Origin of the sequence: Picosynechococcus sp. PCC 73109, from assembly GCF_001521855.1 — a bacterium.
Lineage (GTDB): Bacteria > Cyanobacteriota > Cyanobacteriia > Cyanobacteriales > MRBY01 > MRBY01.
Genome location: NZ_CP013998.1, coordinates 2,743,899 through 2,800,847, shown reverse-complemented (window position 1 = coordinate 2,800,847; position 56,949 = coordinate 2,743,899). Strand labels below are relative to the sequence as shown.

Here is a 56,949-nt window from a genome sequence, read left to right as displayed (position 1 = left end):
ATTAAATCTTAGCAATAAATAGTACAAGTCATACATATTTCTGACAGTTTTTTGTGTTTAATCTTAACTTCTAAAAAAGGCATAAATCGCCCAAAATCTCTTGGTAGACTAGCTTGGAAGAATTTTATGACGATTAGTAAGATACGCTAAAATGCCGAAAAATCACCTTGGGGACTAGCATTTGAATTGCCTCTTATCGATTTGTTTTTGGGATATTTCAAGTGATTTTCAGCAAAAACTATGACAGTTTTATTTTGAGTTGAGAGGACAATTTTTAAAACTCATAAAAATCATGCGTCCCGGAATCAATTGAATCTCCATGGCAATTAACGTTACCTTATGAGCCTCTACTTTATCGTTCGCTAGATCACAATGTCTTCTGTCAATATTCTCCTGTGGTATCGCCGTGATCTCCGGCTCCATGACCACCAGCCACTCCAGGAAGCCCTAGCACAACAGGCCCAGATTTTTCCCTTCTACTGTTTTGACCCCCGGGAGTTTGGCTCAATTGGGCTAGATTTCCCAAAAACAGGTGCCTTTCGGGGTCAGTTTCTCCGGGAAGCCATCCAGGATCTCCGGCAAAATCTCCGCGCCAAGGGCAGCGATTTGATCGTGCGCCAGAATATTCCGGAAAGGTTAATCCCTGATTTATGTCAGCAATGGCAGATTGGTGTTGTGTATTGGCACAGGGAGGTAACGGCAGAGGAAACCCGCGTTGAACGAAAACTGCGCCAAGCTCTCCAAGAACAGGGTGTTCGAGTAGAAACGTTTTGGGGAACGACCCTCCACGATCCAGGGGATTTGCCCTTTGGCATTAATGAAGTGCCGGAGGTTTTTACGCAATTTCGTAAGAATGTGGAAAAGTATGCGGCGATCGCCTCCCCAGTACCCACACCAACCCAATTGCACCCCCTCCCCGAAACTGTTGCTCCAGGTGAGATTCCCAGCCTCCAGGATTTGGGTTTGCCGGAACCAACCATTGATTCCCGTGGTGTACTCCCGTTCAAAGGCGGTGAAACGGCTGGTATGCAACGACTCCAGGCTTATTTTTGGGCAGGCGATCGCCTCAAGGTTTACAAAGAAACCCGCAATGGTTTGTTAGGAGCCGATTACTCCTCAAAATTCTCACCCTGGCTCGCCCTGGGCTGTCTCTCGGCCCGTTACATTGCCGCCCAAGTCGCCGAATACGAACAAAAACGGATCGCTAACAACTCCACCTACTGGCTGATTTTTGAGCTGCTCTGGCGGGATTATTTCCGCTGGATCTGTGCCAAACACGGCAACCAAATTTTCCAACCCGAAGGTTTACAGGGGGTAAAAATTCCTTGGAAACAAGACCACGAAGCCTTTGAACTGTGGCGGACGGGCCAAACGGGGATTCCCTTCGTCGATGCCAATATGCGCGAACTCCTGTATACGGGCTTTATGTCCAACCGGGGCCGGCAAAATGTTGGTAGCTTTCTGACGAAAAATCTGGGGATTGACTGGCGCTGGGGAGCCGCTTGGTTTGAGTCGCAACTCATTGACTACGATGTGTGCAGCAACTGGGGCAATTGGAACTACACCGCTGGCGTGGGGAATGATGCGCGGGGTTTTCGCTACTTCAACATTCCCAAACAGGCCAAGGATTACGATCCCCAGGGGGACTATGTGCGCCACTGGCTTCCGGAGTTGGCGGCCCTCCCCGGTGAACAGATCCATCAACCCTGGCGTTTACCTGTGCAAGCGTTAGGCGATCGCCAAATTATTTTGGGGGAAACCTACCCGAAACCGATGGTTGATCTGCAAACCTCTGTCCAAGAAAACGAACGCATTTACCAAAAAGCCCTGGGTCTGGCCCCTAAGTCCCAATCCCGAAAGCCCCGTAAAAATTTCAAACGTAATCAAGACACTCCCAAGGCCCGTTGGCGGCGTTAGTCAACCTAAACGGGGCCGTTCAAAAAAACTTTTGCCTCTCCCCTTGCGTTTTTAAAAATCCCCTGTTATAGTTGTTAAGGTTTAAGGGCGTTTAGCTCAGCGGTAGAGCGCCTGCCTTACAAGCAGGATGCCACTGGTTCAAATCCAGTAACGCCCATCCTTAAGAAGAATATGCCAAGGTCACCTTCTGGGGTGGCTTTTTATTTTTCCGTGACCCATTAGGCGCAAACGGGGCCTTAACAGGGATTTAAGAAAATTTGTGTTTCCCCATGAACGGCAAACAAACTCCATATTTGTTCGCTTCTGGGGGAGCACCATGGTTAAATGTTAGTGCCGTTGTATAATAAGCGGCGAAATTAATAAAAGCAATTATTTTCGTACCGAGTTTATCTGGGCGATCGCCTTCGGGGTGACAGTGTGGCAAAGCTAAGGTTATTTACACGCCTGAGCCTCGCGAATAAACCGATTCGTCACGAATTCCCGCCATAGATAACGGATGAGTTTAAAACATAAAATTTGCAGATCCAGAGGAAATTTATGACCAGTCAGACAGACCGTGTAGTTATTATTGGTGTTGCCGGGGACTCCGGCTGCGGAAAATCTACCTTTTTACGCCGACTTACCGATCTGTTCGGCGAAGAGTTCATGACGGTAATCTGCCTTGATGACTACCATAGCCTTGACCGCAAAGGCCGCAAAGAAGCTGGGGTAACTGCCCTCAATCCCAAGGCCAACAATTTTGATCTCATGGCAGAGCAAATCCGTGATCTAAAGAACGGAAAAGCCATTGATAAGCCCATCTACAACCACGAAACCGGGGAAATTGACCCGCCCGAACGCATTGAACCCAACAAAGTTGTTGTGATCGAAGGTCTACATCCCCTCTACGATGCCCGGGTGCGGGAATTAGTCGATTTCGGCGTGTACCTCGACATCAGCGATGAAGTCAAAATCCAGTGGAAGATTCAACGGGACATGGCAGAACGGGGCCACACCTACGAGGATGTTCTCGCTTCAATTAATGCCCGGAAACCGGATTTCAGCGCCTATATCGAACCCCAACGGGAATTCGCCGATGTGGTGATCCAGGTGCTCCCCACTGAACTTGTCGATGACAAAGAAGGTAAATATCTCCGGGTACGCCTCGTCCAAAAAGAAGGAGTTGCGGGCTTCGAACCAGCCTATCTCTTTGATGAAGGCTCTACCATCAACTGGCGTCCCTGTGGCCGGAAGCTCACCTGTAACTATCCCGGCATCAAGATGTACTATGGCCCCGATAACTACTTCGGCAATGAGGTTTCTGTCCTGGAAGTAGACGGGAAATTCGATAATCTCGAAGAAATGATTTACATCGAAAGCCACCTCAGCAAAACGGGCACTAAGTATTATGGTGAAATGACTGAGCTGCTTCTGAAGCACAAGGACTACCCCGGTTCCGATAACGGTACAGGTCTGTTCCAAGTGCTCGTGGGCCTCAAGATGCGCCAAACCTATGAATATCTCACCACTGGGAAAGGGGCGATCGCCGCAAGCGTATAAGAAAAATCAACACCAATAAGTAGTTGTAGGGGCCTGCCATGGCAAGCCCCTACATTTTTTTTATGGCAATGACGATATATGGCGCTTTACATCTGGGATTGCAGATAATTTTGCAGGCCAATTTTCTCGATCAGTCCCAACTGTTGCTCTAACCAGTGGGCGTGGTCTTCTTCGGTGTCAGCCAGCATTTGCCGGAGGATATCGCGGGTTTGGTAGTCTTGTTCTGTCTCACAAATGGCGATCGCCCCCTTAAGATCCCCAATGACTTTGTACTCATAATCGAGGTCGTTTTGGAGCATCTCAGGCACAGTCTTACCAATGTTCAACCCATCCTGTTGGGACAGATCAGGAGTGCTTTCGAGGAACAAAATCCGCTCAATCAATCGAGATGCGTGGCCCGTCTCGTCCTGCATCTCGTGGTTAATGCGTTCATAGAGCTTCGTCAGGCCCCAGTCTAGGTACATCCGGGAATGGGTAAAATACTGATCCCGGGCTGCTAGCTCATTGCGCAGCAGCTTGTGGAGTTGTTCTAAAACGTTTTGATTACCTTTCATCGGAATTGTCTCAATACTCTAAGTGAATAAAAACATGGCCATAGCGTGGCCCATACCCTTGCCCTATCTACATCATCGACTGTAAATAGTTTTCTAAGCCAGAATTTTCGATCAGCCACTGCTGGGACTCGAACCAGTCGATCTGTTCTTCGGTTTCTTCAAGAATTTCGCCCAAAAGATCACGACTGACATAATCTTGTTCTGTCTCACACAATTGGATCGCCGCTAGTAACTCATTGCGGATCGTTGTGGCGGTCGCTAGCTCATTGGCCAACATTTCTGGCACATCTTCACCAATCATCAATTTGCCAAGGCTCTGGAGGTTGGGCAAGGCCTCTAGGAACAAAATCCGTTCAATGAGACTGTCGGCCTGCTTCATGGCCTTGATGGAGTACTTATATTCTTGATCATTCAATGTCCCCAAGCCCCAATTCTTGGCCATTCTCGCGTGGAGAAAGAACTGGTTAATTGCAGTCAACTGGGATTTTAAGACTGCATTAAGTTGGGTGTTAATGCCGGATTTTCCTTGCATTTCGCCTTATTTCACTCCAAATCGGCCACCTTTAATCTAAAAGGTGTCATAAATACTTCGGTATGTCTAGCTTAGGGCAGTTCCCAACATTGGGGGGCTTTACTCACAAAATTTTATTTTCTGATCAACTTTAGGAGAAAGAATGAGAATCTATTGCAATAATTTTCAGAATAGGGCATAGTAGGGGGTGACAGTTAAATCAAGCATTTTCCCTTTGAGGTCACCATGTACGTTTGCCTTTGCCGTGGCATTACCGAAAAGCAAATCCGCCAAGCTGCGGAACAACAAAGCTGCTCTATGAAAGAGCTTTCGAGTGTGATGGGCGTCGGAATGGATTGTGGCACTTGCCTAGAATATGCCGCCCAGCTATTGCAGGATCACCATGAGCAAGGCTGTGTGAAGCAACCCTGTACTTCGAGCATTGCCTAAGATAGACAAAATTTTATTTGCAAGTCTTTCTGTTTAGATCCTTTTGTTTTAGAGAAGGTTTTGGATTTATTAAGGTATTGGATCATTAAAAAAGCCCAGTTCAGGATTAATGACGTTTCAAGTTAGGGTAGTCAACCGCTGATAACGGGCGGCGAATTGGTCAGTAGAAATTAGTTTATGGATAATTTAAGGCGTGGTGGGGTTTTCTCTCGCTGGAGTCGGCGGCAAATTTTACAGACAGGATTAGTCGGTTTGGGAACAGGGGCGATCGCCACCTATGCCTGGCGTAAAAAAAACTCTCTTGCCCAAGCTGAAGTCAAAATTCCTCCGGTGACCTTCGACCAAGACAGCATTACCCGCAATGGCTTTGACCCGATGCAAATTTTGCGAGATTTTGACTACGGGGAAGTGAGCGAAGAAAAGGGGCAACGGGTGCGAGAATTTCACCTAGAAGCCAACAGCAGCACTATTTACCTCAATGCCGCCCTTGAATATGTGAGTTGGAATATTAATCAACGGGTGCCGGGGCCAACCCTACGGGCAACGGCGGGCGATCGCGTCCGGATTATTTTTCATAATGCCGATGGACACTCCCACACCCTCCACTTTCATGGGACTCACCCCGACACGATGGATGGGGTCAAACCAGTGCGCCATGGTCAAACTACCATCTATGAATTTGACGCAACACCCTACGGTGTCCACCTTTACCACTGCCACATTGCCCCGGTGACGCGCCACATCGGTAAAGGCTTATTTGGACTCTTTATTATTGATCCCCCCGAACCAAGACCGCCCGCTGACGAAATGGTTTTGGTGCTAGGGGGCTACGACATTAATGATGATGAAAAAAACGAATTGTATGCTTTCAACGGCATTCCCAACGTGTTCCGCGATCGCCCCATCCCCATCATGCAAAATCAACTGGTGCGACTTTATGTCTTGAATATGATCGAGTTTGATCCGGCGATTACCTTTCATATCCACGCCAACTTTTTTCAGCTTTATCGCACTGGCATGGCCATGACGCCCCACGAAGCAAGCGATGTGGTCACCATGGGCACCGCCGAACGCCACATCCTAGAGTTTGCCTACCCTTTCCTTGGTAAATATATGTTCCATCCCCACCAAGATTACATCGCTGAACATGGTTGCATGGGCTTTTTTGAAGTGATCCCAGCCGGAGCCCAAATCTCTATTGACAAAGATTAGTAAAACCTTTAGCGTATTCCAATATTTAATTTGAAAATTATTCTTAATTAGTATGAAGCCTGTAAAGCCCGTTGAATTGTTCCTAACCTTGGGTTTAGCTGTTAGCCTTGGAGCCTGTGGCACCTCCGTCCCAGACAATGGTGGGGAAGGGGGAGAAAATGCTGCCACGACAGAAACTGTAGAACAGAATAGTGCTGACCACGGGGGCGAAGGCGGAGAAGGTGGTGAAGGGGGCGAAGGTGCGAGTTCCAGCAATCCCGATGAAGACTATGCCACGACCCTCTCGTTAATGTTGGGTCATTTGATGGTGGCAGAGGAACTGATTGCGGCTGGGGAATATGAACAGGCAGAACCGCATATTGGCCACCCTGTGGAAGAGTTGTATGGTGCCATTGAGGGTCAATTGGGCGATCGCGGCGTGGCCGATTTTAAAGATGTCCTCAATAGTGCCCATGATTTGATTAAGACAGCACCGGAATCCCCCGAATTACAAACCCAACTCGACGCTTCCATTGAGACCATTGATACAGCCCTTGCGGCTCTGAGCGAAGCAGAATTGCAGTCCCCTGAATTTGTCCTTGGGGTCATGAATAATCTCCTCCAGGTGGCCGGGGAAGAATACGCGGCGGCGATCGCCAATAATCAGATCGTCGAAGCGGTGGAATACCAAGATTCCCGTGGTTTTGTTTTCCATAGCGAGATGCTTTATGTACAAGTTGCGGATCAACTTAGCCCGGAGACCAGAGAGGCGATCGCCACAGCCTTAGCCGATCTCAAAACTGCTTGGCCTACGGTGGAACCGCCCCAAACCCCCGTGAAAACGCCCCAGGAAGTCTTGAGTCGCATTGTTGAGATTGAAGCCGCCAGCAACAGCTAATCCCCAGCTTCTGTGAATATCATTACAGTGGCCCCGGTTTTTCTGGGGCTTTTTTAAGATTTTTTGGTAAGGCAAATGTTCTTTAAAATTCCCCAGGTGTTGACACCAGAGGCCCTCGAAAAAATAACCACAACCTTGACCGAAGCCGAATTTGTCGATGGCAAACTTACGGCAGGTTGGTATGCCAAACTGGTCAAAGAAAATCAACAATTGGCCAAGGCAACCCCCACGGCCCAAGCTCTAGAAGAGCAAGTGCGCCAAGCCCTCCAGAACAATGCTCTCTTTCAAACGGCGATCCGTCCCAAAACTGTCCACACCCTGCTGTTTAGCCGTTACGGCCCCGGCATGGCCTATGGTCGCCACACTGACAATGCCCTGATGAATGGGATGCGCTCGGACGTTTCATTTACCCTGTTTCTCAATGAACCTAGTGACTATGAAGGGGGCGAACTTGTCATTGAAGGGGCAGATTCTGAACAAAGCTATAAACTGCCTGCTGGAACGGCGATCGCCTATCCTTCTACCTCGTTGCATCGGGTGAATGTAGTGACAAAAGGAACGCGCTTGGTGGCGGTGGGTTGGGTACAAAGTTGGATCCGCGATGCCCAAAAACGAGAAATTGTGTTTGATCTCGATGTCAGTCGCCGTAGCCTGTTTGCCCAGAGCGGTAAAACCACAGAATTTGATCTCCTGTCGAAAAGCGTGGCGAATCTCCTACGGCTCTGGAGTGAGTAAACAAACTCACCCAAGATTTTATTGAAAATAAGTATCAATACTATTGACGAACTTTCTAAGTATCGATACACTTTATCTAGTTTAAATAAGAATTATTTTCATTAAAATGTCCCATGAAAATTGTCCACTCCTGCGGTACAACCGACATTACCCAGCAGCTCCGCCAAGATAGCCATGCCCCAGAGCAATCCCAAGGTAGACAACCCCACACGGCTCCTGATCTTGCCCAATATTATTTAGCGACCCTCAGTTTAGACCATGCTTTAGCGGAGTCCTGAGGTTAGACCAGATATTTCGTTAAAACCACTTTATTTTCTCGGTATAAAAAAATGATTGATTTCTTTTATTTTATGTTTGCGGCTTGCCTCGGTTTTTCGCCAGTTGATGCGGAATCACCACGCTAGCATTCCTGCCAACGGGACTATACAAAAGGTGATCGCCCTTGCAGACTTTTATAAAAACGATTATCATTCCTGTCTCTAGAAATTTTGCGTGTGTGGAGAATTTAAAAATGTCCCTAGCCAAAGGTTTTGTTATCTTCAGCGCCAGTGCCTTGGTGGGCAGCAGTCTCGGTACAGCGGCGATCGCCTCTCCGATAACGAATCAAGACCGTGCCCTCGGCCAAGTGAATAGCGTTTTTCAACTGCGGGATGTGGCCCCCAGTGACTGGGCCTTTGATGCCCTACGTAATCTCGTTGAAAACTACAATTGCATCGTCGGTTATCCCGATGGCACCTATCGCGGCGATCGCCCCCTCAGCCGTTATGAATTCGCGGCTGGTTTAAATGCTTGTTTACAGCAGATCGAGCGGATGATTCAAGGTGGTACTTCTGAAGTGACCGCAGAAGACCTCGCTGCGCTTCGTCGTTTGGTTAATGAATTTGAAGCAGAATTGGCGACCCTCGGTGCCCGCGTTGAGGATCTCGAAGGGCGAGTGGAGTTCCTCGAAGATCATCAGTTCTCTACCACCACCAAGCTTGACGGGGAAGTTATCTTTGCCCTGGCTGGTGCTTTTGGTGACGAGAAAGCCGATGACTCTGGCGATCGCATTGATGACCAGCTCACCTTCAGTAACCGCGTTAATCTAACTCTTAGCACTAGTTTCACTGGTGATGACAACCTAGAAATCAACTTAGCCGCTGGAAATATTCCTGAATTGGCTGGTGCTACTGGTGTTGATACTGCTGCCTTGGGGTTTGAGGAAGCGAATGACAATAATGTTGTTATTGACACCGTCATCTATGAGTTCCCCGTCGGTAGTAGAGCAACAGCAATTGTCGGGCCATTAGGTCTCGGTATTGATGATGCTTTACCAGTATTTAATCCTTATTTTGAAGGCGAGGCCGACGGTGCTCTCTCCGGTTTTGCCCGTCTTAACCCCGCCACCAAGAGTGGCCCTGATGGGGCTGGTATTGCGATTAACTACGATCTAAGCGACTCTTTTAGTCTTGGTTTGGGGTATTTGGCTGATGATGGCATTGCTAGTAGCTCTACCGAAAAAGAAGGATTGTTTAATGGCAACTATGTCGCTGGTGCCCAACTGGCCTTCTCTCCTTCCGAGCGCTTTGACCTTGCGTTTTCTTATACCAATAAGTATCAAAGTAGTGGTGACGCTGACCTATCTGGTAGCACTGGTAGCGACTGGGCAAGGGAACCCTGGGGCAATGCGTATGCTGTCTCCTCTAACAACTTCGGCATTGAAGCAAGCTGGATGGTTAGTGAAAAATTCAACATTGCCGGTTGGGTGGGCTACACCGATGCCCAAATCGAAGATCCCAACAATGAAGGTAGTGCAGAAATCTGGAACTGGGCTGTCAATGCTGCTCTGCTTGATGTCGGTGGCGATGGCAACGTTCTCGGATTCGTCTTTGGTCAACCGCCGAAGCTTACCAGTGCAGACCTGAACGGTATAGATGAATGTGCCGGTAGTACCTGCGATGATACGACTTACCTCGCTGAATTGCAGTACCGCTACAATCTGAACGACAACATCATGATTACTCCCGGTGCCTATGTCATCTGGAACCCCAATCAAAATGACGCGAATGAAACTATTGTCGTCGGTGCTATTCGTACTACATTCACTTTTTAGCGAAGGTTAGTTCTGAAACTTTTCCTCACCCTTGATGTAGTGGCTAGAATCTATGGCTAGCCGCTTTTTTTGTCTGAAATTAATCTATGGTGAGCCCAATTTTGCCTGTGGTCGATCCAGCAGCGATCGCCTGGGCATCGGCAAAAATAGCCGCCGCAACCTGGGGTTGGGCCTGGCTTTCAAGGAGATGGCCGAGTTGATTGAGTACCGCAACTTGGGTTTGTACGTCCTGGCGATCGCGGGCCAGATGGAGTTGTTGGCGCAGGACGGTTTCTGCTGCCTGGAGATTAGCTTGGGTGAGATAGGTATCAGCTAAGGCTGTGAGGGTTAAATTCAGCTGATCCCAAGTGCGAAACTGTCGATAAATCGCCTCGGCCCGGTGCCAGTGAAGCAGTGCTGTTTCTAGGTTGCCTTCGCTGTGGGCCTGGCGAGCAAGTTCAAAATGACGATCCGCATCTTTACGCTGGAGTAATTTTTGTTCGGCGTTTTGTTTGCGCCCCTGACCGAAGGCTGGCACTGTCCCTAAAACCCCTACGGTACCTAAACTTAAGAGTAAGCAGAGGGTCAGCCAAAAGGGGAAAGTCACAGTCCGGGAAGGAGCGGGCGATCGCATAAAAAATTGAACCCAAAAAACAGCGCGCTAAAAAAACCAAAGTCCTTCCATCTTAGCGGTAAATCTCGATCATCTTGCCGAGACGAAAAAGAGGTAAAGAAATTGACTTTCCTTACCCCAGGCGTTGTGTAGATTGGCCGTTCAGCGGTTAATGCCGTTGGCAAATGGAATGATATTACGAAAAACCCTGACCACGATTTTTGGAGGGCATGCAGAAACAGTTTTCTATCTGTTGTCGCAACGTTGCCTCATCTAAATCTTGGCCGATCAGCACCAACTGATTTTTTTTCGTTTCCCCAGGTTTCCATTCCGAATCATCAATCGTAAACCGCTTTCCACTGAGGTGAAATACATGGCGTAGCGGGCTTTCATCAAACCACAGGATTCCCTTCGCCCGGAACACATTCACGGGTAACTGATTATCTAGGAAATATTGAAACTTGCGAATCGCAAAGGGTTTGTCACTTTGGAAGGAAATAGACGTAAACCCATCGTTTTCTAAATGGTTTGAGTGGTGATGATGGTGTTCGTGGTCGTGGTCATGGTCGCACTCTGGGGTGCAAACATGGTCATGATCGTGGTGGTCATGGTTATGTCCATGGTCATGGTCGTGGTGATCGTGGCTGTGGTGGTGATGCACATGGGTATCTGCCGCATCAAAATACTTATCTGATTCAAACAGGCCCACACTGAGTAGCAACGGCAATGGCACTTCAGACTTTTGGGTGCGCAGGAGTCTAGCCCCTTCTTTAATGTCGCGGATTCTGACTTCTAGGGCGTCAACGTCTGACTCCTCAACCAAATCCGTTTTATTCAACACGATGATGTCACCGTAGGCGATTTGGCTGTAGGCCGCTTCACTATTAAATAAATCCAAACTAAAGTTGGCACAATCCACCATGGTCACAATGGAATCTAGGCGGGTTAGGTCTCGTAACTCTGTCCCCAGGAAGGTCAAGGCTACAGGTAATGGATCTGCCAGCCCCGTTGTTTCAACGACGAGATAATCAATTTTGTCACCCCGATCAAGAATTTTATGCACCGCATTCACCAGATCTTCGTTGATGGTGCAGCAGACACAGCCGTTGCTGAGTTCCACCATGTTGTCTTCGGTGGTGACAATTAGCTCATTATCAATGCCGATTTCCCCAAATTCGTTCACGAGGACAGCGGTTTTTAGTCCCTCTTGGTTACTGAGGATGTGGTTTAGTAGTGTCGTTTTGCCGCTGCCGAGAAATCCGGTGATAATCGTTACGGGAAGACCACTTTTACTGGCATCTAAGGTATCGGCACCTGGGGCTTGGCTACTGACTGTGGGCATAATATTTTTCACTTTCGATTAGAAAACAACTTCTTCTTATCTTACACAGTATTTTTGGCGTCTAGAGTCGGGGCGATGCTTCGGGAAAAGTTAGGAATGCGTAGAGGTGAAGGCCACGGTCAACTTGGAAAAAATGCGTCAGAGGAGAAGGGCGATATTGACCATGGCGATCGCCAAAATTAAGCGACATTGACAAACCTGTCTGACGGAATTTGGGCCAGGGATTGAAATGTGGGTTTAGCAAAATAAAAGCCTTGGAAAAGGTTAATGCCTAGCCCTTGGAGGGTGGTTAGTTCTGCTTGGGTTTCAATGCCTTCGGCAATAACCAGACTAGAGAGTTCCCCGGCAACTTGTAGTACACCTTTGACGATGGCTTGCCGCACTTTATCTTGATCAATGCCGCGAATTAAGGCCATGTCGAGTTTGATCAAATCAGTCTGAATTTCTGATAGAAGATTTAACCCAGCATAGCCTGCCCCAAAATCATCAATGGCTGTTTTAAAACCACGGGCTCGATAATATTCAACGATTTTTCGGAGGTGGACTAAATCTGTGATTTGTTCACTTTCGGTAATCTCAAAAATAATTTGCTCAATGGGAAATCCATAGGTTTCCGCCGCTTCTAGGGTTGTGCGAATGCAGCGTTCTGGTTCATAAACGGCATTGGGTAAGAAATTAATACTCAAAAAACAGGGAATATGCAGTTCTGCGGCAAGACGAATCGCTGTGGTGCGACAGGACTGGTCAAATAAGTAGCGGTTACTGTCGTTAATGTGTTGAAAAATTGCTTGGGCTGACTCATTATTTAAACCCCGCACCAGGGCTTCATGGGCAAAAATTGTTTGGGTTTCTAGGTTGACAATGGGTTGAAAGGCCATTGTGAATTCGAAATCGAGTTTATTTCGATTCGTGCATTCTTTACATTCCATGGTGCACCTAATTTGTAGGGTCTCTTAACTATCTTGGCGATGATCAATATTGAACATCAACATATTCAGCGGTTAGGGTTTGTTTCCATGAAGATCAATATTTATCCATAAAAAATCGCCTCTCTTGGATCTTAGTTCAAAAAAGGCGATCGCCAAATTGACGTCGGTTAAACGAAAGGTTTAGATACCGAGGCGTTGGTAGACCTGATCGAGGTGACGCAGTTGGAATTGTGGGTCAAAGCAGGCTGCAATCTCCTCACCAGAGAGGTGTTGGGTGATTTCCGCATCTTGCTCGACGTTGGCGCGAAAGTTCCCGCCTTCAGTGTTCCAAGCGGTGTGGGCGCAACCTTGCACAAGGCGGTAGGCATCCTCACGGGTCAAGCCTTTCTCGACGAGGGCCAGCAGTACCCGCTGACTGAAAATCACGCCGCCATAGACGTTCATGTTACGTTTCATGTTCTCTGGATACACCAAAAGATTCTTCACGAGGCTAATGGTTTCCCGCAGCATAAAATGCACGAGGATGCAGCTATCGGGCACGGCGACCCGCTCGACGGAACTGTGGGAAATGTCCCGCTCATGCCAGAGGGCAACGTTTTCGAGGGCGGCCATGGCATTCCCCCGCACCAAGCGTGCCATCCCGGTTAAACGTTCAGAACGGATCGGGTTGCGTTTGTGGGGCATTGCCGAAGAGCCTTTTTGACCCTTGGAGAAATATTCTTCGACTTCTAATACATCGGTGCGTTGGAGGTTGCGGATCTCTACGGCAAAGCGTTCGATGCTGGCGGCTAACACGGCCAGTTGGTTCATGTAGTTGGCGTGGCGATCGCGGGAAATCACCTGGGTCGAAGCAGTATCGGGATCCAGGCCGAGTTTTTGACAAGCTAAAGCTTCAACGCGGGGTTCAATGTTCGCATAGGTTCCCACGGCGCCAGAGATTTGTCCCACGGCAATTTCTTTGCGCACAGCGACAAGGCGATCGCGGTTCCGGAGCATTTCCGCTAGCCAACCCGCCAGCTTAAACCCAAAGGTCATCGGTTCGGCGTGGATGCCGTGGGAACGACCTACCATGACGGTGTAGCGGTGTTGTTGGGCTTGGTAGCGAATCGCTTGAATCAGTTCTTCGACACAGGTCAGGATCAGATCGAGGCTATCCACCATCTGTAGAGCAAGGGCCGTATCCAGAACATCGGAACTGGTCATGCCGAGGTGAATATAGCGTCCCGCATCGCCGACATATTCATTGACGTTGGTGAGAAAGGCGATTACATCGTGGCGCACTTCTTTCTCAATTTCTAAAACCCGCGCTTCGTCGAACTGGGCTTTGGCTTTGATTTCTTCTACGGCTTCTGTGGGGATATACCCTAACTCTGCTTGCGCTTCACAGACGGCAACTTCGACTTTCAGCCAGGCCTTGAGTTTTGCTTCATTTGTCCAGAGATTCCCCATTTCGGGGAGGGTATAACGTTCAATCACGAGATGTGCCGCAGAATACAACCTAGCTATTTTACAAGGGGTTGTTCAAATTTTGGCAATGTTTTTACGGGGGTTTACGGGGGAGGCGATCGCCTTTGGGACAGAAGTCTCTCGTCAGCATTGCCCTAAAGTTCGGTTTAGACCATAAAGCGCCATCAAGCTCAAGATATTTACAGTTTCCAGCCTGCCATAAAGGGCGGATTTAATTGATAGTACCGTTAGCCAAAGATCTTTAATGTTTATGCCTTAGCGGTTATTGAAAAAGTCCCAGATGATGCGGGGGAGTTCAATAATCTGTGTAATCACCTGCCCCGACTGAATCCCGAAGACCAGTTGCAACACCAGCACAATGGCCGCAATGGTCACAGCGGTTTGCACGCTGGTTTTCACGATTTTGATAAACGCGGTAAAAACTAACCAAGAAATAATTAAAGCGGCGACGATCACAATAATTTCGATCGGCATCGGTGCTCACTCTCCACAAGGTGCGATTTGGCCTGGCATTATCCTAGGGCAAAAGGGGAAAAGATTATTGAGGAAGCTGTTTCACCTCAGCAAGCCAGCGGTCTTCGTCGGAACTATCTTTGGCGATCGCCAGATAACTATGTTCGGTGCGATCAACGATCAAAATTTTGTCGCCCCGTCGGGGAATCACCTCGGCCCAGTGGGGTAAACTCACCGGGACAGTCATCAGGTTCCGAGCCGAATCGTACACATCTGCTTGGCCAATTTTGCCAGCGACATAGTGGGGGAGAGTTTTAGAAGAGACCACCCCCAGGCACCCAATCAGGCGATCGCTACTGACATCTTCCCCAAAGGCGGCAAACACTTTCCCCAGCGGGTAAGCCAACAGTTTCCCGATCCAGAAGGCGATCGCCCCACTCCCAAAAAAGACCACAATCCCCAAAAATCCCGTCGGTGTCCTTAGGCCCACGTTGAACATCCATCCCAACAGACCCCACAGACTGAGATCTGTGGCCAAAAGCAACATCAACGGCGCTTGCCCAAAGCCAAACCAAGACAACACCGACCAGAGACCAAATCCTTCGCCCTCAACCTCGGTATCTCCATCGAGATCACCATCAACGTCGGCATCTAAGTCCATATCGGCGTCGATGTCCGCATCAAAATCGGCTTCCATATCGAGGTCATCGTCCCCACCTCCAGAGAAAATGACAAACAAATACAACAGGATGCCACTCCCCAGGAGCACCCAGTAGCCTAAGTTTGACGCATCAAAAATCATGGACGCACCGTATCCGGGACAGAGTAAAAAATTCGCACGGGTCGCCCCCCAAATCTAGGAATTTTTTTTGCGATCGCCACCACCATAATCTAGCTCTAGACTTATTTCCCAAATTTTTGTTGCGCGCGCATCACCAGTTCCGCCGTAATTTCTTCGACTTCTTCTTCACGGGCAAGTTCTTCGATGGTTTGTCGCGCCTGGGAACGGGCATAGAAAGGAATATTTTTGTATTTGGTTTTCGCTTCTTCCGTCCAGGGGATTTCGTCAGGAAAATTAGGATAAGTCATCGTTTCAGTACCTTAGGGGGAGTTTTCTGAATCATAGCAAGGATTTCCGGGGGTTAAAAGCGCAGTTTCGTTAAATTTCTTGATATTTTTTTAGTGCAAATGTTTTTGTCTCCACGATAAATCTCAAGTCACCCGTCATAAGTCTTCCAGCACAATACTGGAGCAGTGATTAGCACTGACAGATTAAAGATTCGAACAAACGGTCACCATCTAAAATTTATATTTTTAAGTAGTTAAATCTAGGCAATTAGTTGATTGATATATTGATCTAATTCCTGTAATTTTTCGGGAGAAAGTTTGTGAATCTTTTGGAAAATCTCTTGTTCTTTCTGCCATTGATCAATTGACATAATTTGTGAATGTGCCACTTCTAACGTAATTTCTGGAATGTTAAATCCTTCTAAGCTATAGCCGTCTTCTTGATCTGTCATTTGATAATATTCAACCACCGTTGCAGTGTCGCCCCGACGCAGGTTGTATTCAGGGAAGTCTTGGGATAGAGCAACTTGACTAAAAAGAGGATAATGTTTGTGCATAATTATTATTCTCCTTTATCTGGGATCAAAGTGACAAATTTAGCAATTTCATCGGTAACCATCCAAATTGTAACAACCTTAAGAGTTTTGTGACCCACCCCTTGCAGCTCTCCTTTGATTTTATATTTTTTGCCATACGGTGTCTGCTGTAAAAACTCAGATTTTCCTTTCATCGCTAGTGTTTTCAAGTGATCATGCAAGTCCTGCCAATTGTCAAGAGTATATCCAGCTTGGGACAGGAACTTTGATTTATCATTTTTGGGAAGAAGGATGAGTAGATATTGTGTCAACTTAGCTTGAGAAATTAAAAACTGTGTAGCAATTGGCGGTTGAGATTGTGTCATATTAAAAAGATTTTTTCTATACCAACAACTCTAAAAGCTGGTTTTCATTCAGTTCTTGAATCCCCAATTGCCGGGCTTTGTCTAGCTTAGATCCGGCATTTTCGCCTGCCACAAGATAGTCAGTATTTTTGCTCACAGAACCTGTAACTTTGCCGCCGGCAGCTTTGATTTTTTCGGCAGCTTCGGTGCGCTTGAGGGTCGGTAATGTCCCTGTGATCACAAAGGTTTTACCGGAAATCTGATGGTTGACTTGGGTTTGGGTCGTCTGGGTTTGGGTAAAGGTCAAGCCCGCTTGTTGCAGCTTTTCGATCAATTGTTGATTCGCATCTACCCGAAACCAATCGATGACGGACTGGGCAATTTCTTCGCCAATACCATAAACCCCCTGTAATTGGGCGAAGCTGGCTTTTTGGAGTTGTTCTAAAGTTGGGAAGTTTTGCGCCAAAATTTCCGCATTGACTTTCCCCACAAAGCGAATCCCCAGACCATACAAAACACGGGCATAGTCTTGATCTTTTGAGTGGGCGATCGCCTGGATCAAATTTGCCGCTGACTTTTGCCCCATACGGGGGAGAGACTGCAACTGTTCGCTGGTTAGGTCATAAATGTCGGCGATGGATTGCACCAGACCATGCTCGATCAAGAGAATCACATTTTTTTCGCCTAAACCCTGGATATCAAGGGCGTCGCGGCCAGCCCAATGGACGAGGGAACCCCGCAAAATCGCCGGACAAGAACTATTCACACAGCGGGCGATGGCTTCCCCAGGGGGACGTACTAAGGCTGAGTTGCATTCGGGACAATGGCTTGGAAATTCGTAAGGAATAGTTGCTTCTGGGCGTAAATCAACTAAAACTCGCAAAACTTCCGGGATAATTTCCCCTGCTTTGCGAATGACGACCGTATCACCGATTCTAAGATCTAATTCTTTAATGCGGTCTTCGTTGTGGAGGGTGGCCCGTTGTACCGTCGTTCCGGCTAATTGCACCGGTTCCATGACGGCCATGGGAGTGACAGCCCCCGTTCTGCCCACGTTGACGATAATATCTTTGACGGTGGTGGGGGCTTCCTCGGCGGCATATTTCAAGGCGATCGCCCAGCGGGGAAATTTTTGGGTGAAGCCCAACTCAGCCTGGAGGGAAAAGTCATTGAGTTTAACGACAACCCCATCGGTCAGGTAAGGGAGTTTTTTGCGGCCTTCATCCCATTTTTCAAAATAATTTTTTACGGCAGTTAAATTAGGACAAAGCTCACGGTTTGGATTCACCCGAAATCCCATTTTTTTCAGAAATTCGAGGGCTTCCCATTGGCTGTTTAACTGAGGGGATTTGTGCGATTCTGGGAGGTGGAGGGTGTAGGCAAAAAAGTCTAACTTCCGGGCCGCAACAATCCGGGAATCAAGTTGTCGTAGAGTACCAGCGGCGGCATTTCGCGGATTAGCAAATAGATTTTCGCCCGTTTTTTCCCGCTCTTGGTTAATCTTTTCAAAGGTCTCTAAGGGTAAAAAGGCTTCCCCCCGCACCTCCACTAAAGGGGGCGGATTGTCGAGGTTTAAACGCAAGGGAATGGTACGAATGGTACGCAGATTTTGGGTGATTTCTTCCCCTGTCACACCGTCGCCCCTGGTGGCTCCGCGCACTAAAATGCCGTTTTCGTAGGTTAAGGCGATCGCCGAGCCATCGATTTTAAGTTCGCACACATAACCGGAGTGGCTGGGGATTTCTCCGGCCAACGCCCGCTGCCACCGTTGTTCCCACTGGGTCAGTTCCCCAAAGTCAAAGGCATTTTCCAGACTGTAGAGGGGGATATTATGTTTGACGCTGGTGAATTGGGTGGCGGGCTGGTCGCCAATCCGTTGGCTAGGACTGTCGGGGGTAATGAGTTCGGGATATTCCGTTTCCAGGGCCACCAGTTCCCGATAGAGCTGGTCATAGACAGCATCCTCCATGAACGGTGCATCAAGGACATAGTAAGCATACGCCGCTTTTTGCAGTTGCGATCGCAGTTGGGCCAGGCGGGTTTGGGGGGCGTCGGACATGGGTTCGGGGGAAAGATTTTCAAGCCGCCATTATAGGCGATCGCCCCAGGGAAATTATTCCGTTGCCTCTGCTTCTGGATCGGTTTCGGTGGGGACGGCTTCGAGGGCCTTAAGATCTGCAGCACTGAGTACGGCCATTTCCTTAATTTGGTCTTTGTAAGTGGCAGGCGAGAGGTTAATCGCGGTCATGAAAAAGGGTTTCGCGGCGGCTTCATTCCCTTGATTTTTTAAGACCATGGCCTTGGCGAGGACTGGCCGAAAGTCTGTTTTATTCACTGTGGCGGCTTGGTCATAGATGGCGATCGCCTCCCCGAAGCGTTTTTGGGCGACGTAAATTTGCCCCAGCATCAGTTGGATAGACGTCACCTTTTCTGGATCAATTTCAATGGTTTCGTCTTCTGTTAATTGCCCCATGTCCTTGAGGGTGGTTTGGAGCAGTTCGATTGCCCCCTCTGGCCGATTTTGTACCAGAAGTAGATCCACCATGCCCTGGAGAGCGTTGATGTGGGTCGGATCTGTCAACAGCACTTTTTTGTAAGTGGCCGCGGCCCCTTCGTAATCCTTGGCCTCCTGTTCCACCTGGCCCAACAGGACGAGGTAATCGGGATTATCACTGTGGATTTGCGCCAGACCATCGAGGGCAGTGGCCGTTTTTTCTAAATCATTAAGCTTGAGGCTGGTATCCAAGAGACCCCGCAGCGCTTTCTCGTTATTGGGTTCTTTTTCTAACCAGATTTCATAACTTTGTTGGTCTTTTTCGAGGAGGGCGATCGCCGGATCAGGAGTTGTTTCGGGTTGCACCTTAGCCGCCGCTGCCGTCTGCCGGGCCAACATCCACTGGTCGAAGCGGGGCATCACCAAAAGTCCCCCAGCCAACAGAAACAGAAGCCCAGAAAGACCATAGACCCAGGGACGGGGACGATAGTATTTTTCGATGATGTGACTCGCCATGGCTATAGATAGTGGGGAAAACTAGAGGGATAAAAACCAGACCCAAAAGACCGGAAAAGTCAGAAGGTTGGCAAAATTTTATCTAAATTTTACTGATTTATCACCTCTGACACCCCATTGAGTACAATAGGCAGGCGCTAAACGTCTTCGTCCGTCCTATATGATCGAAGGCAGAATGCTAATTTTTATCGTGATGGCGATCGCCTACCGATGATGTTGATGTCTGATAGTTGACTATCTGGTATCGAAAACGATCTGTATTTTTTGTTAGCCCACCTAGAAAGCATTGGATAAGCCCGTGTCTGAATCTAACCATCATCTATCGTCTCCACCAGCGCCGAATCCCCATGAGGACCAGACGACCTCCCAAAAACTACGGCAACATCCCATTCCCCCCGCGAGCCATCCCCGTCAATATCGGGCCATTGGCATTGTGCGCGGCAAATATACCCCCGAAGATCCAGAGCAAATTAGTAAGGGGGCGATCGCCACAGCAGATGGCACCATCGAAGCCGTTTTATTAGGTCGTGTGATTAGCCTGATCAAAAATCACATTGACCTCGACCAAGAGCACGTTTGGGTCGTGTATCCCCGCACCCGCCAGGATGATAACCATCTCCACCTCCAGATCCTCGGCATTTGGGAGCCCGAAAACCTTGATGATCCAGAGGCCCTCACGGAGTCCATCCCCACCAGTGACCAAGTTGAAGACGGCTATTTTTCCATTCGCGGTCAGGTGGTTTTCTATGATGCCGAATCCAAAAAAGTCATCGTTAAAATTCGCCAATCCCCGAAGAAGCAAGGGGATAAACCTAAATTTTTTAAGATTCAACTGATCGGTGCCCTACCAGATCGCCCCGTTAACCATTTCTACGATCTCCAGGCGAAGCTCCTCGATAATATGCTGATGATTCAAACCTGCGAAGATATTGGCTATATCAGCAGTCGTCGCAAAGGCCCCAAGCCAGGCGGAAAACCCTTTAACCGCGACAAGAGCAAACCCAGACCCGTCGGTGATCATCCTGTCAGCGACAGCCATGGGGCAACTGCCAGAGCGAGACCTGTACCCCGACCCAAACCAAAGGATAGTGAGGGCTAAATCACGGTCGTTTTTAGGCTAACTTCCAGTTTCCCCCTTTGATGAAGAGAAGTCATTGGGGGTTCTTTGTTGGCTGAGTTTGGCCAGGGTATCAAAGGCGAATTTTTGCACTAGGATTTCTAGGGCCCGGGCGATCGCCGTTGCCTGGGGCGGCAGTTGATCAATGAGGGCTTTGAGGTGTTGGGCCCGGGCCGCGAGGGCGGCTTGGTGAAAGGCCGTTAACCATTCAGGGGGAAATTTTTGTAAGGCCTCTGGTGTTAAGGCTGGGAGTTGTTCATCCCGTGCTTGGGGAGGATAGAGGGCCAGGTGCATCGGGTTGGCCGGGGTCGCCCCCGTGAGCTCAAAGGAAAAACAAGAACCGACTCCCGGCTGACTACTGACGACGATTTCACCGCCCATGAGGTTGACAAATTTTTGACTGAGAGCCAAGCCCAAACCACTGCCTTGACCCATGCGATCGCCCGCTTCTAATTTCACAAAATTATCAAAGAGTTTGGTGAAATCTGTTTCAGCAATGCCAATCCCTGTATCCGTGACGCTAAACCGGAGACGGAGGGGATTTTGCGCCAGGGTTTTGACCGTCAGTTGAACGCAGCCACTGTCGGTAAATTTGAGGGCGTTATTCAAAAGATGGAGCAGCACAGAGTGGAGTTTTGCTTGGTCGGCGTTGATATAGCGGGGCACCTGTTCGTCCCAATGGATATCAAGCTGGATGTTTCTGTGCTGGATTTCGAGGGCGTACATTTGGGCGAGATCATCCAGGAGATCATGGAGATTAAACAGGTTGGGGTTTAGTTGTAGGGTGCCCTTTTCAAATTTCGCCAGGTTAAGAATATCGTTGAGCAACGCAAGGAGATGCTTCCCCGACCGATGAATGATGCTGAGGTATTCCTGGTGATCCGTCGAGAGGTCTGGCGATCGCTCCATAATTTGGGTAAAGCCTAAGACCGCATTTAGGGGCGTTCTCAGTTCGTGGCTCATGCTTGTGAGGAACTGATTTTTGGCATGGTTCGCAGCCTCCGCCAATTCCTTCGCCAGTTCGAGTTGCTTATTGGCCTGCTGCCGCTGGTAATAGTTGTAGATTAAGTTCCCGGCGATCGCCAAAATATCCGCATCTTCCTTTGACCACAGCAGATGATCTACCGCTGTCGAAGAGCAAGCAATGTAACCCCAGGGTTGCCCGGTCGCATCCTGAATCGGCACCCACAATACCGCCTTAAGATCCAAGTAAGCGACCAATGTCTGTTCCGGTTTTGCCGTTTCCGGGAGGGGATGTTGGCGATCAAAGAGAATGACTTTTTGTTGCTGCCAATGGTCTAACCACCAAGGATAGGCACTGAGATCGATGGTGTTAAAGTTTTCGTCGAGGTCGAGGTGAGGGCCAGCATGCCAACTCACAAGGCGCTCGACAGAGTTGGCCTCCATTTGGCTGATCATCACCGAAACGCGGTCTGCCTGGAAAGTACGCCCCAGTAACGCTAAAACTTTCTCTAAATTCAGCTCAGCTTCAACGACCATTAGATGGGACATCTCAGCCAGCATGGTTTCGAGCTTGAGGCGATGGCGGAGCACCTCATCAAAGTTTTTTCGCTCCGTAATATCTAGGGCAAAACCATCAATAACTAGATCGCCACCATCGACCGCATGGATATTAAAGGAGCAGTCGTAGAACCAGTGCCAATTTCCAGTAGCATCCCGGATCCGATATTCCAGCTCAAAGTTTTTCCCGGTGTGTAAGGTTTGGAGGACTTGATCGACATCGACGACATCTTCTGGGTGGATCGACCGGTGCCAGAGTTCCGGTTCATCTAGCAAGCGTTGCACTTCATAGCCAAGGATCTGCTCCACCTGGGAAGAATAAAACAAACCACCCCGTTGGGGCGAATATTGGTAGATGATCGCGGGGATGCCATCAACCATTTTTTGATAGCGATGCTGGCTTTCAACGAGAGCGATCGCCGCCTGTTTGTATTCACTAATGTCTTCGATAATGGTTAAAAGATATTCTGGTTGGCCCTGGTCATCGTAAATATAAGAGCAAATCACCTTAACCCAAATGAAATGTCCCAGGCGGTGACGGTAACGCTTTTCTAAAACAGCACTGGCAGCTTGGCGGCGGTCGAGCTTTGCCCGTGCCTCATGACAGATACAAATATCTTCAGGATGGGTAAGTTCTTGCCAGGTAAACTGCTGTAATTCTGCTTCACTGTAGCCACAGATCTCACAGAAGGCTTGATTGACCAAAGAGAAATGATTGGTGCGGTCAATTTGCACAATCCCCAGGGCGGCCTGGTCGAAGATTGTCCGTAGGCGTGCTTCCTGGGACTGTAGTTTGAGTTCTGCTTCTTTGCGTTCGGTAACATCGGTCATGACCCCCACATGGCGCAACAGTTGCTGAGTGCTTGGGTCGTAGATTTTGAAAGAGCGGGCATAGATCCAACGCACAACCCCATCGGGGCGGATAATCCGGTATTCTTCATCGAAGTTTTGGCCCTGCTGCATCTGGGCGATCGCCTGTTGGATTTGCCCTTCGTGCTCTGGGTGTACTGCTGCTAGCCAAGATGTGCCGTCATCAAGGAGACTTTGACAGCTAAGGCCCCAAATTTTTTCGTAATTCGGACTAACATAAATCACTTCGGTGGGGTCAGGGGAATTGATCCAGAACGCTTCGTCGATATGTTCAACCAGTTCACGGAAGCGCGTTTCACTTTTTTGCAGGGCATTGAGGGTCTGTTTGATCGTCGTAATGTCTTGAATAGTGCCAGCAAAGCCATAGACATTACCCTGGGCATCTTGGAGGGAATTTGCATATTCCATCACAATTTTTTCACGACCCTGGGCAGTGATGATTCGGTATTCAAAGCCCTTGATGCTTTGTCTTGCTTCTAATTTTTTGATGTTGTTTTTAATATGGGGATGATCATCAGGGTGTACCATCGCCATGAATTGGTCAAAAGTTGGGGCGATCGCCTGGGGTTCTAGGTCAAAGATGCGATACACTTCGTCAGACCAAATGAGGTCATCGCTTGTCAGGTGTTGCTCCCAGCTCCCAATGTGGGCGATCGCCTGGGCCTTCTCTAAATGGGCTTCACTGGCGGCCAGGGCATTGAGGGTCTGCTGCATAGCCGTAATGTCTTGCACTGCCCCCCCCAGGAAAATGGGTTGTCCCTGTTCGTTCCGGGTCAGCTCATGGTAATCCTTGAGGTAACGCACTTCGCCGTCGGGCGTAATAATGCGATATTCAGAACTTGGGAGAGATTGACCCGTAAAAATGCGTTCGATATTTGCTCGAATGCGATCGCGGTCGTCGGGGTGCACCCGCTCAAAAAAGGTTTCCGCATTGGGTTGAATTTCACCGGGGGCAAAGCCAAAGATTTGAAATGTTTCTGGAGACCAGTAGGTTTGATTTGCCTGGACATCCCATTCCCAAACGCCAATCTGGGCGATCGCCTGGGCTTGGGCAAGGCGGGCTTGACTCGCGGCGAGGGCTTGGGTGCGTTGCTCAATGAGATCTTCGAGGTGGGTTTGATAACGGTTGACCTGTTGGGCTAAGTGATTACGGGCGGTCACATCCGTCAAGACGACTAATAGCCGAGAGTGATGGTTTGTTTGTTCGCAGACAGCCGCCAACTCCACTTCTAGAATGTCGCCATTTTTCTTGATGAACTGATAGGCATCATCTTCTACGGAGCCTTGGGTCGTTAAGGTGGGCAGGAGGATTTGTTGGGCTTTCTGGCGGGAAACTGGTGTCAAAAAATCAGTTACATTGCAGCCAATGACTTGCCGCCGTTCATAACCCAGCACCTGCAACCAACGATCACTAACCGCAAGGATTTGCCCCGTTGCATCCATCGAATGCAACATTGCCGGCGTTTTTTCGTAGTAGTGGATGGCCTGTTGGTTTAATTCGAGGGCGATCGCCTTTTTCTCGGAGATATCAATGATTACCCCATCGAGCCACAGCAAATTTCCCTGGTCATCAAAGACCCCTTGTCCCCGTTCATCGACCCATCGCACTGTACCATCACGATGTTTGAGGCGATATTCAAGGGCGAAGGGTTTTTTCTCCTGCACTTTTCGCTCAATAATCTGGCGCACAAAGGCCCGGTCATTGGGGTGGATTAGGCTCGCATAATGGCGATCGCCCCCTGGGAGAAAATCCGCAGCAGGATAACCCACCAATTGTTCAATGGTTTCGCTGAAATAAATTCCGTGCCATTCCGCCGTGTTTAAACAGCGGTACACGGTGCCCGGAATATTTTGAATCAACGTTTGGAGGCGATCACCTTGGAAATCACCTAAAGGTGCAGGCGAAAGTGTCCCCTGGCCATGGCCCAACATCGTCCGTAGGGCAACCCGCAGCGTATGGACCAGCAGCGGCCCCGTCAGTTCAGACCACAAAAAACAATCCAAAACCCCAAGGCGTAACATTTCATCCTGTAGCGCCACCTCATCCGCCAACCCAATCCAAGGCCACCGTTGCAGCACTTCAGCATGGTCAATCAGATAAGGCAGTGGTGCATCGCTGAGATAAAGATTATGGCGGCCCAAACTTTGCAGGGCAGACTCCGTCGTCAAATCAAGCCAAACCAGTTGTAAATCTTCAGCCTGTTCCCCTACCAAAAGCGTTTGCAGCCGTTGGTAAACGCTGATATCCGTTGATAAAACCGCAACACTATAATGAGTAGCAACCATAGGGCGACAGGCACTGTAGCATTTTTAAAAGAAATCTGTTTATCCTGACGAAGGTGAGGCTATGGCTCCATAGCAACCCTTGTTCTCTATCCTAAATGTTTCCCAATAACCGTGGATTATCTTCAGTTTTTTCAACACACAGAACGGCAGCGGGTGAGCGATGGTCAACTGACACCGTTGGTACCGTCTGGTTTGACTCGACCCCTTATGGTGCTGATCCTATCCCAACTCGGCGATTTTGACAGTCTTGAGTATGCTTGGTGGCTCCAAAAAGATGCTGATCTCTGTCGCCGGGTAGATTATGTCGCGGTGGGCATTGGCGATCGCCGTTCCGGTCAGAAATTTTGTGACTATACGGGTTTCCCTGCGGAGAAATTATTCATCGATCCTAAGGCAACGATTCATCAAGAACTGGGTCTATATCGCGGTCTAACCTGGAAAATTCCCGGACTCAACGCGGGCCAAAATGCTTGGGTGAATCTGATGTTGATGTGTGCTGGCATTGGTAGCCCAGGCACCCTCAAGGAAGTTTTGCGGGGTTATACAGGGGATAAAAAAGCACCCCAACTGTTTGCCGATGATGAAGTCGTTAAAGCGGCTCCTTTACCAGCCCTAAAAGGAGAATTTTTTGCGGCGGCTGGCGGAAAAGGGTTTCAGCGGCCCTTAGAATTGGCGACCCTCCGTTTGCGAAATATGGCCGAAGTCCTGGGGAATTGGTCTACCTACGTGCCCGATGCCCAGTACATGACCCAAAGAGGAGCGACATTTTTATTTGATGCCGATGGCACGTTGCAATATCAGCACTGCGACCAAAACATTTTAGGGTTTGCGGCAAATATGAGCCGGCCTTTGACCTTCCTGGAAAATCTTCCTGATGTGCAGCGGGTCGCGTAGGTGAATTATCAATTTCGCTTTGCCCCCTACCGCCGCCCCTTTAAAACGCCTCTGCAAACTCACCATGGTTTGTGGACGGTGCGGGAGGGCATTATTCTGTCGCTCCGGGATGAAATGGGACAGATTACCCAAGGGGAAATAGCGCCTTTGCCGTGGTTTGGGACAGAAACCCTTGAGGAGGCGATCGCCTTTTGTGCTGCCTTTGGAGGAAACATTACTGATGGGCAAATTGCAGCGATTCCCGATGCCCTGCCAGCCTGTCAATTTGGTTTTGAGACGGCCCAACTTAACCTTGCCAGTACCGAAAATTTAGCCCCTCTACACCCTATAAAATTCTGTCAGTTAATCCGGCGATCGCCCACCCTGTTCCAAGACCTACAAACTTTACTACAACAAGGATTTCGTACCTTTAAACTGAAAATTGCCCTGGATACACCCGCAACAGAAATCGCCCTCTGCCAGCAGATCCTGGAAACCTTGCCCGCCGATGGTCGGTTGCGCCTTGATGCCAATGGCGGTTTAACCCTAGAACAGGCGAAGCAATGGTTAAATTGGGGGGAAGCCCAGGCAAAACTCGAATTTATCGAGCAACCCCTAGCTCCCAAGTCTTTTTCGGATTTATTACAGCTAAACGTCGAATTTCAGACCCAAATCGCCCTGGATGAGTCCGTTTCCCAGATCGCTTCTTTAAAACATTGTTATGGCCAAGGGTGGCGCGGTGTCTTTGTGATCAAATTGGCGATCGCCGGCTTTCCGTCCCGTCTTCAAGATGTCTGTCAAACTAAAAAGCTAGATTTTGTACTTTCTACTGTTTTTGAAACGGCAGTCGGCCAACGGGCACTTTTAAATTTTTCTCAGGATTTTGTCCAGTCCCGACGAGCTTTGGGTATGGGCGGCACCCAGTGGTTTACTGATTGAGTGTTTCGAGAAACTGATCGACCGTGATAATGGGTACATTACGAAAAGGATTGAGGACGAGTAAATCCTGATCTCCTGTGACTAAACAGTTGGCATTTCCACTAACAGCTAACTCTAAAAATTTATTATCTTTAGGATCACGACAAGCAAAAAATTTTTCTGTCACCGCTATCATTTCCACCTTTGTGAGTAACAGCATTAAAAATGCCAAGCGTTTTTCCAAGGATAAATATTTGTCAAACTTTGGACGCTTTAAAACCTGACTGATCTCAGTATAAATTTCTTGGGACAGCAATAAAATTTCCTGCTGTATAATATGGTCAAAAACTGCTTGAGGCCTAGAACTACGGAACAACAAACCACTAATTAAAATGTTTGTATCAAGGACAATACGCCGTTTACTCATCCTCTAAAATTCCTTGGAGTATTGTTTCTGTCAAACCACTTGTCGCAATATCTTCACGAATCTCTTGTACCAATTCATCAAAGGAACGAGATTTTAAAATTTCCTTCACCATGACATTAAATAAAAATAAAGCCGCTTGTTGTTGTTGCTGGGTAGCTGTGCGGTAAGCTTGGGCCACTTCCGAGTCCACTTGAATCACAATATTTTCCATAATTCTTACAAGTTAAAGAAATTTCTTTCATCATATCCGAGTCAGTTTGGAATGGTTAGGTTAGGCGATCGCCTCTGGTTCGAGGTCAATCTGGTGGGCTTGGCAAAACTGATAAATCTCTTGTTTGGCTCGTTTTGCCCGTTCAACCTGAAGACGGTGTTTAAATAAACTGCCGATTGATATCTGCCAAAATATTTTCGGTGATGGTTTGTTTTGGCTGGAGTTGAGCAATAATTGTTGCTCCGAGACCTTTGTGCCAAGTCGTTTGCTGGGAAGATAGGAGCAAACCATGGAGGATATAGTTCGCAAAATGTTCACAGTTATGGAGAGCGATGTTGTAGCGGGCTGTCTCGACAAACTGTTGCACTCGCGTTACCTGCGTTTGGGTGATTTTGACTTGGCCCCGCAACTCGATGCCCTTTGGCCCCCACCCCAGGGAATTAGATAAACCCGGTGTTTCACTGAGAAAGTAGTGATCGGCTAAGCCCCCAAGAACGGCAATACTTTCTTTGAACACGGACAATTGATTTTCAGGCACCAATTCAAAATAGTCCACTAAGATTAAGGCCTGGTTGAGTTGGCCCAACAATCGTTCCATTGCCCGTTGAATCGCTAAATCTGGATTAGGGGCGATCGCCTTTTCCCAGAAGCCCTCACAGGTTACGGTCGCCTGGGTCAAGTTGTTAATAATTGACTTGGCTTGAATCTCCATGGTCATCTACTTGATTTTCGGTCTTCAATCATCCTGACGGCGATCGCGTTACAGTTCGTCACAAAAGCTCCCTTTTCGGTAATCCTTTCCATTACGCTGACAAATACTGTTCTTTGATCGACTCTGCTGCCCATGACTGCCCAAATTCCTGCCCACAAGAAAGCGAAAGGTTTACCCCGGGGAAGTGTCCGTCCGGCCAAGGCCCTGTGTAGTGACTGTGGTCTCTGTGACACCAATTTTATCCACTATGTTAAAGAAGCCTGTGCTTTTCTGAACCAGCAGTTTGACAAGCTCGAAACCAAAGTTCATGGCCGCAAGCGGGATCTAGACCAAGAGCAGGAAATGTATTTTGGCGTGCATCAAAAAATGGTCGCCGCCCGGAAAACGGAACCCATCGAAGGGGCGCAATGGACGGGGATTGTCAGTTCCCTCGCCTGCAAAATGCTTGAAGAGAAATTGGTAGAAGGCGTGGTCTGTGTGCAGAGTTCCCCTGATGATCGCTTTCAGCCGATGCCGATCATCGCCACTACCCCAGAGGAAATCCTCGCCGCCCGTGTCAACAAACCAACCCTGTCGCCCAATTTGACGATCCTAGAGCAGATTGAACAGGGGGGATTTAAGAAATTATTGGTGATCGGTGTGGGTTGCCAGATCCAAGCTTTGCGGGCAGTACAGGATAAATTGGGCCTCGAAAAGCTCTACGTTTTGGGTTTGCCCTGTGTGGATAATGTCACTCGCGCGGGTTTACAGAAATTCCTCGATACCACCAGTCGCTCCCCGGAAACAGTTGTCTACTACGAGTTCATGCAGGATTTTAAGGTGCATTTCAAGCATGAGGATGGTTCGACGGAAACAGTCCCCTTCTTTGGCTTAAAAACCAATCAACTGAAGGATGTGTTTGCACCGTCTTGCATGAGTTGCTTTGACTATACCAACGGTTTAGCGGATCTCGTAGTGGGTTATATGGGCGCTCCCTTCGGTTGGCAGTGGATGGTCGTGCGCAACGAAACAGGCCAGGAAATGTTTGATCTCGTCGCCGATCAAATTGAAACGCAGCCGGTTAGTTCTAAAGGCGATCGCCGCGCCGCTGTGCAAAATAGTATTCCTGCTTACGATAAGGGCGTTACTCTACCAATGTGGGCCGCGAAACTGATGGGAATTGTGATCGAAAAGATTGGCCCGAAGGGTTTAGAGTACGCAAAATTTTCCATTGATTCTCACTTTACGCGGAACTATCTCTATACCCGCCGCAATTACCCAGGCAAGCTGGAAGCCCATGTGCCAGAGTTTGCGAAAAAAATCGTCGCCCAGTACGAACTGCCTAAAGACTAGGGGCTATTTCCCCCTCCAGAAGCGGTACCAATTCATTCGGGAATTCTGTTACAGTGAGGGGGATGTTTGGTTTTATAAAGTTTTATGTCAGGTTGGCTAGAGCACAGCGTACAGGTAGAAGTTGACGCCCCCATCGATCTCGTTTGGGAACTCTGGTCAGATCTCGAACAAATGCCCCAGTGGATGAAATGGATTGATTCTGTCGCCATCCTCAAGGACGACCCAGATCTGTCCCGCTGGAAATTGGCCAGTGGTTCCTTTGAATTTACCTGGCTCTCTCGGATCACAAAGGTTGTTAAGCACCAAATTATTCAGTGGGAATCCGTTGATGGCCTGCCAAATCGGGGGGCGATCCGTTTCTATGACCGCCATGGCAAAACCATTGTTCGCCTCAGCATTGCCTATGATATCCCTGGTATTTTGGGACAGGTTATGGATAATCTCTTCTTAGGCCGGGTCGTGGAATCAACCATCCAAGCCGATCTCCACCGTTTTCGGGACTATGTTAAAAATCTCCAGGAACAATCGCCCACCTCTGTCTAGATCCCTGGGGTGTGTCATCAATTCAGCCAGATGTAGCTATGGGTTTTGCAAGAAAGTTGTGATTCGATCTGCAACTTGGTGCTGAGCGGCACAGGATTGGTAGGACATTAGCCGCGATCGCCCACCTGACTTCAAGCAGACATTGGTGCTACAAGGCCGCCCTCGGCGCACATTTCGGATTACGGTTACAGTGTCGATGTCGTTGATGGAGTAGATGAGGGACTGCTGCTGCCCTAAACTATTGCGACGAAGAATACTTAGCTGTGCTGCGGTGCGGTCTATTAAGCAGCCGTAGGAAATTTTTTCTAAAAAGCAATAAACTGCGACCACTATTGACAGTACTAGAAAAAAAAGACTTTCGCCCCCTCCTGCCATCAGTACTAATCCTAGGGAAAGTAACGCCGTAATGACAAATACAATTCCTAAGGTTGCTTGGGCCGTACATTCTTCTGGAAATTCGATATGTAGTTGGCGGGGAGTGCTTTTTAGGATGCGCATGGTGGATTTGTCATCTCACTAGGGCTTGGAGATTAGGATTCAATGACAAACCTTAGTTTTCTGTCCCTTTGGGTTCTTCCTGATGGATCACTTTCGCCCGATGCAAAAGGCGATCGCCTTGGCGGTAGCCCGCATTTTGAATCACCACCGCATCCCCTGGGCCGACATCACCGTGATTTTTTACTAATTGATGCTCTTGGGGGTCATAGTCCACAATTTCGCCGACGGTGCCGATGGGAGTCACGTCCCAGCTCGCGAGGAGTTGCTCAAAGGGCTGCGTGAGGGCCACCAGGGTTCTAGCGGGGAACTGGGCATTGTCTTGGGCGGCCTTGGCAGCGGCAGACCATTGCAACAGCCAAGCTTCGAGGATATCCAGGGCTTCCTGTTGCCAACGTTGCTCATTTTGCGCTTGTTGGCTGTCGAGTTGGCTTTCTAGGCGGGCATACTCGGCTTTGAGGGTTTCTTCCTGCTGGGCCTGGGCTTCGGCTTGGTCGGTTAACTGTTGTTGGAGGTGATCGATTTTGTCGGTATATTCCTGCTGCTGGGCTTGGAGATGGTGTTGGAGCTGCTCGATTTCCTCAGCGTGGTTAATGGCCTGGGCTTCTAGTTGGGCGCGGAGGCGATCGCCCTCTGCTTGAAGTGCTTCGAGTTCGGCGGGGTCAATCCCAGTTGCTTGGGTCGTTTTGGGGGTAAATTCTAACGGCTGAATCCCTGTGGGCAGAAACAGAGCGAGAAATTCATCCACCGATTGATCGAAATATTGAGCCAATTTCACCACGGCTTCGACGGGGATGCTATGAATGAGCCCAGCTTGCAGTCGGTAAATTTGCCGCGCTGCGACCCGCGAATAGGCCGCCAGTTGAATGACATCGCTCACATTGGCTTGGGCCATGAGGGTTTGGAGTTGGGCAGCGTGGGGATGGCTCATGGGGAGGGGCAGTTTCGTCTGTAGGGATACTCTGGCATTCTCACCCATGGCTGAGAAGGGATGCAGCCTTTTTTATTAAATCGTTAAAAAATCACGATTTTGGGGTGTTTGTCGGGGCATTTTCGCTGCGGGACGAAAAAATCTTGATATGCTGTTTCCTTGATGCTTGTCCTGTTGAGAAAAGCGATGAATCTTAAGCGCATTTGGGCGATCGCCAGTAATTGTTTTCGAGAAGTGATCCGCGATCGCATTTTGTATTTTTTGGGGTTTTATGGTCTGGTGTTTGCCCTGGCGGTACGAATCTTACCCGATGTGTCGGCGACGGCAGGGGCGAAGATCGTTGTGGATTTTGGCCTGGGGATGATCGGTATCTTGAGTGTGCTGGTGGCTGTTTTTGTCGGCACAGGCTTGGTCAACAAAGAAATTGAAAAACGCACAATCCTGGTGCTGATCCCCAAACCGATTAGCCGCGCTGAACTGATCGTCGGGAAGCATCTGGGGCTATCGGCGGTGGTGGCGGTGATGTTAGTTGCCATGGGAATTATTTATTTCGCGCTTTTGGCCTGGTCACAAAGTATGATGCCGCTGTTGTGGCAGGACTCAACGGTGCCGCTGGGGCCAATCTCCCTTTCCCTCGGTTATTTATTTATTGAGCTAATGCTGATCATTGCCGTGGCGATCGCCTTTGGGGTATTTACCAGTTCTCTGTTGGCGACCTTGTTCTCCTTTGGGATTTACCTGATGGGCCACTTCAGCACCGATTTAGTGAAATTAGGGGAATTGAGCCAAAATGCGGGCGTCCAATGGCTCACCGAAAATCTCTATAAAGTTCTGCCGGATTTATCGCGTCTCAATTTCCGTAATGAGGTGGTCTATGGGGTGGTTCCCGATGGCCAAACCCTACTACTCAGCGCGATTTATGGCCTTGTCTATGTAATTTTGCTCCAGGCGATCGCCATCTTTATTTTCAGTCGGCGGCAATTTTAATCAGGTTTGATTCCCCATTACGCCTGCTTCCCCGTTCAAGACTGTAAACGCCACCCTTTAATTTCCTTCTGGCGAGCCCGGGCGACAACAAGGCAATCATTATCCACATCCTTGGTGATTGTTGAGCCTGCCGCAATGGTCACATCTTCGCCGATGGTGATGGGCGCAACCAGGACGCTATTGGCTCCGGTTTTGCTGCGATCGCCAATCACTGTTTGATGCTTATTCACACCGTCATAGTTCGCTGTAATCGTCCCAGCGCCGATATTGACCTTTGCTCCTAGGGTGGCATCGCCGATATAGGAGAGGTGGGCCATGTTGGTATTGTTGCCGATGGTCGATTTTTTGACCTCCACGAAATTCCCGATCCGGCATTGCTCCCCAACCTTAGCCTGGCCACGAATGTGCGTATAGGGGCCAATTTGAGCATTTTCTCCCACCTGGCTATCACTCACCACGCTGTAGAGAATTGTTGTATTGGCTTCAATGACGCTATTTTCAATCAAGCTGCCCGGCCCTAGGCGGCAACCAGTCTTGATCAAACTATTGCCCCGCAGATGGGTTTGGGGTTCGATCATCACATCTGGTTCGAGCTGCACGGTGTCGTCAATGGTGACTGTATCGGGCTGGTGGATCATGACCCCGGCCTTCATCCATTTTTCCTTGATGCGGTCTTGCAAAATTTCGTAGGCTGCCGAAAGCTGAAAACGGTCATTAATACCGCTAATTTCCTGGAAATCCGCCACATCCATCGCCATCACTTTATCGCAATGGAGAATAACGTCCGTGAGGTAATATTCCTGTTGATCGTTGTTGGTGGTTAATTTGGGTAGCGCCTCGGCCAATACTTCCCACTTGAAACAGTAGACACCCGCATTGATCCGATTATTCTTGCGCTGGGCATCGTTGCAGTCGCGATGTTCGACAATTTGGGTGACTAGGTTGTCGCCATCGCAAAATACACGACCATAACCCGTGGGATTCGGCAGTTGGGCCGTTAATAGGGTTGCGTCATTATTATTTTTCTGGTGGGTACTCACGAGATCTGCGATGGTTTCAGGGCGCAGGAGAGGCACATCGCCGTTGAGAATTACGACATCGCCCACAAAATCTTTGAGAGGTTCGAGGAGCTGTTGGACAGCGTGACCGGTGCCGAGTTGTTCTGTTTGTTCAACAAATTCTAGGTGGGGCAAATGGGCCAGGGCTGTTTTTACCTCAGCCGCGCGGTAACCGACAATGGTGCAAATTCGTTCTGGTTTAATGAGGGCACAACTTTCAATCACTCGTTCCACGAGCGATCGCCCGCCGAGGGGATGAAGGACTTTCGGGAGATCCGACTTCATCCGTGTACCTTTGCCTGCTGCCAAAATTGCTACCGCTACCATTGCCTTTGCTGTGTTCGATTGACTGACATCGTTTCAGTGTGGAGTATATCGTATTGTTTGGGACTTCCGGCATCGGTGCCGGAGAAGATTCTTGTTTACACCCAAAAACCTGGGGGCTGAAGCGGTTACCGGATTAGTGCTAAATTTCTCAAACGTTCTTTTCCAGTGAATTTTTATGTTCCTCGCACCGACCCCAAGCTGCACTGCTCCCTACACCTCAATGCTGATCATCCCCACGGGGATCGGCGCGAAAATTGGTGGCTATGCGGGGGATGGGATTCCCATTGCACGGCTGATGGCCCAGGTGTGCGATCGCCTGATTACCCACCCCAACGTTTTAAACGGAGCACAACTGTTTTGGCCCATGGCAAATACGTTCTATGTAGAAGGCTATGGCCTCGATCAATTCGCTGCGGGGAACTGGGGGTTACGACCCGTGCGACAAAATAGAGTGGGATTACTCCTCGATCAAGGCATTGAAGCAGAATTAAAAACCCGTCACATCCAGGGAGCCGAAGCTTGCCGCGCGACCTTAGGTTTGCCGATCACGGATTATGTTGTGACGGATGCGCCCTTGAATGTCACCCTCAAAGTTTCGGAAACGGGGGTCAGTTGGGGGACGATTGAAAATGTGGGCAGTTTGCTGCGGGCGGCGGAAAAATTGATTACCCAAGCCAAAGTAGAGGCGATCGCCATTGTGGCTCGCTTTCCTGACGACGAAGATAGTGAGTTACTCGCCCAGTATCGCCAGGGATCTGGGGTCGATGCCCTCGCGGGTGCTGAGGCAGTGATTTCCCACCTGCTCGTGAAAAAATTTCAAATTCCCTGCGCCCATGCCCCAGCTTTATCGCCTTTACCCATTGAACCGGAACTTTCCCCAAAAGCCGCTGCCGAAGAATTGGGCTACACTTTTTTGCCCTGTATCTTGGCCGGGTTGAGCTACGCGCCCCAATTTGTCACCAAAGGCGATCGCCAAGCCGGAGAGATCTGGGCGGATCAGGTCGATAGCCTGGTGATCCCCGCCAGTGCCTGTGGCGGTAGTGCCGTTTTGAGCCTCGCCCAGACCCAAACATTGATCATTGCTGTAAACGAAAATGACACTGCATTAAGCATTTTTCCAGAATCCGTTGGGATTAAAGCCCGTCGGGTAGACTCATACTTGGAGGCAATTGGGATCATGGTCGCCCACCGTGCCGGCTTAGATTTTTCGAGTCTGCGACCCACTGTGCCCCCCCTCAATGCAATCTAGATCGATATTTATTGTGAATCAATCCAACCAACCGCCCTTAGAACCGTTATCCCGCCAACAGGTGCTCCTTCTTATGGGGATCACAGCGCTGTTGCTGTTCATTGTGGGAAATCTCTGGCGGTTAATCGGCAACGTAGAACTTTTGGCCTGGGAATTTTCGGGACTGGCTCTTATCCAGGGGGTGGCGATCGCCTTGGGGATCATTGTCGCCAGCAGTCTCCTCTACGCCGTCTGGGCAGAATACCGTCGCAGTGTCGATACTTACCTTGAATTTGTCCTCAAACCCCTGGCCGTGCCCGATGCCATTTGGTTGGGACTGTTGCCGGGGCTGAGTGAAGAATTTCTGTTTCGGGGAATTATGCTACCGGGCTTGGGCTTGGGATGGGGCGCCCTCTGTTTATCGAGCTTGATTTTTGGGGTACTCCACATCAGCGGCGCCCAGCAATGGTCCTATGCCGTTTGGGCGACGGTAATTGGGTTTATTCTCGGTTACAGTGCGATCGCCACCGGAAATTTACTCGTGCCCGTGATTGCCCATATCGTGACAAACTTCACCTCAAGCCTGATTTGGAAACTCCGCCACGAAGCACCCTAGCCTTGGGCGGCAAAAATTGAGCAAAAAAAATACAGGACTTACACCCGCCACGCCGTCTTACCTCAGCTTCTGACCTGGAAAATCCAGGGGGGAAGAACAGCTCTCAGCTTTCGTTTCCGAGTACAAGCTCGGTTTACTGCCGCGAGAACTTAATCGGCTTCCCAATTAGCTCAAGCATAGATCAACAAACAATATTGGTAGTCACCAACGCGGTAGGCTTGATCCTGTTAGAAGTCATCTTAAAGGATTTTTTTATCCTTATGCAACCGTACAAAGTTCGGCGATCGCCACCGGACTATCCACCTTGACAGAAAGGGTCAGGCGCTCTTTGGGATTGTTTTGTATCCGCTCAATGGTGAAGGCTTTCCCACCATAGATTTGAGTTAAGGCAGCACTGAGATCTGCTTTCACCGCCGCAAATCCTTCATCGGTATTTGGCCCGTTCAGGCGGTCATTGCTGATATAGAGAAATTCATTGCCCTTGAGGGTAATCTCTGTTTCTTGTTCAAGCAAGCTCCCAAATTTAGCCGCCGACTGGACTAAATCGGCGATCGCCTCGGTGTGGGGTTGATTTTCCACGCTACTCCAGCGCCGCTGGGCATATAGGCCATAACCCCCTTGGTGCTCCATCATGTAGTTGATTTCGTAGGTGACGAGCATAATCCCTGGGCCGTCGGGCACATGGCGGTAGTCCACCACATCAATTAAGGTGCCCCCAATTTTTTCATCCCGGATCCATCCCTGAAAAACGCCAATTAACGATGCCTCATCAAAACCAGCGGGCATTTGGGCCGGGAATTTTACACAAAAACGTTCAATATACACAAGCTTTCTTACTTTTCAGTGACGACTTAGACAATAATTGCTTCGAGCAACATTAAAGCAGATCAAGGCGGACATAAATGGGGTGAGCAACTTTGCCCACCCGATTTTCTCTGAGGAACCGAACGCAGCATTGTGCCGCTTAGTTGATGCCAAATCCTTGCTTCAGGAGCCATTGCTTAAAGCTCACTGGGCTGGTGATCCCTGCCTCGATCATCCGACCGTTGCACGCGTGGGCCGCTTCAATAAAGAGACGGGATTCTTCCACCAAGCGCTGGGACTGCTCAAGGCTGGCGGCTTTGTCTTTATGCTTCAGGGCGGAGAAAAAGAACTGGGCAAATTTCCCCTTCGCAAAGGGATCAAAGAACAGTTCCGTATCGTAGAAATACTTGCGGAACTCGGCACTCACCACTTCTGGATCATCGCTGATGTCGATGTTCTGGAATTTCAACAGGGCTTGGGCCGCACTGACCATGGCGGCGATCGCCTTATCCGCCGCCAGTTGAACATCCCCATTTTGCGGATTGTCAAGCAGCACCGTTGCATCAAAGTGGAGACTTTCTGCGTCGGCCATACTAAAGTCCGTGAGGGTGACCACTTCCCCAGCACATTCACCGACACCAATATCCCCAAGGGTAAATTCGCGGGTATCGGCCCAGTCAGAATAGAACGAAGGATCTTCTTCGTAGCTAGGCACTTCCGTGAAGGGCTGGAGTCGCTCTTTCATTTCCTTACGGCCAATGCGGTTGAAAAATTCTGTAAATTTCTCATTCTCCAGGCGTTCCTGCATGAAGGTATCAATGAGAAATTCCACCACATCGGGGATCCGCTTCGAGGGCAAAACCCCCATGGATTTGCCGTAGGTAGAGGCATTATTCGCCCATTCTCCACCTAGTACCAGGTTAAAGTGGGGCACCCGTCGCCGTTGCACCTGACGACTAGAACCATAGAAACCAATTTCTGCCACCATGTGTTGGGAGCAGGAGTTGAAACAGCCACTGATCTTGACGCGGATATCCTTGACCGCCTGGTCATACTGCCAACCCTTGAGGGCCATGCGACGCCGTAATTCCCCAGCTAAACCGCGAGAACTACCGATCCCCAATTTGCAGGTATCTGTACCCGGGCAAGCGGTAATGTCAATGATCGAATGGGCACCACCACTATGGAGGTTAATCGCCTTGAGATCCGCATAGAGGGCGGGAAGATCTGCTCCATGTACCCAACGGATCAAGATATTCTGCTCAACGGTTGTCCGTACTGTGTCATTGGTATATTTGCGGACGATATCAGCCAGACCTCGGAACTGAGGCGAGGTGGCATCTCCTAGGGGCAAAGAAACCGCAACCGTATAGAAGCCTGCTTGCCGTTGGGGATAGAGGTTTGTTGTTTTCCACTTGGTGAATTCTTCCCCATGGTCGAAGGTTTGATCCACAGCGACAGGAGCGGGTTTACCTTTTTCTGCGTAGGTTGTCAGGCGATCCACCCAGGCTGTCCAACCGGGATCAGCTTCGAGAGTCGCCCGTTCTTCGGTAACCAGACGTTTAAATTCTTCTAGGCCCAGTTTCTGCACGAGGAACTTGATCCGGGCTTTGTTGCGGTTTTTCTTTTCCCCAAGGCGGGCAAAGACGCGGAAGATGGCCTGGGAGAGGGGAAAAATTTCTTCAAGGGGCACAAAATCTTCAAAGAGCTTGGCGAGGAAAGGTACAGAACCTAAGCCGCCCCCGACATAAACCTTAAATCCTTTAACGATTTCACCATCAATTTCTTTGGTTTTAGCGATGAACCCAAGGTCATGCATGGAAGTCAAACCACAGGGATGATCTTCACAACCAGAAAAGGCGATCTTTAATTTACGGCCAAAATCCTGGATATCCCGGTGACCGAGGAAAAAGTCCGTTAGTTCTTGGGCATGGCCTGTGACGTCAAAGACTTCGTCATGGCAAACACCAGCGAGGGGACAAGCGGTAACGTTGCGTACGGAGTTACCACAGGCTTCCCGTACCGTAATGCCCACTGCCGCTAAGCGACGGTGCATATCCGGGACATTATCGAGGGAAATGAAGTGAAGTTGGATGTCCTGACGGGTAGTGATGTGGAGAATGTTGTCGGAGTATTCTTCGCAAATGTCAGCGAGAACATCCATTTGTTCGGCGGTCATCCCCCCATAGGGAATTTTGATCCGCTGCATGCCTGGGGCCTGCCATTTGGTATCGGGGCCTTTGGTGAGTTCTGTTTTGGGAAAAGGAATTGCTTTGGCTTTGACCCCATCATTCCGGAAGCCGTTATCGTAACGCTGACCGTAGGCGCCCCGACGAAGACGCAGTTCAGCAAACACTTTTTCGTCGAGTTTGTCCTGGCAGCGGAGGGCCATTTGGTTTTCAAAGGTGTCAATTTCTTCGGCCATCTGGGGCGGAATGCGATCGCCAAGGACCTCTTTCCAAGTTTTGGGAGTTGTCGTCGTGGTCATAGGGTGTTCTTCTTCTGTAGGAGCTAATTCGGATTGGCCTGGAATGGTTTAAGGGTCAGGCCCGCAATATCGATAAAAATTACTCGGATGTACTATGGTGACACAAAATTTCGGTGATCCGAGCAAGTCCGATAAAATCTGTAATTTTGTGGCAAGAAATCATAGGGGCGCAGATTGGGCATTTTGAAAGGGTTTAACGAGCCAGCGGACAAAGCGATAAATGTAGGTAAAGATCACAGGCACGACGATCAGGGTCAAAACGGTGGAGGTACTAAAGCCCCCAATCACGGCGATCGCCATCGGACTCCGGGTCGCACCGTCGGCTCCCAACTCTAAGGCAATGGGTAGCATCCCGGCAATGGTCGAGAGAGATGTCATACAGATGGGCCGTAACCGGGAGACCCCAGCTTCGACGAGGGATTTTTTCAGGGTTTTACCTTCCCGTAGGCCGGAGAGGGTAAAGTCCACCAGTAAGATTGCGTTTTTTGTCACCAGACCCATCAACAACACAATGCCAATCAGGGCAAATAAACCCAGTTCCTTTTGGGTAATCATCAGCCCCAACAAAGCCCCCCCAATGGAGAGAGGCAAAGCGGTTAGAATCCCAAAGGGATAGAGGAAGTTGTTGTAAAGCAGCACCAGAATTGCATAGATGCACAGGACAGCCGCCCCCAACGCCGTGAGGAAACGGCTAAAAATATCGCGCATAATTTCTGCGTCGCCCGCGGGTTCAATGGTCACGCCAGAAGGTAGGGGGCTCATCACCGGCAAGGCATTCACGGCAGCAAAGGCATCCCCTAGGGATGTTCCTTCTAGGTTGGCACCCACTTCTACTTGACGGAAGCGATTAAAGCGGTCAATCTGGGCCGAACCACTACCAAGCTTTAATTCAGCCACAGCAGCTAGGGGGACTAATTCACCGGTGTTACTCGGTACCTGGAGATTTTTCAGGGTTTCAATGTTGCTGCGTTGGGCAGGATCGAGTTGAACGCGGATCGGGATTTGGCGATCGCTTAAATTGAACTTGGGCAAATTAAAATCATTGTCGCCAATTAAGGCCAGGGAAGCGGTGCGGGAAATGGCCGCCACAGAAACACCAAGATCGGCAGCCCGTTGGGGATCAGGCTGAATGATCAGTTCGGGTTTAACCAAGCTTGCGCTCGACGAAATGTCCACTAACCCAGGTACACTGCCCATCTGTTGCTCTAGGGTCGTCGCTGTTTCTAATAGAAGCGGGGCATTTTCACTTTTGAGCACAATGGAGAGATCCTTAGAATTGCCTGTCCCGCCCGTACTTTGGAAGGAGACCCTTGCCCCCGGAATCGTTTGAAAATCACGCCGTAGGGTTTGTTCAAATTCTGCCTGGGAAACCCGTTCCGCTTGGGGCACAAGGTTAACGTAAATGGTGCCGCTGTTGACGTTGGTCGCCGTTGCCAAAACACTACTCACAGCGGGATTGGCCTGGAGGCGATCGCTCACTTCCGTCATCACTTGCTCGCTATCGGCCAGGGTGGCACCTGGGGGCAGATCAAAGGCGATCGTACTAATGCCCGTATCGCTACTGCTAAAAAGTCCTGTAGGAATAAAGGGGATCAGCTGGAGGCTACCGATAAAAAAGGCCAGGGCAATAAGGAGGGTTGTGAGACGATGGCGCAGCGCCCATCCAAGCAGATTCCGGTAAAAACCGGGTTGTTTCTGGCCATTAAAAGCCCCCAGTTTTGATTTTAATAGGTAGGCACTCAGCATCGGCGTCATGGTGGTGGCCACCAGGGTCGAGAACATCGTTGAGACGGCGACGGTGACCCCAAAGGGTTGGAAGAATTGCCCTGGCACGCCCCCCATAAACGCCACGGGCAGAAATACAGCCACAATGGTTGCGGTGGTTGCCACTACGGCGAGGCCAATTTCCCTGGCGCCATCGATGGCAGCCTGGAAAGGTCTTTTGCCCATTTGCAGGTGTTGGTCGATATTTTCAATCATGCAGATCGCATCATCGACTAAGTTACCGATCGCCAAGGCCAAGGCGAGGAGGGTCATCCCGTTCAGGGTATAGTCGAGGGCCTGCATCACAAAGAAAGTCGGCACAATGGAGAGGGGCAAGGCGGCAGCGGTAATTAAAGTGGCCCGCCAGTCCTTGAGGAAAAAGCCCACCGTAATCACCGTTAAAATACAGCCCGCCCACAGGGCCATAATGGTGCCGTCATAGGAGGCTTGAATCTCTGTGGCGCGGGTAAAAATCAAATCGAAACGGAGATCCTCTGGGAGGGTAGTTTGCAACTCGGCGATCGCCTTTCGGATCCCTTGATCAACGCCGACAACGGTACTCCCCGGACTCCGGAGTACGGAGAATGCCACCACTGGTTCATTGTTGAGGGTCGCCGCCACCCTGGGTTCCCGGAAGCTATCTTCCACGCGGCCCAGGTTTTCTAAGGACACTAGATCTCCGTTGGGTAACGTGATCGGGTATTGCTGCAATTCTTGAATGCTCTCTGCACTACCAAGAGTCCGGACATTTTGCTCATTGCCCCCCAGTTCGAGGCGGCCCCCCGGACGGTTGAGATTGAACTGAGCAATCTGGTTATTAACTTGGGTTGCAGTGATCCCCAAGCTCTGTAACAAATCAGGATCGAGATCGACGCGAATCTCCCGGTCAACACCGCCCAGCCGTTGAATTTCGGCCACCCCTTCTACATTGGTGAGTTCTCGGCCAATGCGACGATCAATGAGATCACTGAGTTCTTCGACGGTACGCTCCCCAGAGGAGAGGGCATAGGTCATCACGGCTCCCCCAGCAAAATCAAGCTTTTGGACAATGGGATCAGTGATGTCTTGGGGTAGAGATGAGCGAATTTGGGCGATCGCATTGCGCACATCATTGGTCGCCTGGTCGGTGTCGGTGCCCAACTCGAAATTCACGACCGTCTGGGAATTGCCATCGGTCACGGTGGAGGTGATTTGATCAATATTGGCGAGGCTCGCGACGGAATCTTCGATTTTTTTGGTAATTTCCGTTTCAATCTCTTCTGGGGCGGCCCCTGGCTGGCTAACGCTCACGGTCACGGCAGAAATATCGATGTTTGGCGTATTATCAATGCCAAGATTCAAAAACGAATAGATCCCCACGATGGTCATAATCATGAAGGCCACGAGGGTCGGCACTGGATTTTTGATGGACCAGGCAGAGAGGTGAAAGGACATACCAGGGGCAACTGTTGCGATTTGTTACAGCTTCTATTCTAGGCACAGTTGTTGGCAATATGGGGGTTAGTTGTTGACCTGGAGTTGGGAGCCCTGCTGATCTTTGTAGACTTCGATGCGGCTTTGAAAGGCTTCCTTGAACTGGGGAATGTGGGTCACAGCGAGGATACAAGCAAAGTCAGCGGCGATCGCATTGATTGCCCCGATTAAGCGGTTACAGCCTTCGGTGTCCTGGGTGCCAAAGCCTTCATCGATGACCAGCATTTGCAAGGTGGTGCCTGAACGGTAGGCTAAGAGTTTTGCGAGGGCGAGGCGGATTGAAAAGTTGATCCGGAATGCTTCCCCCCCGGAATAGGTTTCGTAGGCGCGGGTGCCCCGGGCGTCGGCAATGACAATATCGAGGGTATCGATCATCTGGGCGGCAGTTTTTTTGCTGCCTTTCTTGGCTTTTTGGGTGAGGAACTGCACATGGAATTGGTGCTCTGTGAGGCGACCGAGGATTTGGTTGGTTTCGGCCTCTAGTTGGGGCAGGGCATTTTCGATCATCAGGGCTTGAATCCCGTTTTTTCCGAAGGCTTGACCGAGTTCGTGGTGAATACGATATTGACGTCGCAGTTCCTTGAGTTCCGTTTTGCTGTTTTTCTGGGCGGTGGCGATCGCCTGGAGATTTTCTAAGGATTGTTGCCGTTGGCCGCGTTGGGTAATTGCTGTTTCTAGGGCTTGGCGACAGGTTTGCAATTGATTCTCTAGGTGGTTAATCTCCCCTTGATCAGCGTGAAGATTGTCTAAATTTTCCTGCAATTGCGTAATCTGTTCTTCGAGTTGCGCCAGCTCCGTTTGGGCGACCGTTTGACGTTGGTTTAAATCCTGTAGTTGCGCTTCGAGGCTGGTTTGTTGCCGTTGGGCTTGGCCCAGTTCGAGGTAACGCTGTTGCCAAATTTGCCCCTGCTGGAGTGCTTGGCGGAGTTGTTGGTGGGCGTTGCGGTCGTAGTTGAGGGCGTTTAACTGTTCCTGGAGCTGCGTGAGGCGGACTTGCCAGGGAGATGTTTGCCTATTTTGGTCGAGTTGATGGCGCTGGGTTTCAAGTTCTGCTTCTTGTTGGGGGATTTCCCGCTGGAGGGTGTCCAGGCGTTGGCGCGCTTGGTTTAATTCCACCTCTTTGAGTTCTGCCCAACGGTATTCTTTTTCAGTTTCCCTGGCGATCGCCAATTGGGATTCATCGTATTTCAGGGTCTCTAACTGGTGCTGCACTTCCGCCAATTCTGCCCGCAGATCCTCGGCGTAGGCCTCCAGGCGGAGGGCGCGTTCTAGGTTGAGTAATTCCTGTTCTACCTGTTTCAATTCCTTTTCGAGGGCTTGGTTTGTTTCAATGGCCTGCTCCAGGCGGATCATCTGCTGGTCATAGCTTTCATAGCGGCTCCGGACTTGGTCGAGGGCCGTCAGTTCTTGGTTGTAGTCGCGCAGCAGTTGATCACAACGTTTAAGCTCATTTTGGAAGGTGAGAATTTCTGCTTCAGTGGCACTGTACTGGGCCTGGGTTTTGGCCATCACATTTTGATGGTGGTCATGGTCGAGGTTTTGTTCGCAGAGGGGACAAGTCGCCCCCGGTTGTTGCAGCAGGGCAAGTTTTTGTTGGAGCTCCTGGAGTTGTGTTTGACAGTTGCGTTTAGCGTCCTGGAAGCGGACTTGTTGGGTTGAAACATCAAGGTGTTGTTGCTGAATCTGGTCTAGATGTTTTTTCTGGCGGTCTAGATCGGCCATGGTTTGGTCGAGGCGTTGCAATTCCGCCCGCTGTTGGGGAATTTGGGCAATTTTTTCCGCGAGGTTTTGCTGTTGCTGTCGGGATGCGGCCAATTGTAACTTCAGTTTTTCGGCGGCCTGACTAATTTGGTTTTCTAGCTGCTGCCGTTGCTGGAGGAGGGGTTGGGCTTGGTGGTGGGCGGCTTCGAGGCGATTGATCTGGTTGCGGGTGCGCTTTAGTTGGTCTAGGGCAGTGGTCAGGTCGGGGGCGATCGCCAAGGTTTCTTGGACGGCGGCTTGCTGCTGGGTGAGGGTCTGGATTTGTACTTCTAGTTGCTGAATCTGCCGTTGTCCCTCGTTTTCTTCGGCCTGGATCGTTTGCTGAATGGTTTGTTGTTCCTGCTGGAGGTCTTGGTATTGCTGGGATATTTGGTTGAGCTGTTCTTCCTGCTGCTGGAGGGTTTGCCAACGTTGGTATTCGGCTTCGATGGTGTCGGTCTGGTGCAGAATCGCTGTATTTTGCGCTAAATCCTGCTGAATCTGTTGAGCCTGGGTGCTGAGGCGCGTCAGGTCTTGGTGGCGGCGCTGGTACTGTTGCTGGGACGTATCGACTTGGTTTTTCAGGAATTGCCGTTGTTGGGCGATCGCCTGAATTTTTTGGAGCTGCTCCTGGAGTTGGTTTTCCCGTTGCTTGCCTTCGCTAATGGTCTGTTCGATGGCGGTGAGTTCTGCTTCTAGCTGGGGTTTTGCCCGGAGTTGTTCGGTTTGGGGGGCGAGGCTTTCTTCGAGAAGATCGGCCTTGAGTTTAAAAGATCTCGCTTTGTCCTTGGCAAGTTGGGCGAGGCTTTCGTAACGGTCAAGCTTGAGGAGATCACTCAAAATCTTTTTGCGGTCTGCGGGCTTGGCCACCATAAATTCATCGGCGTGGCCCTGACGTAAATAGGCGGAATTGATAAACGTGTCGTAGTCTAGTTTGATCTCTTGATCGATGAGCTCTTGGGTTTCCCGGATCCCCTTACCCGTGATGGTGGTAAAGTCCCCCGTTGGCGATCGCACTTGGAATTGTAAAGTCGCCCCTCGCCCCCGCGATCGCATCCGAATAATTCGATAAACCTGTTGGTGACAAAGTAGCTCAAAATCAACCCGCACATCCATTTCACCCATGTGGATCACGTCATCGGCACTGCTGGTGCGACTTTTGCCCCAGATCACCCAAGTCACCGCTTCTAACAGGGATGATTTCCCGGCTCCATTTGGCCCACAAATACAGGCCGTGTGAAAGCCCGTGAAATCTAGAACAGCATCACGGTAACTGAGGAAATTTTTTAGGGTGAGTTTTAGGGGCGTCATGGGCAGACTGTAGACGACAAACACTAATCCCCATCATATCCCCGTTGTTTCGTCCCCCAACCCCAAAGAATTTTATGGATCTGTCATCTCGCGAGAACCTGACTGCTACCATGGACGCAGAAAAATCGGTGGTAGCCGGAAACGTTTTGCCCTGATTGATGGTCTACAGTTCCAGTCCTCCCTCCCCAATTCCCGATGAAAAAGCTACTCTTTACCGCCTGTTGTGTTTTACCTTTGGCGATCGCCCCCCAGGTACGGGCCGAAAACCTAACCCACCTGAGCCAACTGCTATCAAGTCGTCAATGTCAGAACTGCCAACTGACCCGGAGCGGCCTTGCCAATGCCCGTTTAGATGGGGCTGACCTGCGGGGGGCGGATTTGCGTCAAGCGAACCTGAGTCGGGCAGATCTGAGTCTTGCGGATTTGCGGGGGGCCAATTTGACGGGAGCTTCCCTGGTGGGAGCTAATTTAGCCGGAGCTGATCTAGAAGGGGCCAATTTAGACGGTGCGGATCTCCGGGAAGCCTATTTAGCCGGAGCAAATTTTACCAATACTTCCCTGCGGACGTTCTACATTGCGCGGGCGGTGGGGCTGTTGGATGCTCCCGTTTCGGCGGAGCAACTTTATCAATGGGGCTTTGTGGAAGGGGAAAATAAAAATTACCGCATGGCGATCGCCTACTATGATGCCGCCGCCAACCAAGAACCCGACAATGGGGCCATTTATCTATCCCGGGCGATCGCCCGCTACCAACTGCGAGATTTTGCCCAGGCCCAACAGGATGCCACATTTGCCCAAACCCTGTTTACCAGCCAAGGATCGACCGTGGGTGTAGATGCCAGCCAGAGATTACTCGATGAAATTGACCTCGCCCTCAACCCGAAACAAGATTCTGGAAATACTGCTGGCAATATCCTCAGCGCCATTAGTTCCGTGCTGTTGCGTTTCTTCTTTTAATAAAAATCCCTAGAGAGGTGTTCGCCATCTCTTTTGCCTCGGCCTAAGAGGCTATTTATAAAGTAAATGAACTTCTTAATTTGTCCCGTTCGGCTGAGCGTTCGACTGAGCTCACGCCGAAGTCTCACGTCGAAGCCTAAATCTCCCCCAAATTCGGGGCTGAGGGGCTTCATAAATGGACTCTAAGCTCAATTGCGGTGATTATTCTGGTAGCGGATCCGCGATCCGGCCCACTGGAGCTTATCGCGAATGGTTTGGTAAAACGAATAGGTTTCCCGCAGGATAATGAATTTGCAGTAGCAATGGGCTTTTTGGACATTGACCCACTGGCCCGGCCAAACTGAAGTCGCCAAGGCCCCATCCATCCAGAGCTTGTTGTTCAGGTCGTAGTCTCCGAGGGGCCAGATATCGACATTGGAACGGGCGGGCAAGACAATCGGGCGACTCGACAGACTCAAAGGACAGATGGGCGTTACCACGATCGCCTCTAGGCCAGGGTGCATAATTGGCCCATTTGCAGAAGCAGTGTAACAGGTTGACCCAGTGGAAGTCGCCACCAACAACCCGTCCCCGTGGTACTGATCCACAATGGTGCAATCGACTTCCATTTCAAAGACGGCTGTGGGCATCCGGTCAACGGCAGCGGGTTTGACACACATTTCATTGAGGGCATAGAAGGTTTCGCTGACAATTTCTGGATCTTGGCGATCGCCTTCACAGATTTTGGCCTCTAACATCATCCGGGTTTCCACCGCGTAGGTGTCGTTGCGGAGTCGCTCCCACAGGGCCTGACTATTTTCAAGCTGCTCAAAGGGTTCAGTCAAAAAGCCCAGGTGGCCGCCGACATTCACCGCCAAAATCGGAATATTTTCCTTAGAGAGGTGGCGGGCTGCTGCTAAAACGGTGCCATCTCCCCCCAGGACAATGGCGAGATCAATCGGTTCACTGACTGAGGCCAAAAACACAGGGTAAGGATTATCCTTAAAGCCGCTGGGGCCGAGCAAAATTCGGCTTCCCTGGGCTTCTAATTCGTGGGCACAGCGTTCGGCCCATTTTTTGGCAAAGGGGTCACCCGCTTTATAGGCAATGATTACTTGATCAAGGTTCACGGCATTTCTAAGATGACTCGGGGCGCACCTGAAAACTTTGTTGGCTTTGCTCGACCCCAGCCGTAAAGGCAGCGGTGGGTCTATCACTACTATAGGTAATTACCCAAAAGGTGGTCGTTTCCGGATAGACATAACTCACCTGGGTGAGGTCGCCTCGGTTCAATTCTAAGCGCCCTTGATCCGCCGTTTGGGTGAGGCTCACCGTAATGCCAGCGGCCTGGAGTGTAGCCACCTGTTGTTGGAGGTAATCCTCTAAGGTCAGGGCTTCCGGGCGCTCTTCTTGGACGATGGTGATGCTGTTCAGGCGATCGCCCTCTGCTTGAAAAGCGAGCAATTCTAGGGTTTCAGCATTTTGATTAAGCCACTCAAGGCGATCGCCTTTATCCCAGGCCTCTAAGGTGGCTGCCAGGGCGGGGAGATCTGAGCCTGGATTGCCGCCCACATAGCCCGGTGGAACGTCCAACTGCACCTGTTCTGTAGTGAGGGTTTGCCACTGGTTGCTGGGGGTCAGGATTTCGGTTTCCAGGCCAGGGGGATTTGCCCCGCACCCCCACAGAAAGAGCAGCAATACCCCCAGTCCTAAGCTGCGCCATCGGCATAATTGCATCGTGAACACTGTCCCTTTAGCCGCGTTTTTCTACTGGAATATAGATTTGATTATGCACACCGGTATAGACCTGGGTCGGTCGGAAAATCCGGTTGACACCCAGTTGTTCTTTCCAGTGGGCGAGCCAACCCGCAACCCTGGCGATCGCAAACAAGGGCGTAAATAGATCGCTCGGAATCCCTAACTTGCGGTAAACCAAGCCCGAATAGAAATCAACGTTGGCGAAAATTCCCTTGTGGCCGTATTTTTCCTCAACGATTTTTTCTAATTCCAGAGCAATTTTGTAGTACGGGTCTTCCCCTTCGAGTTCGAACAGTTCCTCCGCTAACCTCTGGAGGATCACCGCCCGGGGATCTTTAACCTTATAAACCCGGTGGCCGAAGCCCATGATCTTTTGTTTATTCGCGACACAGGTCTCGACATACCCACGAACATTTTCGACGGAGCCAATTTCTTCGAGCATCAAAAGCACTTCTTCGTTCGCTCCTCCATGCAACGGCCCTGCCAAGGTCCCAACGGCAGACGCAATCACCGCGTAGGGATCCGTCAAGGTAGAAGCCGTCACCATCGCCGAGAAGGTCGAAGCATTAATCGTGTGTTCGGCGTGGAGCATCAAGCAAATGTCAAAAATCTTCGCCTGGAGATCGTAGGGGCGACGCTCAGTCATCATGTAGAGAAAGTTCGCCGCATAATCAAGGCTATCGTTGGGCTGAACCGGATCATTTCCTTTGCGCATCGAATTGGCCGCCGCAACCATGGTGGGGATTTTGGCTAACAGACGAACAACAGCGTGGCGAATGTACTCTGGATCATCCAAGGCACGCCGAGAATAAAATAGCCCCAGGGCCGCCGCCGATGTTTGCAAAGAATCCATCGGGTGACCGGTTTCGGGAAAACATTTCATCATGTCCCGGATGCGGTATTTGATCCGACGGTGATAGAGAATATCGTTTTTAAAATCTTCAAGTTCCTGGTAGGTCGGCAGTTCACCCCAGATCAGGAGGTAGGCAACTTCGAGGAAAGAACTTTTTTCGGCCAATTCTTGAATCGGGATCCCCCGGTATTCGAGGATGCCATTTTTTCCATCGACGAAGCTAATGCTGGATTGGGCTGCAGGAATTCCTTCTAAGCCGGGTTTAAATTCGCAACCAGTCGTCATACTGTGTACCTTGATTAGATCCTAAAAATAATATTGAGGCTAATTTCTTGATGCCCGTGGCTAACTTAGCCTATCACGGGGATTATGGCAGTAGCCATTTTGGCGAGGTCAACAAAAATAGCTCATTATCGGTGTGGGCTTGGATCCGGGCGGCACCGGAACGAAGGCCAATGATGCCTGCTTTTTTGAGGTTGAGGTGGTGTCCTGTCTGACCAAAGGCGATCGCCTCAGCCCATTCGCCCAAGTCTGGTTGATGGCCCACAAGGACTAATTTTGCATCCGGAGCCGCTTCCCAACGTTCTAGCCAGGCTAAAAATGCCCCTAGGGAACCCCTCGGTGCTAAACCTTGGAAAACCTGGGGATGGGGGCCTAGTTCTGCGGCGGCCAAAATTTCTGCGGTTTGTCTGGCCCGTAATAAAGGACTGGTTAAAATCCCCTCAAAGTGGAGACCAAGCTGCTGTAATCGTTGGGCCACAAGTTTTGTTCGGGTTTCGCCTTTGGTCGTCAAAGGGCGATCGCCATCCTCTGCATAATCAGCCCGGTCAGCGGCGATGCCATGGCGAAAAAAATATAATTCCATTACTTTTCCTCCTGGGAGATGATGGGGCGAGAACGCCCAGCAGCCATTTTCTATTCTTAACGACAATGGCCAGCAATGGGCCAAGCTTGCCCTGATCCCAGGGTGCCACACCCCAAAAACAATTCCCCACACAACCTCTGGTTACGGTGCATGGGGAAACGAGAACAATCCTAGATGTGAGGTAAATTCCTGAGGCGATCGCCCAGAATTTTTTACTTAAGCGTCAGATTCGATGTAGTTAAACAGAAGTCCCATCGCTAAAGCCGGGAAAACAACACCCGCCAAGGGGACAAGGATTACAGGCAGAAAAGAAGCTGCGTAGGCGCCGTTCATATTAAATCTTTCCTAAATTCTATTAACAAACTGGTTTTCACAATACCTTGGATATTACTGCCAGAGGTCTTGGGAGGGAACAGACATTACGATTCTTAACATAAATGGCCGAAATTCCCAGGACTTGCCCTAAATGTTGCCAAATACTAAGAAAGCCAGTAAATCTAGCAATATCTCTTATAATCCGTAACAAGTGTTTATCTGAACTTAAATTGTAAGTTTGTTTTGAGAGGAGCTTAAACATTAAATGGACATTATTCAACATGGTGGAGATCCTCAAGTAGGAAACCTCGCGACTCCGATTAATGCTTCTGCATTTAGTAAAGCTTTCATTAATAATCTACCGGGTTATCGTCAAGGACTTTCGGCACAGCGCCGTGGTCTAGAAATTGGCATGGCCCATGGTTATTTCCTCTATGGCCCCTTTGCTCTCCTCGGCCCGCTGCGGAATGCAGACTTTGCTGGAGTTGCTGGCCTATTAGGAACCGTTGGCTTGATTTCCCTGTTGACCCTTGCCCTTTCCCTCTACGGAAGTGTCGGCGTCAGCACACCCACCGCAACCCTAACCACGCCCAATCCTCCTGAAAATCTAGGAACCAAAGAAGGCTGGAGCGAGTTTGCGGCTGGCTTCTTGATTGGCGGCTGTGGTGGTGCCCTGGTTGCCTATGGTCTCTGTATTGCCTTACCGATGATGTACACCATCTAGGGATTGGTTGATAAGTTTTTATACAAGGTGTTCTGTAGGATAATCTAACGTTCTATTTGGTTATTCGACGGCCGCCACAATATATGACTTTAAAAATTACAAATTAGTAGATCTGGTCAATTGAGTTTGTTGTTTGTAAAGCCCGGTGAAAATTCACTGGGTTTTTTTGTGTCTGACAGAATTCAATGCTTAAAATTTAAGGGGCTTAAGGAAAAACACGGCTGGGTGCATTGACGCGGCTCAAAGGCCAGTTAGTTTCGGTGGCGATCGCCCTTGGTTTATTCTAGAACCTAAAAGATACGCACAATTTTTGGACTAGTTTTTAAGATGATATCTCAACCCAAAAGCTTGCAATGGTGGCAAAAACTGGGGGTGTGGCTCGCAACGGTATTGTTTACCTTTGGGAGTTTTGTTTCGGCAGCCCAGGCCACTGGTGTTTATGATGTGCCCTACGCCACGGGGGATCAACCGATCTGGATTGTGGATCAAGCAGAGGCAATTAGTCGTGCCAACGAAGGGCGTTTAAATCGAGAGCTCAGCGAGTTAGCGGACACAACGGGCAAGGGTCTGCATTTTGTCGCGATTCGTCGCCTTGATTATGGTCAGACCATGGAAGAATTTACCGACAAGGTTTTTGCCAAGTGGTTTCCGACACCGGAGGCGGGGGCCGATGAAATCGTGGTGGCGATGGATGTGCTGACGAATAATGTGGCGATCGCCCTGGGAAATAATATCCAGGAGTTGATTCCACCGGAGACAGCCGAGAGTATTACCGGAGAAACGATCGGTTACCCTCTGCGCAGCAGTTCCTATAACCAAGCCTTCCTGGATGCTGAGGCCCGCATTGGCACCATTTTGAATGGGGAAGCAGATCCTGGCCCCCCAGACATTGCCGAAATTAACATCGAAAGTACTTTCACCAAGGCCGAAGACACGAAAACAACCAGTTCAACCATTTGGGTTGTGGTGTTGCTTCTCTTAGCGACAATCATTCCCATGGCTACTTACTGGTGGTACGTGCGCTAGGGATTAACTTTTGCCAGGATTAAGCCAAATCATTTCCCAGGTGATGTAGGTGCCGACTGGACTCCACAGCAAAAAAGGCAACAGAAGCCAAAAACTCGTTTTCGAGACGGGAAAAACGGCGATCGCCAACAATAAACCCACTACGAAACCCGCAGCCCCAATAATGGTTCCCACCGTTAGGCTGCGGGTTTTGCACATCACAGGGGTATAGGCCAAGATTACCAACTCCAACAGACCATAGCCCGCCATCAACAGCCAGGTGCGAAACCCCTGGGGATCTGCATGCCAAACATAGTTAGCGGAAATAATCCCACAGATAAAAATACTCGTCCACACCACCGGGATAATGCCTTCAAAGGTGAGCCAGGCCGGACGGCGCAATTGGAAAAACCAGCGTTGATCGGCGCGAATCGCTCGGTTGAGCAACACCCCAAGGGCGATCGCCACCAAGGTGATCAATAATCCCGTTCCCAGCATTTCTCTGTCCCCCAGAATTTCAACCCAATTCTATACTGGTAACAGAAGCCCCCCAGATTATTTCTAACGATCCAAAGAGCCATGACCTTCTCGCCCCAACTAATGCGCGCCGTCGAAACCCTCCAATATCGAGCGACTGTCGGGGAAGTGGCGACCCAGGCTGGCCTAGAACTCAATGTGGCTCAAAACGGTCTTTATAATCTCGCGGCCGATGCCGGTGGGCACCTCCAGGTGGCAGAAACGGGGGATGTTGTCTTTGAGTTTCCCAAAAACTTTCGGACGATCCTCCGCAATAAGTATTTTAAAATTCGGCTCCAGGAATGGCTCGATAAAACCTGGCGAGTTGTCTTTTTCCTGATTCGGATCTCCTTTGGCATCGCCCTGATCCTCTCGATTCTTTTGATGACGATCGCCATTCTGGCTCTAGTGACAGCCGCTAGTAGTCAGGACAATAACAATTCTTCCCGCCGTCGTAGTTCTTCTTTTAATCTGCCCTGGCTCGTTTGGTGGGGGCCTAATCCATTTCGTGTCTTTAGTCCCAACTACTACGGCCCCCGACGCTATGGTTCTGCAACATCTTCAAAAAGCACAACGAGCAACACCGAGAAGGGGGGAATGAATTTCCTCGAAGCCGTTTTTTCGTTTCTATTCGGCGATGGTGATCCCAATCCAAACCTGGAGGAACGTCGCTGGCAAACCATCGGTCAAGTCATCCAAAACAGCGATGGAGCCGTGATCGCCGAACAACTTTCCCCCTATTTCGATAAGCTATCATCCACGGAACAGACGGAAGAAAGTTATATGTTACCGGTCTTGGCCCGGTTCAATGGCTACCCGGAAGTGTCCCCCACGGGAGACTTAGTTTATTATTTCCCAGAACTCCAGGTCAAAGCCCAGGAACGCCGTCAGAAATCTGTCCCCAACTATTTAGAAGAACAGCGCTGGACATTTACCCTTGCTCCTACAGGTCAGAAATTTTTGGCGATCGCCCTTGGGGGTGTCAACTTAGTCTTGGCCCTGATGCTAGGGGTTTTGTTACAGGATTCAGCCCTGGTGGCCGAACTTGGCGGCCTGGTGGGTCTTGCCCAGGCCCTTTATCCCCTCTTGTTCGCCTATGCGATCGCCTTTTTGGCGGTTCCCCTTGGCCGCTACTTTTGGCTCCAGCGCCGCAACCAAACCATCGAAAATCGCAACGCCCAGCGGCAAGAACGAGCGGCCCTACTCAACACTGGCGAACCTGAACTGCAACAAAAACTAGCCTATGCCCAGCAATTTGCAACCCAGAAAATTCTCACCGGCGAAACCATCACCTATGGCACTGATCAAGATCTTCTCGATCAACAACTGCAAGGACGTGATGACCTCGCCAAAGATTGGGAACGACGCCTAGAAGAAGGTCAATAACGCTTGTTTAGTCCACGCGAATTGGAATGTAAGCCCGATTATTAGAACCACTGACCTCAGAGATGGTGTTGTTCTCATCCACGATGATCCCAAGCCAGTAATTTTGACCAGGATTCAGATTACTCGGAATCGTGACTGGAATTGTCGTCGTATAAACGTCCGCCGGATGGATTGACCCAAACGACCCACCGCCAATGCGGGTATCACCATAACTGATATAGTCATTGGTTGAAATGTAGATCCCATAGGAAACATTATTATGGGTCTGCTTACCATTATTCTCAATCGTAAATTCAGGACGAACTGTACTGCCACGATTGACGCGATAGCCCGGCTCCCCCGCAATCGTAATCCCACTTAAAGTGGCCGTATTAGAAGCATTACGAATCCTTACCCGTCCATGACTTGAATACTCACCACTTGCACCTGTTCTGCGCCAGTGGGATGCAGAAACATCATTAAACGTAGAATTTTGACTGCCGTAAAGAACACGGGAACCATGGGAAGCATCTTCCCCAAAATAAGTACGTGCCGTGGCACCATTGGTATGGTGATGCCGCCAAGAGTCTCCCATCACGTTATATTCCCAGTTGACATGCATCAAGCCGAGGTAATGCCCCGCTTCATGGTTAATTACTGCATCAATCGGCAAACGAGACCCCGTGTAGACCGTATTAGAGCTCTTATTCTGGGAAGTCGTCCAAGAACGGCCCGATGAATCAAGGACAATATCCACTTCATCTAAACCATAGTGCCAACCAAATAACCAGTAACAATGGTACCGCATCTGGGCGACCCCAGGTGGAGAAATACTACTCGCGTAAATCTCATTTTGTCCATTGCCACTACCAACTCCTCCTGTTTCCGTTGTTGTGTTGATCACAAAGGGAGAGGGGTTGGTATTGGTCGCGTTAATGCCCCGCTCCACCGATTGCAGTAAACTACCGGGCGGAAAACTAATGGTATTGATACGGGCTGTTGTCGAATTGCCACTCCACCGTAATTTCTTACCGCTATCACCATTACACTCCAGCCAGGAAGCTGCCTGGGCGGGTTTTGGCAGGATAAAACAAGCAGAGATAATGGCTGAGGCCGCAAGTAGATAGGGATTAAACAAGTTGAACTTCATAGCAAAAGTCCCTGTAATAATTGGTTGTGATTCTGGCTGAATTAGGGGTTTATCCGTCTTAAGTCGGGTCTTAGCTCAGGTGAAATGGGTTGCGGTGAAAGGTCTCTCAAATTAGGCGAAAGATCACGAATTTGTCCTTCTCCTTCCCGGGCCTGAACATCATTCTTTTCTTCTTCGGTAATCTGATCCGGAACTGTGACAGCTCTGACTTCTTCTAACCTTGGATCGGCCACATTGAATGGTTTGTTCGGATCAGCCGATGGGATTGAAGACTGGGGTGGTTGTACCCGGTTGTTCCACTGGCGTACAGCTTCAAAAAACGCAGACAAACTGAGGGGCGGCCCAAAGGTTTCTATGGGAGCTGCTTCAGGAGAATCGAAATTATCACCAGCTGCCACTGCCGCCTGAAAACCATAACCCACACGATAAGCCGCAGGTGCTTCTGTTTCGTAGCGTCGTTGTAGCTCGGCAATGCTTTGACCCGTTCTCTGGCTTTCTTGCTGAATAATTCTTTGGGTTTCTGGTTGTTTTAATAACAGCTCAAAAGAAGGCCTTGGTAATTCGATCACATTGAGATCAAAGCGGGGTTTGCCGCCAATCCTTAGTCTTTCTGTCGCTTCAACTACGGGAATTCCCCAACCATTAAACACACGATTGTCTACAACCCTAAAGCGACCGTCAACGCAATTTACCAAGGGGCATCCGGCTACGGCGTCTCCGGTTAGAAATAAAATATCTGCCTGGTTGCGAGCAAATATCGGTGCAGTAGTCTCCATGTAGATGCCACCACTGCCATCGGCGCCACCGGGCACTCGCAAGGTGATCGTTTCCCCTGGTGTTCTGCCCCGTAAGGTTTCACGAATTTTGTAAGTTACAAAAGTATGGGGTAGCCCTTGGGGTTGTTCCCGTGTGGGTTGGGAGTTGCGATATTGAATGTCAATAACTTCGCCGAAAATGATTAGATCTGACTCGCCGACGAGAAATTCAAGCCCAGATGTCTTGGTAGAGGCCGGGTCATTTTGCAAATTAGTCGGACTGTGGGCAAGACTAGACTGCATAGGAGAAATACAGCACAATCCTAAGGTTATTAGTTTGAGAAAAGTCAGCCTTAAATAATTTTTCATGTATTTAAACAGACCTTCAATAAATTTAATGGCGTAGAATCAGATTTTGAAATCAATTAAAAAGTCATTGCTTACTTGGATTTAATACATTAAGATTTTCTTTCGCAATTCGTTTTTTCTTGAAAATTAAGCAATAAAAGAATTGTGTTTGTTTACTTCAACTTTGACAAATTCAAACAATGAATTTTGTCTTTAAAATCTACTTAGAATTCTCGACAAAAATCTTTTATAAAAGCTTTAAACAAACGATTCTTTATTTTCGACGAAAGTATTTTACATATTTAAATTTTACATATTTAATATGGATTTATATGGATTTTAAAGCATGAATTTAAAGGATTTCAAAGATACGATCAGTGCCGCAACAAAAAACAAAACAAATTCAAATAAATTTAGAGTAAAAATAATTGCAATCAGTTTTGATGAAGTTGTTTTTACAAAACGATCTATGATCTCTATCTAAAGAAATATTTTATATTCTTAAATCACTATTAAATTGACAATGACCACTGATGCTTCACAAAAAATCAAGAAGCTGCTTATAAAGTCAATTAATCTCACTGATCACAAAAAAAATGCCCCAAAGCTAGGGGCAAATTGGAATTCCACTTATCCGGCGATCGCCATAATCGCTAGAGATCTCGGTGGGTAAAAGACTTGGCATCGGGGCCACTATAA

General features: G+C 49.5%; 54 protein-coding genes, 1 tRNA gene and 1 other RNA gene (1 of these 56 cut by a window edge). 22 read left to right on the top strand and 34 right to left on the bottom strand.

Annotation, left to right across the window (positions count from 1 at the left end; genetic code table 11):
- The first annotated feature begins 372 nt into the window (after positions 1-372).
- The 3 genes from AWQ23_RS13290 to AWQ23_RS13280 all read left to right on the top strand — a co-directional run bounded on the left by AWQ23_RS13290 (position 373) and on the right by AWQ23_RS13280 (position 3,456).
- Complete coding sequence (locus AWQ23_RS13290) at positions 373-1,917, top strand: DASH family cryptochrome (protein ID WP_062436123.1); 1,545 nt, start codon at positions 373-375, stop codon at positions 1,915-1,917.
- A gap of 85 nt (positions 1,918-2,002) precedes the next feature.
- Positions 2,003-2,074, top strand: a tRNA-Val gene (locus tag AWQ23_RS13285).
- Positions 2,075-2,454: 380 nt separating this feature from the next.
- A complete protein-coding gene (locus tag AWQ23_RS13280; protein WP_012308260.1) occupies positions 2,455-3,456 on the top strand; it encodes a phosphoribulokinase in 1,002 nt (333 codons plus the stop codon).
- A gap of 86 nt (positions 3,457-3,542) precedes the next feature.
- On the opposite strand, the gene bfr (AWQ23_RS13275) is transcribed toward AWQ23_RS13280, so the two are convergent.
- Both bfr (AWQ23_RS13275) and bfr (AWQ23_RS13270) read right to left on the bottom strand, forming a co-directional pair.
- On the bottom strand, positions 3,543-4,010 hold the full coding sequence (gene bfr, locus AWQ23_RS13275) for a bacterioferritin (protein ID WP_012308259.1): 468 nt from the start codon (positions 4,008-4,010) through the stop codon (positions 3,543-3,545).
- A gap of 67 nt (positions 4,011-4,077) precedes the next feature.
- A complete protein-coding gene (gene bfr, locus AWQ23_RS13270) occupies positions 4,078-4,542 on the bottom strand; it encodes a bacterioferritin (RefSeq protein ID WP_030007402.1) in 465 nt (154 codons plus the stop codon).
- A 225-nt stretch (positions 4,543-4,767) separates the two neighbouring features.
- Between bfr (AWQ23_RS13270) and AWQ23_RS13265 the strand changes: the two genes are divergently transcribed.
- The 6 genes from AWQ23_RS13265 to AWQ23_RS13245 all read left to right on the top strand — a co-directional run bounded on the left by AWQ23_RS13265 (position 4,768) and on the right by AWQ23_RS13245 (position 9,887).
- Complete coding sequence (locus AWQ23_RS13265) at positions 4,768-4,971, top strand: (2Fe-2S)-binding protein (protein WP_012308257.1); 204 nt, start codon at positions 4,768-4,770, stop codon at positions 4,969-4,971.
- A gap of 177 nt (positions 4,972-5,148) precedes the next feature.
- Positions 5,149-6,183, top strand: a complete 1,035-nt coding sequence (locus AWQ23_RS13260; RefSeq protein ID WP_062436121.1) for a multicopper oxidase domain-containing protein — start codon at positions 5,149-5,151, stop codon at positions 6,181-6,183.
- A 52-nt stretch (positions 6,184-6,235) separates the two neighbouring features.
- Positions 6,236-7,060 (top strand): hypothetical protein, encoded by an 825-nt coding sequence (locus AWQ23_RS13255; RefSeq protein WP_062436119.1) that lies wholly within the window; start codon positions 6,236-6,238, stop codon positions 7,058-7,060.
- Between the two features lie 75 nt (positions 7,061-7,135).
- A complete protein-coding gene (locus AWQ23_RS13250) occupies positions 7,136-7,795 on the top strand; it encodes a Fe2+-dependent dioxygenase (RefSeq protein WP_062436117.1) in 660 nt (219 codons plus the stop codon).
- A gap of 113 nt (positions 7,796-7,908) precedes the next feature.
- Positions 7,909-8,073: a hypothetical protein gene (locus AWQ23_RS16060; RefSeq protein WP_012308252.1), complete on the top strand. Its 165-nt coding sequence runs from the start codon at positions 7,909-7,911 to the stop codon at positions 8,071-8,073.
- Between the two features lie 233 nt (positions 8,074-8,306).
- Positions 8,307-9,887 carry an iron uptake porin gene (locus AWQ23_RS13245; RefSeq protein ID WP_062436115.1) on the top strand — a complete coding sequence of 527 codons (1,581 nt, stop codon included), beginning with the start codon at positions 8,307-8,309 and terminating at the stop codon, positions 9,885-9,887.
- Positions 9,888-9,966: 79 nt separating this feature from the next.
- On the opposite strand, the gene AWQ23_RS13240 is transcribed toward AWQ23_RS13245, so the two are convergent.
- Entirely contained in the window at positions 9,967-10,500 is a 534-nt protein-coding gene (locus AWQ23_RS13240) for a hypothetical protein (protein WP_157072234.1), read from the bottom strand.
- A gap of 175 nt (positions 10,501-10,675) precedes the next feature.
- Positions 10,676-11,821 carry a GTP-binding protein gene (locus AWQ23_RS13235; RefSeq protein WP_012308250.1) on the bottom strand — a complete coding sequence of 382 codons (1,146 nt, stop codon included), beginning with the start codon at positions 11,819-11,821 and terminating at the stop codon, positions 10,676-10,678.
- 54 nt (positions 11,822-11,875) lie between these two features.
- Here AWQ23_RS13235 and AWQ23_RS16455 point away from each other — a divergent pair, with 54 nt between their 5' ends.
- Entirely contained in the window at positions 11,876-12,004 is a 129-nt protein-coding gene (locus AWQ23_RS16455; RefSeq protein WP_255355992.1) for a hypothetical protein, read from the top strand.
- Here AWQ23_RS16455 and AWQ23_RS13230 read toward each other — a convergent pair.
- The 9 genes from AWQ23_RS13230 to AWQ23_RS13190 form a co-directional block, all read right to left on the bottom strand.
- Positions 12,001-12,699: an EAL domain-containing protein gene (locus AWQ23_RS13230; RefSeq protein WP_200807232.1), complete on the bottom strand. Its 699-nt coding sequence runs from the start codon at positions 12,697-12,699 to the stop codon at positions 12,001-12,003. The two genes, AWQ23_RS16455 and AWQ23_RS13230, sit on opposite strands and share 4 nt — an antisense overlap.
- Before the next feature lie 231 nt (positions 12,700-12,930).
- Positions 12,931-14,226 carry an adenylosuccinate lyase gene (purB, locus tag AWQ23_RS13225; RefSeq protein ID WP_012308248.1) on the bottom strand — a complete coding sequence of 432 codons (1,296 nt, stop codon included), beginning with the start codon at positions 14,224-14,226 and terminating at the stop codon, positions 12,931-12,933.
- A 246-nt stretch (positions 14,227-14,472) separates the two neighbouring features.
- A complete protein-coding gene (locus tag AWQ23_RS13220; protein ID WP_030007410.1) occupies positions 14,473-14,691 on the bottom strand; it encodes a hypothetical protein in 219 nt (72 codons plus the stop codon).
- A gap of 64 nt (positions 14,692-14,755) precedes the next feature.
- Positions 14,756-15,472: an OB-fold-containig protein gene (locus AWQ23_RS13215; RefSeq protein ID WP_062436110.1), complete on the bottom strand. Its 717-nt coding sequence runs from the start codon at positions 15,470-15,472 to the stop codon at positions 14,756-14,758.
- Between the two features lie 101 nt (positions 15,473-15,573).
- The gene (locus tag AWQ23_RS13210; RefSeq protein ID WP_012308243.1) at positions 15,574-15,759 is read right to left on the bottom strand and encodes a PCP reductase family protein; all 186 of its coding nucleotides are present in this window, start codon (positions 15,757-15,759) and stop codon (positions 15,574-15,576) included.
- A gap of 239 nt (positions 15,760-15,998) precedes the next feature.
- A complete protein-coding gene (locus tag AWQ23_RS13205) occupies positions 15,999-16,295 on the bottom strand; it encodes a DUF4926 domain-containing protein (protein ID WP_062436108.1) in 297 nt (98 codons plus the stop codon).
- Positions 16,296-16,300: 5 nt separating this feature from the next.
- Entirely contained in the window at positions 16,301-16,639 is a 339-nt protein-coding gene (locus AWQ23_RS13200; RefSeq protein ID WP_062436106.1) for a DUF6883 domain-containing protein, read from the bottom strand.
- 16 nt (positions 16,640-16,655) lie between these two features.
- Positions 16,656-18,677 carry an NAD-dependent DNA ligase LigA gene (gene ligA, locus AWQ23_RS13195; protein WP_062436105.1) on the bottom strand — a complete coding sequence of 674 codons (2,022 nt, stop codon included), beginning with the start codon at positions 18,675-18,677 and terminating at the stop codon, positions 16,656-16,658.
- Positions 18,678-18,731: 54 nt separating this feature from the next.
- Positions 18,732-19,628, bottom strand: coding sequence for a lipopolysaccharide assembly protein LapB (locus AWQ23_RS13190; protein ID WP_071884937.1), 897 nt, complete (start codon positions 19,626-19,628; stop codon positions 18,732-18,734).
- A gap of 298 nt (positions 19,629-19,926) precedes the next feature.
- Between AWQ23_RS13190 and AWQ23_RS13185 the strand changes: the two genes are divergently transcribed.
- Positions 19,927-20,727, top strand: a complete 801-nt coding sequence (locus tag AWQ23_RS13185) for a hypothetical protein (RefSeq protein WP_232308911.1) — start codon at positions 19,927-19,929, stop codon at positions 20,725-20,727.
- 18 nt (positions 20,728-20,745) lie between these two features.
- On the opposite strand, the gene AWQ23_RS13180 is transcribed toward AWQ23_RS13185, so the two are convergent.
- The gene (locus AWQ23_RS13180; protein WP_062436102.1) at positions 20,746-25,422 is read right to left on the bottom strand and encodes a PAS domain-containing protein; all 4,677 of its coding nucleotides are present in this window, start codon (positions 25,420-25,422) and stop codon (positions 20,746-20,748) included.
- A 111-nt stretch (positions 25,423-25,533) separates the two neighbouring features.
- Here AWQ23_RS13180 and AWQ23_RS13175 point away from each other — a divergent pair, with 111 nt between their 5' ends.
- Both AWQ23_RS13175 and AWQ23_RS13170 read left to right on the top strand, forming a co-directional pair.
- Positions 25,534-26,316 (top strand): peroxiredoxin-like family protein, encoded by a 783-nt coding sequence (locus AWQ23_RS13175; protein ID WP_062436100.1) that lies wholly within the window; start codon positions 25,534-25,536, stop codon positions 26,314-26,316.
- Positions 26,317-27,234, top strand: coding sequence for an o-succinylbenzoate synthase (locus AWQ23_RS13170; protein WP_062436098.1), 918 nt, complete (start codon positions 26,317-26,319; stop codon positions 27,232-27,234). It abuts the gene before it with no gap.
- Here AWQ23_RS13170 and AWQ23_RS13165 read toward each other — a convergent pair.
- The 3 genes from AWQ23_RS13165 to AWQ23_RS13155 form a co-directional block, all read right to left on the bottom strand.
- Positions 27,224-27,640, bottom strand: coding sequence for a putative toxin-antitoxin system toxin component, PIN family (locus AWQ23_RS13165; protein ID WP_062436096.1), 417 nt, complete (start codon positions 27,638-27,640; stop codon positions 27,224-27,226). The genes AWQ23_RS13170 and AWQ23_RS13165 overlap by 11 nt on opposite strands.
- Positions 27,633-27,851, bottom strand: a complete 219-nt coding sequence (locus AWQ23_RS13160) for a hypothetical protein (protein ID WP_062436094.1) — start codon at positions 27,849-27,851, stop codon at positions 27,633-27,635. The genes AWQ23_RS13165 and AWQ23_RS13160 overlap by 8 nt, the downstream gene beginning before the upstream one ends.
- 160 nt (positions 27,852-28,011) lie before the next feature.
- Entirely contained in the window at positions 28,012-28,569 is a 558-nt protein-coding gene (locus AWQ23_RS13155; protein WP_062436089.1) for a hypothetical protein, read from the bottom strand.
- Positions 28,570-28,695: 126 nt separating this feature from the next.
- Between AWQ23_RS13155 and AWQ23_RS13150 the strand changes: the two genes are divergently transcribed.
- Positions 28,696-29,895 (top strand): Coenzyme F420 hydrogenase/dehydrogenase, beta subunit C-terminal domain, encoded by a 1,200-nt coding sequence (locus AWQ23_RS13150; protein ID WP_062436088.1) that lies wholly within the window; start codon positions 28,696-28,698, stop codon positions 29,893-29,895.
- An 84-nt stretch (positions 29,896-29,979) separates the two neighbouring features.
- Positions 29,980-30,438, top strand: a complete 459-nt coding sequence (locus AWQ23_RS13145) for an SRPBCC family protein (protein WP_012308232.1) — start codon at positions 29,980-29,982, stop codon at positions 30,436-30,438.
- A gap of 36 nt (positions 30,439-30,474) precedes the next feature.
- On the opposite strand, the gene AWQ23_RS16055 is transcribed toward AWQ23_RS13145, so the two are convergent.
- Both AWQ23_RS16055 and grpE read right to left on the bottom strand, forming a co-directional pair.
- Positions 30,475-30,936 (bottom strand): hypothetical protein, encoded by a 462-nt coding sequence (locus AWQ23_RS16055; protein WP_157072232.1) that lies wholly within the window; start codon positions 30,934-30,936, stop codon positions 30,475-30,477.
- Positions 30,937-30,988: 52 nt separating this feature from the next.
- On the bottom strand, positions 30,989-31,912 hold the full coding sequence (gene grpE / locus AWQ23_RS13140; RefSeq protein ID WP_062436086.1) for a nucleotide exchange factor GrpE: 924 nt from the start codon (positions 31,910-31,912) through the stop codon (positions 30,989-30,991).
- A 138-nt stretch (positions 31,913-32,050) separates the two neighbouring features.
- Between grpE and AWQ23_RS13135 the strand changes: the two genes are divergently transcribed.
- Positions 32,051-32,851, top strand: a complete 801-nt coding sequence (locus AWQ23_RS13135) for an ABC transporter permease (protein WP_062436085.1) — start codon at positions 32,051-32,053, stop codon at positions 32,849-32,851.
- Positions 32,852-32,886: 35 nt separating this feature from the next.
- On the opposite strand, the gene glmU is transcribed toward AWQ23_RS13135, so the two are convergent.
- Positions 32,887-34,236: a bifunctional UDP-N-acetylglucosamine diphosphorylase/glucosamine-1-phosphate N-acetyltransferase GlmU gene (gene glmU, locus AWQ23_RS13130; protein WP_062436083.1), complete on the bottom strand. Its 1,350-nt coding sequence runs from the start codon at positions 34,234-34,236 to the stop codon at positions 32,887-32,889.
- 175 nt (positions 34,237-34,411) lie between these two features.
- Here glmU and AWQ23_RS13125 point away from each other — a divergent pair, with 175 nt between their 5' ends.
- Positions 34,412-35,485, top strand: coding sequence for a DUF3326 domain-containing protein (locus AWQ23_RS13125; protein WP_062436081.1), 1,074 nt, complete (start codon positions 34,412-34,414; stop codon positions 35,483-35,485).
- Between the two features lie 13 nt (positions 35,486-35,498).
- A complete protein-coding gene (locus tag AWQ23_RS13120) occupies positions 35,499-36,080 on the top strand; it encodes a CPBP family intramembrane glutamic endopeptidase (protein ID WP_030007426.1) in 582 nt (193 codons plus the stop codon).
- A 37-nt stretch (positions 36,081-36,117) separates the two neighbouring features.
- On the opposite strand, the gene ssrS is transcribed toward AWQ23_RS13120, so the two are convergent.
- The 5 genes from ssrS to sbcC form a co-directional block, all read right to left on the bottom strand.
- Positions 36,118-36,302, bottom strand: a non-coding RNA gene (gene ssrS, locus AWQ23_RS13115) — 6S RNA.
- Positions 36,303-36,338: 36 nt separating this feature from the next.
- Positions 36,339-36,905 carry a hypothetical protein gene (locus AWQ23_RS13110; RefSeq protein WP_062436079.1) on the bottom strand — a complete coding sequence of 189 codons (567 nt, stop codon included), beginning with the start codon at positions 36,903-36,905 and terminating at the stop codon, positions 36,339-36,341.
- A gap of 139 nt (positions 36,906-37,044) precedes the next feature.
- Positions 37,045-39,372 carry a nitrite/sulfite reductase gene (locus tag AWQ23_RS13105; protein WP_062436077.1) on the bottom strand — a complete coding sequence of 776 codons (2,328 nt, stop codon included), beginning with the start codon at positions 39,370-39,372 and terminating at the stop codon, positions 37,045-37,047.
- A 159-nt stretch (positions 39,373-39,531) separates the two neighbouring features.
- A complete protein-coding gene (locus tag AWQ23_RS13100; RefSeq protein ID WP_062436075.1) occupies positions 39,532-42,570 on the bottom strand; it encodes an efflux RND transporter permease subunit in 3,039 nt (1,012 codons plus the stop codon).
- Positions 42,571-42,636: 66 nt separating this feature from the next.
- Positions 42,637-45,684: an exonuclease subunit SbcC gene (gene sbcC, locus AWQ23_RS13095; protein ID WP_232308910.1), complete on the bottom strand. Its 3,048-nt coding sequence runs from the start codon at positions 45,682-45,684 to the stop codon at positions 42,637-42,639.
- A 171-nt stretch (positions 45,685-45,855) separates the two neighbouring features.
- Here sbcC and AWQ23_RS13090 point away from each other — a divergent pair, with 171 nt between their 5' ends.
- On the top strand, positions 45,856-46,617 hold the full coding sequence (locus AWQ23_RS13090) for a pentapeptide repeat-containing protein (protein WP_062436071.1): 762 nt from the start codon (positions 45,856-45,858) through the stop codon (positions 46,615-46,617).
- 188 nt (positions 46,618-46,805) lie between these two features.
- Here the strand turns inward: AWQ23_RS13090 and AWQ23_RS13085 are convergent, their stop codons facing one another.
- The 5 genes from AWQ23_RS13085 to AWQ23_RS13065 all read right to left on the bottom strand — a co-directional run bounded on the left by AWQ23_RS13085 (position 46,806) and on the right by AWQ23_RS13065 (position 50,405).
- Positions 46,806-47,726, bottom strand: a complete 921-nt coding sequence (locus tag AWQ23_RS13085; RefSeq protein ID WP_012308220.1) for an NAD(+) kinase — start codon at positions 47,724-47,726, stop codon at positions 46,806-46,808.
- A gap of 7 nt (positions 47,727-47,733) precedes the next feature.
- On the bottom strand, positions 47,734-48,333 hold the full coding sequence (locus AWQ23_RS13080) for a hypothetical protein (RefSeq protein WP_062436069.1): 600 nt from the start codon (positions 48,331-48,333) through the stop codon (positions 47,734-47,736).
- A 16-nt stretch (positions 48,334-48,349) separates the two neighbouring features.
- Positions 48,350-49,492, bottom strand: a complete 1,143-nt coding sequence (locus tag AWQ23_RS13075) for a citrate synthase (RefSeq protein ID WP_012308218.1) — start codon at positions 49,490-49,492, stop codon at positions 48,350-48,352.
- 82 nt (positions 49,493-49,574) lie between these two features.
- On the bottom strand, positions 49,575-50,072 hold the full coding sequence (gene sixA, locus AWQ23_RS13070; protein ID WP_012308217.1) for a phosphohistidine phosphatase SixA: 498 nt from the start codon (positions 50,070-50,072) through the stop codon (positions 49,575-49,577).
- 216 nt (positions 50,073-50,288) lie between these two features.
- Positions 50,289-50,405: a photosystem I reaction center subunit VIII gene (locus AWQ23_RS13065; RefSeq protein WP_012308216.1), complete on the bottom strand. Its 117-nt coding sequence runs from the start codon at positions 50,403-50,405 to the stop codon at positions 50,289-50,291.
- Positions 50,406-50,652: 247 nt separating this feature from the next.
- On the opposite strand from AWQ23_RS13065, the gene AWQ23_RS13060 reads away from it, so the two are divergent.
- Positions 50,653-51,111, top strand: a complete 459-nt coding sequence (locus AWQ23_RS13060; RefSeq protein WP_030007435.1) for a photosystem I reaction center subunit XI — start codon at positions 50,653-50,655, stop codon at positions 51,109-51,111.
- Between the two features lie 327 nt (positions 51,112-51,438).
- Positions 51,439-52,137 carry a photosystem II repair protein Psb32 gene (psb32, locus tag AWQ23_RS13055; protein WP_012308214.1) on the top strand — a complete coding sequence of 233 codons (699 nt, stop codon included), beginning with the start codon at positions 51,439-51,441 and terminating at the stop codon, positions 52,135-52,137.
- 3 nt (positions 52,138-52,140) lie between these two features.
- Here the strand turns inward: psb32 and AWQ23_RS13050 are convergent, their stop codons facing one another.
- Complete coding sequence (locus AWQ23_RS13050) at positions 52,141-52,614, bottom strand: TspO/MBR family protein (RefSeq protein ID WP_062436067.1); 474 nt, start codon at positions 52,612-52,614, stop codon at positions 52,141-52,143.
- 81 nt (positions 52,615-52,695) lie between these two features.
- Here AWQ23_RS13050 and AWQ23_RS13045 point away from each other — a divergent pair, with 81 nt between their 5' ends.
- Complete coding sequence (locus AWQ23_RS13045; RefSeq protein WP_062436066.1) at positions 52,696-54,018, top strand: hypothetical protein; 1,323 nt, start codon at positions 52,696-52,698, stop codon at positions 54,016-54,018.
- Positions 54,019-54,025: 7 nt separating this feature from the next.
- On the opposite strand, the gene AWQ23_RS13040 is transcribed toward AWQ23_RS13045, so the two are convergent.
- The 3 genes from AWQ23_RS13040 to proA all read right to left on the bottom strand — a co-directional run.
- Positions 54,026-55,147, bottom strand: a complete 1,122-nt coding sequence (locus tag AWQ23_RS13040) for a CARDB domain-containing protein (protein ID WP_062436064.1) — start codon at positions 55,145-55,147, stop codon at positions 54,026-54,028.
- A gap of 41 nt (positions 55,148-55,188) precedes the next feature.
- Positions 55,189-56,205, bottom strand: coding sequence for a hypothetical protein (locus AWQ23_RS13035; RefSeq protein WP_062436062.1), 1,017 nt, complete (start codon positions 56,203-56,205; stop codon positions 55,189-55,191).
- Positions 56,206-56,903: 698 nt separating this feature from the next.
- Positions 56,904-56,949: the 3' end of a glutamate-5-semialdehyde dehydrogenase gene (gene proA, locus AWQ23_RS13030; protein ID WP_062436060.1), read on the bottom strand. Its footprint extends 1,241 nt past the window's final position; only the last 46 of its 1,287 coding nucleotides appear in the window; the start codon falls outside the window, past its right edge — the gene reads right to left on this strand; the stop codon is at positions 56,904-56,906.

Coding starts and splice junctions, on each gene's coding strand:
- AWQ23_RS13165 (WP_062436096.1), bottom strand. CDS start 27,640: ATGAGTAAACGGCGTATTGTCCTTGATACAAACATTTTAATTAGTGGT.
- ligA (WP_062436105.1), bottom strand. CDS start 18,677: ATGTCCGACGCCCCCCAAACCCGCCTGGCCCAACTGCGATCGCAACTG.
- AWQ23_RS13265 (WP_012308257.1), top strand. CDS start 4,768: ATGTACGTTTGCCTTTGCCGTGGCATTACCGAAAAGCAAATCCGCCAA.
- AWQ23_RS13255 (WP_062436119.1), top strand. CDS start 6,236: ATGAAGCCTGTAAAGCCCGTTGAATTGTTCCTAACCTTGGGTTTAGCT.
- AWQ23_RS13235 (WP_012308250.1), bottom strand. CDS start 11,821: ATGCCCACAGTCAGTAGCCAAGCCCCAGGTGCCGATACCTTAGATGCC.
- AWQ23_RS13245 (WP_062436115.1), top strand. CDS start 8,307: ATGTCCCTAGCCAAAGGTTTTGTTATCTTCAGCGCCAGTGCCTTGGTG.
- AWQ23_RS13240 (WP_157072234.1), bottom strand. CDS start 10,500: ATGCGATCGCCCGCTCCTTCCCGGACTGTGACTTTCCCCTTTTGGCTG.
- AWQ23_RS13150 (WP_062436088.1), top strand. CDS start 28,696: ATGACTGCCCAAATTCCTGCCCACAAGAAAGCGAAAGGTTTACCCCGG.
- AWQ23_RS13040 (WP_062436064.1), bottom strand. CDS start 55,147: ATGAAGTTCAACTTGTTTAATCCCTATCTACTTGCGGCCTCAGCCATT.
- AWQ23_RS13210 (WP_012308243.1), bottom strand. CDS start 15,759: ATGACTTATCCTAATTTTCCTGACGAAATCCCCTGGACGGAAGAAGCG.
- AWQ23_RS13090 (WP_062436071.1), top strand. CDS start 45,856: ATGAAAAAGCTACTCTTTACCGCCTGTTGTGTTTTACCTTTGGCGATC.
- AWQ23_RS13045 (WP_062436066.1), top strand. CDS start 52,696: ATGACCTTCTCGCCCCAACTAATGCGCGCCGTCGAAACCCTCCAATAT.
- AWQ23_RS16055 (WP_157072232.1), bottom strand. CDS start 30,936: ATGCGCATCCTAAAAAGCACTCCCCGCCAACTACATATCGAATTTCCA.
- AWQ23_RS13290 (WP_062436123.1), top strand. CDS start 373: ATGTCTTCTGTCAATATTCTCCTGTGGTATCGCCGTGATCTCCGGCTC.
- AWQ23_RS13250 (WP_062436117.1), top strand. CDS start 7,136: ATGTTCTTTAAAATTCCCCAGGTGTTGACACCAGAGGCCCTCGAAAAA.
- AWQ23_RS13135 (WP_062436085.1), top strand. CDS start 32,051: ATGAATCTTAAGCGCATTTGGGCGATCGCCAGTAATTGTTTTCGAGAA.
- AWQ23_RS13105 (WP_062436077.1), bottom strand. CDS start 39,372: ATGACCACGACGACAACTCCCAAAACTTGGAAAGAGGTCCTTGGCGAT.
- AWQ23_RS13075 (WP_012308218.1), bottom strand. CDS start 49,492: ATGACGACTGGTTGCGAATTTAAACCCGGCTTAGAAGGAATTCCTGCA.
- AWQ23_RS13160 (WP_062436094.1), bottom strand. CDS start 27,851: ATGGAAAATATTGTGATTCAAGTGGACTCGGAAGTGGCCCAAGCTTAC.
- AWQ23_RS13050 (WP_062436067.1), bottom strand. CDS start 52,614: ATGCTGGGAACGGGATTATTGATCACCTTGGTGGCGATCGCCCTTGGG.
- AWQ23_RS13205 (WP_062436108.1), bottom strand. CDS start 16,295: ATGCACAAACATTATCCTCTTTTTAGTCAAGTTGCTCTATCCCAAGAC.
- AWQ23_RS13230 (WP_200807232.1), bottom strand. CDS start 12,699: ATGGCCTTTCAACCCATTGTCAACCTAGAAACCCAAACAATTTTTGCC.
- AWQ23_RS13190 (WP_071884937.1), bottom strand. CDS start 19,628: ATGGCGAGTCACATCATCGAAAAATACTATCGTCCCCGTCCCTGGGTC.
- AWQ23_RS13060 (WP_030007435.1), top strand. CDS start 50,653: ATGGACATTATTCAACATGGTGGAGATCCTCAAGTAGGAAACCTCGCG.
- psb32 (WP_012308214.1), top strand. CDS start 51,439: ATGATATCTCAACCCAAAAGCTTGCAATGGTGGCAAAAACTGGGGGTG.
- AWQ23_RS13065 (WP_012308216.1), bottom strand. CDS start 50,405: ATGAACGGCGCCTACGCAGCTTCTTTTCTGCCTGTAATCCTTGTCCCC.
- AWQ23_RS16060 (WP_012308252.1), top strand. CDS start 7,909: ATGAAAATTGTCCACTCCTGCGGTACAACCGACATTACCCAGCAGCTC.
- sixA (WP_012308217.1), bottom strand. CDS start 50,072: ATGGAATTATATTTTTTTCGCCATGGCATCGCCGCTGACCGGGCTGAT.
- AWQ23_RS13180 (WP_062436102.1), bottom strand. CDS start 25,422: ATGGTTGCTACTCATTATAGTGTTGCGGTTTTATCAACGGATATCAGC.
- AWQ23_RS13145 (WP_012308232.1), top strand. CDS start 29,980: ATGTCAGGTTGGCTAGAGCACAGCGTACAGGTAGAAGTTGACGCCCCC.
- AWQ23_RS13125 (WP_062436081.1), top strand. CDS start 34,412: ATGTTCCTCGCACCGACCCCAAGCTGCACTGCTCCCTACACCTCAATG.
- bfr (WP_012308259.1), bottom strand. CDS start 4,010: ATGAAAGGTAATCAAAACGTTTTAGAACAACTCCACAAGCTGCTGCGC.
- AWQ23_RS13220 (WP_030007410.1), bottom strand. CDS start 14,691: ATGCCGATCGAAATTATTGTGATCGTCGCCGCTTTAATTATTTCTTGG.
- glmU (WP_062436083.1), bottom strand. CDS start 34,236: ATGGTAGCGGTAGCAATTTTGGCAGCAGGCAAAGGTACACGGATGAAG.
- AWQ23_RS13100 (WP_062436075.1), bottom strand. CDS start 42,570: ATGTCCTTTCACCTCTCTGCCTGGTCCATCAAAAATCCAGTGCCGACC.
- AWQ23_RS13155 (WP_062436089.1), bottom strand. CDS start 28,569: ATGACCATGGAGATTCAAGCCAAGTCAATTATTAACAACTTGACCCAG.
- bfr (WP_030007402.1), bottom strand. CDS start 4,542: ATGCAAGGAAAATCCGGCATTAACACCCAACTTAATGCAGTCTTAAAA.
- AWQ23_RS13035 (WP_062436062.1), bottom strand. CDS start 56,205: ATGCAGTCTAGTCTTGCCCACAGTCCGACTAATTTGCAAAATGACCCG.
- AWQ23_RS13200 (WP_062436106.1), bottom strand. CDS start 16,639: ATGACACAATCTCAACCGCCAATTGCTACACAGTTTTTAATTTCTCAA.
- grpE (WP_062436086.1), bottom strand. CDS start 31,912: ATGGGTGAGAATGCCAGAGTATCCCTACAGACGAAACTGCCCCTCCCC.
- AWQ23_RS13215 (WP_062436110.1), bottom strand. CDS start 15,472: ATGATTTTTGATGCGTCAAACTTAGGCTACTGGGTGCTCCTGGGGAGT.
- AWQ23_RS13260 (WP_062436121.1), top strand. CDS start 5,149: ATGGATAATTTAAGGCGTGGTGGGGTTTTCTCTCGCTGGAGTCGGCGG.
- AWQ23_RS13080 (WP_062436069.1), bottom strand. CDS start 48,333: ATGCAATTATGCCGATGGCGCAGCTTAGGACTGGGGGTATTGCTGCTC.
- AWQ23_RS13280 (WP_012308260.1), top strand. CDS start 2,455: ATGACCAGTCAGACAGACCGTGTAGTTATTATTGGTGTTGCCGGGGAC.